This is a genomic window from Mesorhizobium sp. M0166 (genome assembly GCF_040322255.1).
GTDB lineage: Bacteria > Pseudomonadota > Alphaproteobacteria > Rhizobiales > Rhizobiaceae > Mesorhizobium.
This window is the reverse complement of record NZ_JAMYTD010000001.1, coordinates 1-54,344: the sequence shown is the minus strand read 5'-3', so window position 1 is coordinate 54,344 and position 54,344 is coordinate 1. Positions and strand designations below refer to the sequence as shown.

Here is a 54,344-nt window from a genome sequence, read left to right as displayed (position 1 = left end):
CTGATCCAGAAGCCGATGGGCAGCAATCTCACCGAAGCCACCGAGATCCTCGAAATCTGCCGCTCCAAAAACCTGAAGGCGGCGGTGAATTTCCAGCTGCGCTTTGCGCCGATGATGCTGGCGCTCAAGGATGCGATCGCCAAGGGCTGGTTGGGCGAAGTGGTCGATTTCGACGCATGGCTGGCGCTGGCGACACCCTGGCAGCTCTGGGAATTCCTGCTGAAGGCGCCGCGCGTCGAGATCGCCATGCATTCAATCCATTATCTCGACCTGATCCGGCAATTGCTCGGCGACCCCAAGGGGGTTCACGCCAAGACACTCGGCCATCCCGGCCACAAGGTTGCGCAAACGCGCACCAGCGCGATCCTCGACTATGGCGACACCGTGCGCTGTGCACTGTCGATCAACCACGATCACAAATTCGGTCGAAAACACCAGGCCTGCGAATTCCGCATCTGCGGCACCGAAGGCGCCGCCTACCTCAAGCTGGGGCTCAACCTCGACTATCCGCGCGGCGAGCCTGACATCCTTGAAATCTATCCGAAGGGCGGCTCCGACTGGATTACGGTGCCGCTCGTCGGCGCATGGTTTCCGGACGCCTTCATCGGCCGCATGGCCAATGTCCAGCGCTACGCATCAGGCGAGGACACCGAGCTTGTCAGTTCCGTCGAGGACGGCTGGAACACCATGGCGCTGGTCGAAGCCGCCTACCGATCGAGCGCGGCGCCGGCAACGCCGATCGCGGCGAGGCCCTGACATGGAGCAGACTGTCTATTTCGAGGACTACCGGATCGGCTCGTCGCGCATGACCAGCGGGCGCACCATCACCGAGACCGACTTCGTCGTCCATGCCGGCCATACCGGCGATTTCTTTCCTCATCACATGGACGCTGAGTTCATGAAGACGACGCCGTTCGGCCAGCGCATCGCCCACGGCACGCTGGTGTTTTCGGTCGGCGTCGGGCTGACGGCAAGCGTCGTCAACCCGGTTGCCTTCTCCTATGGCTACGACCGGCTGCGTTTCATCAAGCCGGTGTTCATCGGCGATACGATCAAGACCCGCACCACCATCTCGGCCAAGGAAGACGACCCGAAGCGACCCGATTCAGGCCGGGTCGTCGAGCGCTGCGAGGTGATCAACCAGCATGGCGACGTGGTGTTGGTCGCCGATCACATCTACATCGTCGAGCGTCGCGACAAGCCGAGCAGGGCCTCGACGGATGGCGCTGAAACCTAAAGACAAAAAAAACCGCCTTGCGGCGGGTCCTCGGTGCGAATCAGTACCATACCCAAATTAGTAGCATAGCTGCCGGCACAAAGCAAGAACAAATACTACCCAGGGCAACTGCTTCAGGTCGGCGGTCATTGCCCTGCGGTCCAGCATTGTGGTTGGCGAAAGCCGAAGCGACATCCGATCTCCCCACTTGCGGGGGAGATGTCCGGCAGGACAGAGGGGGGTGGGACGGATCGCCAACGTCGATTTCAGCCATTTCCAACCGGAATCAGCCTGAGGACGTGGCAGCGATTGGTTGACAGGCCGGAGGGACAGCACCCCCCTCTGCCCTGCCGGGCATCTCCCCCGCAAGGGGGGGAGATCGGCAGCTTCGCCGACGGCGCCTACTCCGGAATGTTGAGGTGGAAGTTCCAGCAGGCGTTTGGGCGGCGCCGACATCGGGAATTGGTCATACCCGGTTGACCGGATAGACCGGCTTGCCGCCGCGCAGGACCGATGCGACATCGGCAAACACCTTGTTGCGAACCTCGGCGTAAGACTGGGTCGAGTAGTGCGCCGCGTGTGGACTGACCAGGACGGCGTCCAGCGCCAGCAGCGGATTGTCGGGCGAAGGCGGCTCCCGATCGAACGTGTCGATGCCGGCGCCTGCCAGATGGCCGCGCCGGATCAAATCCGCCAAGGCGACCTCGTCGACCAGGCCGCCGCGCGACACGTTGATGAGTATCGCCCCTTCCTTCATCCGCGACAGGGCTTGTGCCGACATGATGTTTCTGGTTTCCGGTGTCGCGGGAACGTGCAGCGAGACGATGTCGGCCCTGGCTAGCAGCTCGTCGAAGCCGACCGGTTCGGCACCGCCGGCGGTAATGCGCTCGGCCGGCAGATGCGGGTCGTAGGCGATGACATGGTAGCCGAAGACCCGCGCCCGCTCGGCAGTTAGGCGTCCGATCTGGCCGAAGCCGATCAGGCCGAGGATCTGCCTGTCGGGCCGCGTCATGCCGGCGCCATCGGTCATTGCAGCCCAGCGGCCGGCGCGCACTGCGCTGTCGAACTGCTTCAGCTTGCGCGTCAAGGCCAGGATCAGGGCCATGGCGTGGGTGCTGACTTCAACCAGGTTGGCGTCCGGCACATAGGTTACCTGAACACCGGCACGGCTGGCGGCCTCGACGTCGATCGAGTCGAGCCCTACGCCGAACCGCCCGATGACCTTGAGGTTCTTCAGTTCCGCCAAAACGCGAGCCGTGATCGGCTCTCGCAATACCATCAATGCGTCGGCGTTGCGGCAGTGTTCGATCAGGGCATCTTCCGTGAGCAGCGTCCTTTCGACAAACTCGACGTTCAAGCCGTCAAGGTAGCGCAGCTGCTCTTCCTCGACTGACAATACGCCGTCGGTCTTGATGATCTTCATGGCAAACTCTTGCTATGAGGCGCTGCGCGCCGAGGCAACGCCGGCGGCAAGGCCGGCGCCGAGAAACATCGTGTCGCTGGCCAGCATGTAGAAGCTGATGCCGTGCCGCGACCATTTGCCGACATCATCCGCCGAAGGGCGAAAGATGCCGACGGCCTTGCCGGCCGCGCGCGCCGCGGCCGCGATCCTGATAATCGCGGCATTGAGCTTGTCCTGGCCGGCCGGCCCCATGGCGTCGATCGAGACCGACAGGTCGCCGGGGCCAATGAAGACCACGTCGACGCCGTCGACCTGGACGATGTCGTCGACGTTGGCCAGGCCCTCTGCCGTCTCGACCTGGATGGCGACCGTCAGGACGTCGTTGGCCGATTTGAGGTAGTCCGGAATCCTGTAGCCATAACCGGCGGCGCGGCCGGGGCCGACACCGCGGGCGCCGACCGGCGGGTAACGGCAGGCCATGACCGCCATGCGGGCTTGCTCGGCCGTGGAGACGCGCGGTACCAGGACGCCCGACGCGCCGGCGTCGAGCGCGGCCGCCATCCACTCCGGCGTGTGGCCGGGAACGCGCACCATCGCGGGAACCTTGTGGACATCGGCGGCGCGGACCAGATCCTCGAGCCGTTCGCGGCCGATCTGCGAATGCTCCCAGTCGATGCACAGGAAATCGACCCCGCTCGCGGCCGCCACTTCGACCGCCACAGGGTGCGGGATGGCGCAGAAGGTGCCGATGAGGCGATCGAGAGAAACACATTTCTTGCGAAAGTCGTACATGAAATCTCCAGAAATTTTCGGCGTCGGCAAAACCTGTTTGCGCTATGTGGCCCTTGACGAAGGATGCACGGCTTCCGTCGACATCGGGAAATGCCGGCTGCCGCCTGAAAACGGCGGGAATGTCTTGTAGTCGGCGCGCATCTCCAGCCTCGCCGGCGATTGCAGCGCGTGCGTCAATGCCGCGGGACTGTCGAACATGACACGATTGCGCTGCATATGGTCGATCCGCGGCCAGGGCAGCGATCCGCACCAATCCAGTCGCGACAGAACCTCGATGTGGCGAATGCCGGGGAAGCCCCGCATCAATTGCGGATGATGCGTCACATAGTGGTGGAGCCAGACATTCATGTCTTCGGCCGGCCCGGGATAGTGGACAAGATAGCTGCAGGGCAGCCCGGACGTCTTGACGCCAGCGTCGTCGACGGGAAACGGACGCACGCACATTGCCTGTTGCGTCGGCCTCGAAGCGGCGATGCTCGACAGCATACTGGGTGCGGCAAGCGCCTGCAGATGGCCGGACGGCGCTAGCGCCGCCTCCATGTGCGCCAGTTCGTCGAAATAGAGCTGGAAGCCAAAGACCGGCGGTGGACCATCGTTGTTGAACATGTCCGTCGCCACCTCGGGCAGATAGATGTTTGCAAGCACAAGGCCCGGCGTTGACGCGATCACACGCCGCACAGCGTCAACGTCTTCACCGGCGATGGCCAAATTTGCCTCGCGGTCCTCATGGAAGAAAGCAAGATAGGCAAAGCGCATGTGGACACCTGCTGGTTCGACTAGATCAAATTCGGAAGAAAGAGAGCGATCTGCGGAAAGAGGACAATCAGCAGGATCAGCAAAAGCGTCAGCGCGATGTAAGGCGCCGCTGACATGGCAACCGTCTTGAGCGATGTGCCTTTCGGCGCAACGCCGATCATGATGAACAGCAGCAGACCAAACGGCGGCGTGGTGAAGCCGACCTCGTAGGCGAGCAGCAGGATCAGCCCGAACCATACGGGCTCGTAGCCGAATTGCTGGGCGATCGGCAGAAAGATCGGCAGCGTGATCAGCATCATCGAGACCTGATCCATGAACATGCCGAGCAGCAGGATGACGAGCACCATCATGAGCAGCATGGGATACGGTCCAAGATCGTAGCCGACGATGAACTGGATAAAGCCGTTGGAGGCGCCGGAGAAGGCGAATATCTGCGAGAACGTCGTCGAGGCCGAGATGATCAGGAAGGTCATGCCGGTGACCTTCATCGCGTCGTCCAGCGACTTCCAGACAACCGACCAGCTGAACCGTCGGTAGACGAACAACAATGCGAAGACGGCGGCACAGCCGAGTCCCGCCGATTCCGTCGGCGTCGCTATCCCAAGGATGATCGTGCCGACCACCATGAACACGATGACGCTCATCGGAATGATGTTGACGGCGACCGCCCTCACCTTCTCGGCCGCGGGAACGGCGGGTACCGGATAGTGCGGAGCGGCGTCCGGATCGATCTTCGTCTGCGCGAAGATCAGCGCCGCGTACATGACAACGAGCAGCAGCCCGGGCAAAGCCCCCGCTATGAGCAGCGCGCCGACGTCGATCTGGGCCAGCGAGCCGAGCAATACGGCCAGCGAGGATGGCGGGATGATGACGGCAAGGCTTCCGGCGCCAAGCACCGGCCCGTAGGCCATGTGCGGCTTGTAACCCCGCTTCAGCATCTCCGGCACCATCAGCGAGCCCATCATGCCGGTATTGGCGAGGCTCGAGCCCGACAGCGCGGAAAAGATCGTGCCGGCGGCGAGGACGACATAGGCAAGGCGTCCGCGCAGATTGCCGACGCACAGGTCGAGCGCGTAGATGACTTTCTCGCCCAGGCCGGAGCGGAAGAACAGGCTGCCCATGACGAGAAACATCGGCAGCGGAGCAAGCGCATAGGTCGAGACGGCGTCGGAGAAGTTGGCGACCATCTGCGTCACGCCGATCGAACCGCCGAAGAACAAGTATAGCCCGATCACATTGGTGACGAAGAATGCGAAGGCGACCGGCAGCCCAAGCCCCATCAACACCAGGATGGTGCCAACAAGCACGGCGAATGGAAACAGCCAGGCCACCGGTCAGAGCCCTTCCATTTCCAGCGGATCGAGGGTGTACAGCGTGTCACGGCCGAGCAGATATCTGAGCCATTCCAGCGCCGAGAGGTAGAAGGCGAGCATGATGGGCAGAAAGACCAGCCATTTCGGCATGTCGAAACTGCGCGTTTCATATTCGCCGCCCGCAACGGCACTTGTCAGGGAAGACAGAGCGACGCTGCCGAGGTAGAGGCTGACGCCGATGCAGGCGAGATAGACCAGCTTTTCAAGCACCGCCCGTGCCCGCACCGGCAGCGCCTTGCGCAGGAACTCGACGAAGACATGGCCCTTGCTGTGGACCAGCCATGGCATCGGCAGGAATGCCGCGTAAAGCAGGCCGTATTCCGTCGCCGATACTGCCCAGGCAAGCGGCCTCAGGCCCAGATTGCGGACGCATACATCGGCGACCACCGCGACGATGATGAGGCCAAGCACCACTTTTGCCGCCGCCGCCAACGCAAGGCTCAGCTTCCCAATCGCTGCAAACAATCTGTCCATGCCCGACGACCCTCATGTCCACCTTTGCCCCCCTTTGATGGAGGGCGCGCAAAGCGCCCTCAGCTCGGGCTACTGGAAGAATTTCTTCAACTGATCGATGTTGGTGGGATCGCGTTTGGCCATTCTCGCCCAGCTCGCCTGTGTGGCAGCCGCCAGGAATTTGTCGCGGCCGGCGCCGGTCAAGCTGATCACCTTCTGCCCGCCGGCGATCATCGCCTGTGCCTGCTTTTCGGACTCGGCAAGGTTGGCGTCATAGCTCGCGCGCTCGTACTCGACAGCCGTGTCGGCAAGCAGCTTCTGCGCCTCGGGCGACAGCGTGTCCCATTTGGCCTTGTTGATCGAGATCAGCACATCGGTTTTGAAGAATTGCGGGTCGACACGGTATTTTGTGAATTTGTCCCAGCCGAAGGACGCATAGCCAAATACGGTATAGGCGTTGGCATTGACGACGCCGCGCTCGAGCGAGGTATAGACGTCTCCCGGTGCTTGCACGATGACCGTCGCGCCCAGGGATTCGAGGAAATCGCGATAGAGCGGCGACGAACGTATCTTCAGGCTGCTCCAGTCGATGCTGCCTTCGCTGTTGAGCTTGGGTTCGTCGATGGTGAAGACGTTGAAGCCCGAGCCCGCGTCGACATGCGCCAGCAGATGGGCATTGGCCTTCTTCTCGAAAATCCCGCTGATGAAGTCCCAGCCGCCATTCTCGCGAATCTCCCACGGCGTCTTCGTCGATGCTGAGAAAACCTCGCCTTCGGGCACGAGCTCGAGGAACTGCCCTGCCGGTGTATCGATCACATCGATCAGGCCGCTCCTGAGCGCCGCGCCCTGCTGGATCGGCGGAATGACCTCCGGCCCGCCGCGCACATTGATCTGGACCACGCCCTTACCCTTTTCGTTCACCTTCTGAACGAACTTCAGGAAGCTCTGGGCGTAGCCATTCTGCGTCGGCGTGAAATGCACGGCGTTGAGGACGACCTCTTCGGCCGTGGCGATACCCGCTACACCCGACATCAGTGCAGCCAGAACAAGGGATTTCCAAATGCGCATTGCCGTACTCCCTCTGATAGATTCACTTCGCCGGGGCCCATCATCGGGCCGATCTGAAATTGCACGCTGCGCCGCCACACGAACGGCGGTTAGTTGACATCGTCTCCTACTGTCAGGAACCGCCCATGTGCGTAGAAGACCGGCGATCGGTGAGCGCGGTCCAGCGCAACGCCTGAGACGATGCCGATGACGATCATGTGCGACGCCCGCACGATGATTTCGGCGACCCGGCATTCGAACATTGCCCGCGCGCCGACAAGCAAGGGCGCGCCGGTTTCGCCGCGCACCCATGATCCGGACGAGAACCGCGCGGCGCCCCTGGCTTTGGTCAAGCCGCCAAAGGCACGCACAACGTTCTCCTGGTCGCCGGCTGGCAGATTGACCGAAAAGGGCAAGCCTTCGCGAATGGCCGAGGCAAAGGTGCTGCTGCGGTTGACACAGGCCAGCAGGGACGGCGGCTCGGCACTGAACGAGCAGAGTGCTGTCGCCGTGATACCGCAAAAGCCGATCTCGTCATGCTCCGAGGCGAGGATGGCGACGGAGCCCGCCACGGCCCGCATCGCCTGCTTGAAGGCGCGCGGATTGATGGCGTCGTGCCCATCCACCCATAGCGTCGGAATGGCGGCCGCCGGCATCAATTTACCCGAAGCCCGGCCTGGCGCATCAGCGGCAGCACGCGGTCGCAGAAGAAGGGCAGTTCGTAGGTGTAGTTGACGAATGTGAGGGCGGCGCCGGAATAACCCTGTTCCATGATCTTGGTGAGATCGTCGACGATCTTTTCCGGCGTGCCGATGAGCGGGAAGGTTCCAGCACCGCCGGCGAACCTTTGCCGATATTCGGTAAACGCCTTCGCATCATGCGAGTTCGCGAATTCCTTCTTCTTGCGCATATGCTCGTCGACGGCGCCCTCGTCCGCGCATTCCAGCGCGTAGTGCCGGTAATAATCCTCGGCTTCCTGCTGGGTCTCCCGGCAGACGACGTGACAGACCGTATAGACGCCGACTTCGCGTCCGACTTCGGCAGCTCGGTTGGTGATGTCGACCACATGCGCACGGCCGTCGGCGATTTCGGAAAAAGTCGAAAACAGATAGTCGCAGTGGCGCGCCGCATAGTTGCGCCCCGGCGCGCCGAAGGCGGCGTTCATGGTCACCGGTCGCGGCGCCTGCAGGCTCGGCGGCCGGCTGACGACACCCTTCAGATCATAGAACTCGCCGCTGAAGTCGAACGGCTCCCTCGATTGATAGGCACGCACGATGATGTTGATCCATTCCTCGGCCTGATCATAGGTCCGCTCGCCGACCGTCTGCCCGAACATGGCGAACTCATCCGGGTTCCAGCCGCAGACGATGTTCAAGCCGGCACGCCCGTTGGAGATGTGGTCGACCGTCGCCAGCGCTTTTGCAGCCTGCAGCGGATGAACCAGCGGCACATGCACCGTCATGAACAGGCCGATGTTTTCCGTGGCGACAGCAAGACCCGCCGCCCAGGTGAAAGTCTCGAACGACCATTCCCGCACATGCGTCAAACCGCCGAAGCCGCGCCAACGGGCGATCGGTAGCAGAAACTCGAGGCCGGCGCGGTCGGCGATGCAGGCAGAATTGAGGTTGTCTTCCCAGCGGGCACGCCAGCGCTCGGGAACGGTGGTCATTGCCAGGCCGCCATCGGCGTTCATCGAAAAGACGCCAAGCTTGAACCTGTTCGGCCCTTTCAGCGGGTGCTGCTTCCTGATCATGATTTCCCCCGCTGCGACATGCTCTCACCTTCACCGCTGGAATGTTGAGCCGGTGGGCTCAGCTTCATGAAACGCTCCTCGGCGTTCTGAATGAAGTGCGTCATGCGGTCGTAGGCGGCGACGGCGTCGCGCTTGACGAATGCCTCGTAGATGGCGCGCATGCCGGCCACGACGACGGCTTGTGTCGGCTGGTGAGACAGCGTCCTTAAACGGACGACGAGCACGTGGTCGGCGAAGCGGGCAATCGTTTGCGAAAGGCGCTCGTTCTCGACCGCGCCGAGCCAACAATTCCTGAATGCCGAATTGGCCTGGAAAAAGCGGTCGGCATCGCCGGCGGCGGCCGCAGCCTCCGCTTCCCGAAGCGCGGCTGCCAGTGTCTTGAGGTCAGCGGCGCCGAGTGTCCGTGCGGCGTGAGCGGCGGCCCGCGGCTCGAGCAAGCGGCGGACCTCGAAGATGTCGGCAACATCCGTTGCGGTAAGTGTGGGCAGCGTGAAACCGCGTGTGGTGCCGACGAGGTAGCCCTCATGCACCAACTGCATCAAGGCGTCGCGGACAGGCATTCTGGAAATACCGAGCTGGGCGGCAATGTCGACATCGACGAGCTTCTGGCCAGGCGCCAAATCGCCATGCTGTATCGTCAGCCGGATTTGTTGATAGACCTGGGCACGCAGATTGCCATCGCCAACCCGTTTGAGCTCTATCGTTTCCGTCATCCACGCCTTCCCATGCGAAGATTTCGTATATCGTTTGAGGCTGGTGTTCTCGCAGCGATCCGTGAAATGCAGCCACATATCGATGGAATTCGATCTGCAGGCCATGTTCCAATGCGAAGTGGAGCACAGGCTGGATCGGCTGGCAAGATGTTTTAAGTTTATAGTGTATACTGTTTTGGCTCGCTGTCCGGTGGGCAGAGGATCGCGCCATCCGTGCTGCCACGCCGCGCGACGGCGGGACAGCTGACGATCGGCGCGGTTCGGTAAAAAACGTACAGACGTTTTCCCGTGACACATCGAAGCTGGCGGATTTAACTAAAATTACTTGCGATCTGCGCGCGCCGGCACGCCCACCCGATCCCCTCGCCGGTGCGCATTACTGGATCGCCCGCCGTATCGAAAGGTGCGGCGGGCTTTTCGTTTCGTTTGGCGGGGAGGCGCTTATGCGAGACTTGCCCAGGAATATCGACGCTGACGTCGTGATAGAGATCAGCAAGCTGCTCGACGATCGGGCGAAGTCGGTGCCGGTGCCAGTCCATAAACTTGCAGCGATGATCCGGCTGAGCATCGAGACCCGCCTGACCGATCAATCCATCGAGGAACTGATCGTGGAAATGGCCGCGACGCGGGGGCTTGCGATGCTGTTCGACTTGCCGGTGGTCCCGGTGGTAAATGTCGACAATGTCGTGCCGATTGCCTTGGCGCGACGTCCCCGCTGACATTTCGCTCGAGCTCTACCGATCTCCGCCTCGCTGCCCGACTTCACTTGTCCTGATGCGCGGGCCGAGTGTCGCCTTTCTTTTCGGGGTCGTGGGTATGATGGCTGTCGCGTTCGCCGCCGCCGCCGGAGACCTTGCTGTGGCTGCGACGGTCGGGCGCGGCCGGCGGCTTGTCGACGCTCAGCGGCTTCTTGGCGTTTTCGTGCGCGGCGCCAGGACCGCCCTGGCGGATGCTGGCAGGCGTTTTCTTCGACGTGGACATGACCTAGCGATCTTGGACGTTACCTTGATGGGTAGTGTTGACCTTCGTATTGCCTTGCTGGCCCTGCTTGTCGGGATCCGGAACGGCAGATTGCGGTGCCTGGTCGGCCGCTACCGATTTTTTGTCACCGGCGCCCTTTGGGCTCTGATTCTTCGGCGGCACAGGGGGAGGTTTTGTGCTCATGGCGTTTCTCCTTCCGCCACCCAAACAAGCGGCTCGGGAGAAAGGTTCCCGAGGGTCCGATACGAACGGCGATTGCCGCAACGAGCCGGGTCCACGGGCCGTGGCTTGGCCGGCGGGCGGCCGGCACAATCCAGGACTATTTCTTGATGATGTTTCCGTTGTTCAGGTCGAAGGCCTGGGCGCCGAAAGCCTGCCGGAAGAAATCCTCCTGCAGATCGCCCCATTCGCCGAGATAGGCGCCGCAATTGCTGCAATAGATCGGCGTCGAATCCTTCGCGTTGTCGGGAATCTCCATCAGGATCGTCCCGCACGCCTTGCAATCGAGCTTGTCATCCAAACGGCGGCCCATTGGCCAATAATTGCGCGTTTTCAGCTACGCGCCAATTGTCGTTTTCGTACGAAACCGCGAACGGTACGTTTTCCACCTGCAGGCGGGCAGTAGGCTAACGGTCCGCGGGATTTCCGAAGGCAGGATCGCGCCGCCTCGAATACGTCGCCACCCTCGGCAGCTCATCTGGAAAGTCGACCCAGGGAAGCCTCATGTCCCAGTATGCATGGGCCTGTGGCGGAAAGCGTTCGGGGTGGTCGAGGAAGCCGATCGCCAGATAGAGTTCGTTGGGCAGGCCCTGGTCGATATAGCCGATCGATGTTCCGCAGTCCGCGCAAAAGGACCGGAGCACGCCGGGGGTTTTCGAAAAAGTCTTCAGTGTGCCGGTGAGCAATGTGAATTCAGAAGGCCGATAACCGACCCACACCGTTAGCGGGCTTCCTATCGCCTTGCGACAGTCGTCATCATGATCGGAGCAAACCCAGAACGGCTCGCCGCGCATTTGCGCCGTTATGGCGCCGCAAAAACAGGAACCCGTTTCAGTTCGTGGCATTGGCTAACGTCATTGCTGGACCGGCCTTCATTGCTGGCCCGGCATTTCGGTATTTTCCCTGGGGTTCTTCTTGATGCCGGCGGCAGGCGAGGTGTCGGCTGGAGCATTGCCACCCTGGTTCTGCTCAGGGGCTCTTTTGAGCGGCGAGGTTTGCCAGCCCATATCGCCGTACAAAAAGCCTATGAGAAAGCCGACGATGATGATGGCCGAAATCACCATTGCAATTAACGCGTTACGTCGCTCCATTTCGTACGGCTCCTTTCTTCGAGCCGAACAAGCGATGGCGGAAATGGTTCCGGTTAGACGGACGGCGTGACGGGACGGAGCCGGCCGGGAACATTCAGCCTCACGGCGGGTTCGTATGAGTGCTCTTCTACAGGGAGTGGCTTGCATGAGACCCGCCGTAACCGATCGCATCGAAACTAAGAAATACAACCACCCGACAGGCGGCTGGGGATCGCTCAAATCCCTGGTCCGCAAGGCGCGAGGCGAAGGCCTGCTATTGTCCGGGATATGGAGCACGCTGCTCAAGCAGAACAAGGCCGACGGCTATATGTGCGTGTCTTGCTCATGGGCAAAGCCGGCCCAGCCGAGGCCTTTCGAATTCTGTGAAAACGGCGCCAAGGCCACGATGTGGGACCAGACCAAGCTGCGCTGCGAACCCGCATTCTTCGCCGAGCACTCGGTGACCGAATTGCTCGACTGGCCGGACCACGATCTGGAGAAGCAGGGCAGGCTTACCGCACCCATGCGCTACAATGCCGCCACCGACCGTTACGAGCCGGTTTCCTGGGACACTGCATTCCGCGACATAGCTGCCGAATTGCGGCGGCTCGATCCCAAATCGGTGGTGTTTTACACGTCCGGCCGCGCCTCGCTCGAGGCCTCGTTCATGTACCAGCTTTTTGCGCGCATCTATGGGTCTTCGAACCTGCCCGATTCGTCCAACATGTGTCATGAATCGACGTCGGTCGGCTTGCCGGAATCGATCGGCTCGCCGGTCGGGACCGTACAGCTCGAAGACTTTGCGAAATGCGACATGATGTTCTTCTTCGGGCACAACACCGGGGTGACGGCGCCGCGCCTGCTGCATCCGCTGCAGGAGGCACGTCAACGCAACGTGCCCGTCTTCACTTTCAATCCCTTGCCCGAGCGGGGACTGAAGCGCTTCAAGAATCCGCAAAACCCCGTCGACATGCTGTCGCCCGGACCGGGCACAAAAATGTCCAGCGACTTCTTCCAGGTTCGTTCGGGCGGCGACATCGCCGCCATGACGGGTATCGCCAAGGCGTTGCTGGCCCTCGACGACGCCGCCCGCGAAAGCGGCAGGACGCGTGTCCTCGACACGGCTTTCATCGCCGAACACACGCATGGCTTCGCCGAGTTCGAAGCCTTCCTGCGCACCACCCAGTGGAGCGATATCGTCGCGCGATCCGGCGTTGCGCAGGCCGATCTGGAGCACGTCGCCGAGGTCTACAGCCATGCCAACGCCGTGATCGGCAATTACGGCATGGGCCTGACCCAGCATCGGCACGGCACCGAGAACGTCCAGATGCTGTGCAACCTTTTGATGATGCGCGGCAATATTGGAAAACCCGGCGCCGGCATTTCGCCGCTGCGCGGCCATTCCAACGTCCAGGGGCAGCGCACCGTCGGCATATCGGAAAAGCCCGAGCTCGTCCCGCTCGACAAGTTCGCCGAGTTCTACGCCTTTGAACCGCCGCGCGAGAAAGGTCTCGATACGGTCGAGACCTGCGAGGGCGTCATCGACGGATCGGTCAAGGGCTTCGTCGGGCTCGGCGGCAATTTCGTGCGGGCGGTTCCGGAAACCGGCCTGGTCGAGAAAGCCTGGCGTGGGCTCGACCTGCATGTCGAGATCGCGACCAAGCTGAACCGCAGCCATCTGATCGCCGGCCGGACAACCTATTTGCTGCCGTGCCTTTCACGGCTGGAAAGAGATCATCAGGCGAGCGGCGACCAAAGGGTGTCGGTAGAGGATTCCACTGCCTGTATCCACGGCTCGTTCGGGTCGCGACCTCCGGCTTCGCCACATCTGCTTTCTGAGCCCAGGATCGTTGCCGAGCTTGCCAAGGCGACAGTGCCGGGCAGGAGTTCGATCCCATGGGATGAGTGGGTTGGGGACTATTCCCGCATCCGTGACGAAATCGAGCACTGCTACCCCCAACATTTCCGCGACTTCAACAAGCGTTTCCTGACGCCCGGCGGCTTCCACCGCGACATCAAGGCGAGCAAGCGTGTGTGGGAGACGCCTAACAAGAAGGCCAATTTCAAGCTGCCGAGTGGCCTTGAAACCGACCCTGACATCGATGTCTCCGGCCGCGATGTGCTGACACTGATCACGGTGCGCTCCAACGACCAGTTCAACACGACCGTCTACGGCTACAACGACCGGCTGCGCGGCATCAGCGGCACACGCATGGTGCTGTTGATGAATGAAAAGGACATCCAGCGCCTCGGTTTGAGCGCGGGACAGGAGGTCGATCTCGAAGCCAATGCGCAAGATGGTGTGGAGCGCCGCGTGCACGGGCTGCGCATCACGCCTTTCTCGGTGCCGGAGGGAAATTGCGCCGGTTATTATCCCGAGCTCAACCCGCTGGTTCCTTTGTGGCACAGAGCCGAGAAGGCTCATGTTCCGGCGGTCAAATCGATACCGGTGCGGATATTGCCATAGGCGTTCGTTGTTCGCGGCAGGCACGCACCACGCCGATGTGATCTGGCACGACTTTCAAAATCGTGACCTCAGCAGGCTCGCGCGAGTTCATCCAGGGCATTCAGGATCGCACTCTGGCTCGCCGGCTTCTGCACGATCCTGCATGTGCGGAATCCGGCCGGAATTTCGCGTTCGCTATACCCGGAGAGAAAGGCGAACGGAACACCGCGCGTCCGTAACGCTTCCGCGATCGGATAGCTGGTCTCGTCGTTCAACTGAATATCCAACAGCGCCGCGTCTATGCCGCCTTCGCCGACGAGCCGGAGGGCTGCCGTTACCGACGAAACCGGTCCAACCACCTGATGGCCGGCTTTGCGCAGGTAGGCCGCCGCGTCGTCGGCGATCAGCCATTCGTCCTCGACGATCAGCACACGCATCTGTCCGGTCACGACGAGCCCTCGCGGGTCAGAGGGAATGCGATTTCCGCCTCCAAACCATTTGAGCGGAAACTTGTTTCAACTTTTCCGCCCAGTCTGTAGCCGATTTCGCCTCGTAGAAGGGTAAGGCCGAAGCCGCTGTCGGTTGGCTCCTTGATGCGGGGGCCGCCCTTCTCGCGCCAGACCAGCTTGAAGGTTCCGTCGACCACCGACCATTTAACAACTATCCGCCCGGCTGGCTTCGACAGTGCACCATATTTGGCGGCATTGGTCGCCAGTTCATGGATTGCCATGCCGAAAGAAAGCCCTTGTGCTGGCTTGAGGCTTACTCTCTCGCCATCAAGCTTAAACCGTTCAGGCCCGAAAGGATCGAGCTCCTGGTGCAGCAATTCCTCGACAGAGGCTTCCGTCCAGCTCTCACGCGAGAGCAGACTGTAGGCTCGTGACATTGCCTGCAGGCGACCTATCAAGGCTTCGGCGAACTCGTCTTTCGACGCCGAGTATTCACGCGTCCGGTTGGTGATGCTGGCGACAACCGCCAGCATGTTCTTGACCCGGTGGTTCAGCTCGGAGATGAGCACCTGCTGACGCTCTTCCGCCTGCGCCAGCGTCGTCACGTCGATCAGCGTCACGACCACGCCCTGGATGCTGCCGCTCTTGTCCCGGTAGGGATTGATGCGAACCAGGTAAGACCGGCCGTTGTCGTCGCGCGCAAGATGATGGTTCAGGGTCTCTCCGGTCTCGAACACCGCATCGATGTGCCGTTTCAGCTCGGGGTAGTCGAGCTGACTCGAAAGATCGGTCAGTGGCCGGCCGACATCGGAAAGACGCAAGTTGAAGAAGGATGATGCCGCGGGAGTGAAGGTGCGCACCACAAGGTTGCGGTCGAGGAAGATGGTCGCGATTTCCGTGCTTTCGAACAGGTTTCTGAGGTCGCTGTTGGCGCGATCTAGCTCCTCTATCTTGCCGGTCAGCTCCGCGTTGATGGTGTTGAGCTCTTCATTGAGCGACTGCATCTCCTCCTTCGAGGCCTCAAGCTCCTCATTGGTCGACTGCGCCTCTTCATTGACGGAGACGAGTTCCTCGTTCGAAGACTTTACTTCCTCCAGCGCCGTTTCGTATTCCTCGATGGTGGACTGCAGCCGTTCGCGCGTGTCGCGCAACTCCCGTTCGAGATCTGCCGCGTCGTCGGTGCCGCGGTTTTCGCGTGCCGGCTCGGACCGCATCCGGGGCTGTGCCACCGAATTGAACAGGACGAGATAGAGGGGCTCACCATTGCCGCGTTCCGTGTACGGCTCGACCGTCAGCGTAATGAACTGAAGCTGTCCGTCGTCTTCCTCGACCGCTATGTTCTCCCGCACGACCGTGCGGCGCGTCGTGGCAGCTTCCCGCAACGCGGCGCGCAGCTCAAGTCTCAGCCCGCGGCGGGCCAGGGTCAGCAACTGCCGGCTCGGCGCGCCTTGCGGCGCTTCCAGATATTTGCCCGTCCGCGTCGAATAGTAGACGATGTCGCCATCGCCATTGACCAGAACGTGCGGCGGGGCGAACCGCTCCAGCACCTGAGCCTCGATCGCCTGGCGCAGTGAATGGCTGGCGGCGTCCTTCTTCGAGCCGCCGCTTCCGACCGGAAGGGCACCCGTGCGGCCATTGCCGATCAGGACCAGCGGCCGCGGCGTGGCATGTTCCCGCGCCTGGAATATCCGCTGCTTCTTGTCGACCGTGGCGAACAGGTCGCCGTGCTGACCGACGCTCTCCGACGTGCCGAGGAACAGATAACCGCCCGGCCGCAGCGCATAATGGAAGATCGGGATGACCCGGTTCTGGATCTGCGGGCCGAAATAGATCAACAGGTTGCGGCACGAAATCATGTCCATGCGCGAGAAAGGAGGATCGCGGATAACGCTGTGCGGGGAAAAAATGCACAGTTCGCGCACCTCTTTGCCGAGCACATAGCTCTCGCCGTCGCTGTGGAAAAAGCGTTGCCTGCGCTTTGCCGATAGCCCGTGCAGCAGCGCTTCGGGATAACGCGCCGCACGCGCCACGGCGAGAGCCGGCTCATCGATGTCGGTCGCGAATATCTGGACGCGCGGCGGCGCGGAAAGCTTTTCCATGCGCTCGCGCATCAGCATGCCGATCGAGAACACCTCCTCGCCGGTGGCGCAGCCGGGCACCCAGACACGCACCGAATCGGAGGCGTTCCTGCCTTCAAAAATCTGCGGTATGATCTTTTCCTCCAGCAATTTGAACGCTTCGGCGTCGCGAAAAAAGCTGGTGACGTTGATGAGCAGGTCGCGAAACAGCTTCGCCACCTCGTCGGTGTCCCTCTTCAGCCGTTCTATGTAGGTGGTGATCGACTGCAGCTGCGTGATCTGCATGCGCCGCTTTACGCGACGCAGGAACGTCTTGGTCTTGTAGCCGGAGAAGTCGTGACCGGAATGGCTGCGCAAAATGGCGTAGATTTCATCGCGGGCCCGATCCAGGTCGGCCTTGTGCTCGTCATCCGCTTCGGCCAGTCCACTCAGCACATCGAAGCCGCGGACAAACGCCTGAAGCTTTGCACCGATCTGCTCGGCGGGCGCCGCTATGTCGATCAGGCCGCTCGAAATCGCACTCTGCGGCATGTCCGGGTTGCGGGGGCCGTACCCGTTGGACGCCTGGGCAATCGTCAGCCCGCCATGCTCCTTGATTGCCCTGGCGCCGAGCGTGCCGTCCGAATCGCCACCCGACAAGATAATGCCGACGGCATACTCGCCCTGGTCCTCGGCCAATGCGCTGAAGAAGATGTCGATTGGCTTGCGCTCGCGGTTGAGCGTATTCGGCCGGCGCAGCGAAAGCGCACCCTTACGGATGGTGAGGACGACGTTTTGCGGCATCACATAGACCTGGTCGGGTTGGACCGTCACGCCCTCCTCGGCCACGACGACCGGCATTTCGGTGTAACGCCGGATGACCTCGTGCAGCAGGCTCTCCCGTTCCGGGCTGAGATGCGTGACGACGACAAACGCCATGCCGGTGCCGTCGGTCAGCCCTTTGAACAGGCCCTCCATCGCGGGAATGCCGCCGGCCGATGCACCGACGCCGACAATTGGAAATCTTCCATTCTGGGATGCCACGCCAAGCCCCTGGTAACAGCCGCAAACACAAAGCCGTCAAATCGGGCCTTAGACCCAAATCGCGCCTCAGATTAAGACCGGGCCGGGCCTGAGGCCAGTAAATAGTCCACCAACGGAACAAAGTACCGCCGGTGGGCATTAACATTTGACTTTGGAGGCGGTTCCAATGGCAAAACGATCACCTGAAATAAAGCCGGCAAAGCGAATCCTGCTGCCTTCGCCGGATCTGACCAAGTTCCCGGTATCTGAAAATATTCCGCCTCGCCTGCTCGCGCTCGCGGAACGGTTGCAAGAGGTACTGGCTCGCCACTTTGCAGAAGTCCGCGCCGACAGCCGTAAATCCCGCAGGAAGAAGGAACAATGAGGTGCGCGACCTGCAAGGCTTGCATATCCTGATCGTCGAAGACGAATGGATGCTGGCGGGCGATCTTGCACGTTATTTCAGCAAGATGGGCGCCGTCGTGCTTGGCCCGGTGGCGACAGTCGAACAGGCATCGAAACATACGGACGAGGCGGAGGCCGCGATCCTGGACGTCAATCTCAACGGACGACGGGTATTCCCGATCGCCGACGAACTGATGCGCCGTGGCGTGCCGTTCGTGTTTTTCAGCGGCGATGAAGACATCGTTATTCCCGAGCGCCTTCGGTATGCCAGCAGCCTCCGAAAATCCTCGGACGGCCAGGCTGTTTTCGATGCTCTCTTCCCAGCCGAGACGTCGTCGTCGAAAGGAGGTCGAGCGTCGGAGCCCTCGGACGACGTATTTTCGCTGCTTCCCAAGCTCAGGCTCGCGGCGCGTCTGCTGCTGGGAGATGTGGAGGCCTCCGACCGGCTGGTCGAGCGAACGCTCGAACAGGCCATCGGCGAAATCGACAAGAGACGATCCGGCTCCTCCACCGAGGACTGGCTCAACGGCATCATGCGAAGCATCGTCAGGGCACGCGGGCCAAACCTGCTGCACTGACCGCAGCCGCTGTTGGCCGCGACCTTACTTCCGGCTGCGTTCGACGAATTTGTTGAAGCGGCTGGTTTTTCCGCCGCTGGTCTCATCCTGGTAGAGGAAGGCCAGTTCGTTCTCATCGAATATCCTGAAGAACTCATCCCATTCGACGGGCTCGAACGTCTCTTCAGGCTCGCCGAAGTCGATGCGCAGTATGCCGCCCTCGCCCTTGGTGCGCACCACCGCCGGCCGGCCGTCGCGATCCTCGGCCCAACGGCGGATTTCATCATGATCGGTGGTCGTCTTCGATTCAGACATTCCAATCTCCCTTCGATTCCACCGCACACCGCGAGATCCCGGTCCGCATTCCTGCAACCAGCAGATGCATCGCCGGCCGGCATGTGCGCGCGGTTGGTGACTATGGCTCCTAACACCAAGCGCGCTTCGATGTTCCCGTGCCCAAGGCAACGATGCTTTTCGCGAGCGCGGCGCTCCGGGAACTTTGTTGAAGCAAGGGAACAAACCTTTCGCCCGGAAGTTTGGGGCGGCAAAGCCATTCATATGAGGAGTTGTCGTGAAACGTATACTGGTCACGGGAGGCTGCGGTTTTATCGGCCGCCACGTCGCCCAGGAACTCGTTGAACATGGTTATGGAGTTTCAATTCTCGATGTGCTGCTGGACCAGGTGCATGGCGGCGAGGCAATCAGCCTGCCGGCGGGCGCCAAGCTGATCAAAGGCGACGTTCGCGATCGCGACGCCATCACAGAGGCGGTCGAGGATGTCGACGCGATCATTCACCTGGCGGCTGAAGTGGGCGTCGGCCAGTCCATGTACGAGATCGCCCGCTATGTCGGCGCCAACGACCTCGGCACCGCCACGTTGCTGGAGGCACTGATCAAACGGCCGATCGAACGGATCGTCGTTGCTTCCTCGATGAGCGTCTATGGCGAGGGTCTCTACGCCACGCCAGACGGCCGGCGCATCGACAATGCAAGACGGCAGCCGGACGACATCCGCAGCGGCCAATGGAATCCCCTGTCGCCGGAAGGTGAAGTCCTGTCGCCGCTGCCCACCGACGAGCAGAAACCGGTCGACCTCGCCTCGATCTACGCACTGACAAAATACGCCCAGGAACGCGCCGTACTGATCTTCGGCGAAGCCTATGGCGTCGACGCGGTGGCGCTGCGCCTGTTCAATGTCTTCGGCGCCGGACAGGCGCTCTCGAACCCGTATACCGGCGTGTTGGCGAACTTCGCCTCGCGCATCGCCAATGGCCAGCGGCCGCTGATTTTCGAGGATGGCGAGCAGCAGCGCGATTTCGTGCATGTGCGCGACGTTGCCCGCGCCTTCCGGCTGGCGCTGGAACAGCCCCAGGCGCGCAGCCATGTCATCAACATCGGCAGCGGGCAAGCCTACGCGGTCAGCGACGTCGCCCGGCTGCTCGCCGAAGCAATGGGCGTACCTGGCCGCCAGCCGGAAATCCTCGGCAAGGCACGCTCCGGCGATATCCGCAATTGCTTTGCCGACATCTCGAAGGCGCGCGAACTGCTCGGCTTCCAGCCGCAATACCGGCTGGAGCATTCGCTCGGCGATTTCGTCGCATGGGTGCGCAACACCGTCGCCATCGATCGCAGCGCCGAGATGAAGCGGGAACTCGAAGCGCGAGGACTGGTGTCATGAGACCGGATTCACGCAATTTTCGCGAAGCGCCCGTCGCCATTATCGGTGGCAGCGGCTTCATCGGCTCCAACCTCGCCGACAGCCTGTTGTCGGATGGCGAACCGGTGCTGGTCATCGACAATCTGAGCCGTCCCGGCGTCGAGCAGAACTTGGAATGGCTGACGCAAAAGCACGGCAGCCGCCTTACCATCGACATAGCCGACGTCCGCGACGCCGAGGCGCTGATGCCGCTGGTGGCCGGTTCGAAGGCGGTTTTCCACTTTGCCGCGCAGACCGCCGTCACCACGAGCCTGGTTCGGCCGGACGAGGATTTCGACATCAACCTGCGCGGAACGTTCAACGTCCTGGAAGCCGCTCGCCGCAGCGGCAAGCGCATCCCCGTCGTTTTCGCCAGCACCAACAAGGTCTATGGCCGCCTCACCGACCTCGCCATGCGCGAAGAGGACGGCAAATACGCGCCTCGCGACGCGGCCATCCATGCGCACGGCATCGACGAGACGCGCGGCCTCGATTTCTGCACGCCCTATGGCTGCTCCAAGGGCGCGGCGGACCAGTATGTCCTCGACTACGCCAAGTCATACGATTTGCCGACGGCGGTGCTGCGCATGAGCTGCATCTATGGCCCGCGCCAGTTCGGGACGGAGGATCAGGGCTGGGTCGCCCATTTCCTGCTTAGCGCCTTCTCCGACCGGCCGATCACCATCTATGGCGACGGCAAGCAGGTGCGCGACATCCTCCACGTTGCCGACGCGGTCGCGGCTTACCGCGCCGTTCTCGACCGGATCGAGGCAGTCAAGGGCCAGGCATTCAATCTCGGCGGCGGACCGGACAACGCCGTCAGCCTGCGCATGCTGCTGAAGGAGATTCGCGACCTAACGAAACGGGACGTTCCGATCCGTTACGACCGCGAACGCACCGGCGATCAACCGTTCTTCGTCGCTGACACGCGCGCGATCGAGGCGGCGCTGGGATGGAAAGCGCACGTCTCGTGGCAAAACGGCATCCGCGACCTAGCCGACTGGCTGCAGCGTCATCGCCTCGACCCGCATCCCGAACCGGCGAGGTACGTGGCATGAAGGTCGCTCTGGTCAATCCGTCCTGGACGTACCAGGACAGCATCTACTTTGGCTGCCGCCAGCCGCATCTGCCGCTCGAACTCGGCTATTCGAAAGCGCTGCTCGAAGCCGGCGGCCACCTGGTGCTGATGCTGGACGGGCAGATCCAGAAGCTCGACAACGCCGCGCTAGCCGATCGCGTCGCCGCCTTCGAGCCTGACATGACCGTCGTCAGCACCGCGCCGACCTACCTGTTCTGGCGCTGCGCACCTCCCGAGTTGCGCGTGCCGGCCGATTTCCTCAACCATCTTGCCGGGCGCGGCGGCCGCACCGTCGCCGTCGGGCCGCATGGTTCGGCGACGCCGACGCCGACTTTGCGCAAGCTCGGCGTCGACATCGTCGTGCGCGGCGAGTGCGAGGAAGTGGTCGCGGAACTTGCTCGGCGCGACGACTGGAGTGCTGTGCCGTCCACCGCCCATTTCGAGGAAGGAGAACTGGTCTCGAACGGCGGCGTACATGCGAGCTCGTTCATCGATCACCCAGCGCTCGAATGGCCATCGGACTGGATTGCCGCCCATCAGCACCATCATCACCGCTTCGATGACGACCAGGTCGGTTTCGGGGCGGAGGTCGAGGCGTCGCGCGGTTGCCCGTATAATTGCAGCTTCTGCGCCAAGATCGATTTCCGCGATGCCTATCGCCGACGGAACCACGAAGCAGTGATCGCCGAGATCGACCGACTGATCGCACAGGGTGTCGGCTACATCTACTTCATCGATGAGATCTTCCTGCCGCAAAAGGCGCTGCTGGAGGCGCTGGTCGATCGCGATGTGAAGTTCGGCGTGCAGACCCGTATCGACCTCTGGAAGCCGGAACTGCTGAAACTGCTCGGCGCTGCCGGTTGCGTCTCGATCGAAGCGGGCCTCGAAAGCCTGACGGTGGAAGGCCGCGCCATGCTGGCAAAACGCTGCCGGCTGGGCACCGAGGAACTGGCCGCGTTGCTGGTCGACGCAAGGCGCCACGTGCCGTTCGTGCAGGCCAATCTGATCGGCGTGGTCGAGGACGACCCGGCGCTGGTCGACTATTGGCGAAAGCACCTGATCGACAACGGCGTTTGGGCCAACGAGCCGGTGCCGCTTTATCCCTATCCGAGTTCGCCGAGCTATCGCGAACTTTGGGGCGAGCCCGACGATCTCGCCTGGGAGCGCGCGCATGAACATTATCTCGCATCCTTCCGAACGTTCAGCGACATCCAGGAGAAGCGGCCGCGTCCGCTGGCTGAATTGGAGGCCACATGTTGCGGACACTGAGCCCGCGACCGCGGCGTATCCTGATGACTATCGATGCCGTTGGCGGCGTCTGGCGCTATGCACTCGATCTGGCGAGGCAACTGGTCGCCGGCGGCGACAGCGTCGTGCTTGCCGGGCTTGGTCCGGAACCGTCCAGGCAGCAGGCCGAGGACGCCCAGTCATTCGCGGCGCTGACCTGGCTCAACACGCCGCCCGACTGGATGACCCGCAACGAGCACGACCTCGACACATTGCAGCAGGAGCTGCAGCCGCTCATCCGTGACTACGCCATCGAAATCGTCCATCTCAACGCGCCGACCCAGGCCGCGGGGCTCGACGTGCCCTGCCCGATCGTGGCGGTGTCGCATTCCTGCGTGGTGACATGGTTCCACGCCGTCAAGGGACAGGCGGCGGACGGCGAATGGGCCTGGCAGAAGGACCGCAACCGGCGCGGTTTCGACAAAGCAGGCATGGTCGTTGCACCGAGCCGCAGCCATGCGGACATGCTCGAAACCTGCTACGGGCCGATCGCGCGCCTGAGCGTCGTCGGCAACGGCGCACGGCCCGGAGCGAAGAGCGAAAGACGTGAATCGGTCGTTTTCGCCGCCGCGCGTTGGTGGGACGAAGGAAAGAATGCGGCGGTGCTGGACCAGGCCGCTTCCCTCACGCAATGGCCGGTCTTCGTCGCCGGCTCGCTGCAAGGGCCGGACGGCCAGCATGTTGGCTTCAGCCACGCCGTTCCCGTCGGGCCGGTGCCGCATGAGGAAGTGCGCTTGCTGATGGCGCGGGCCGGCATTTTCGTATCGCCGTCGCTCTACGAACCGTTCGGCCTGGCCACGCTGGAAGCCGCGATGTCGAAGACGCCTTTGGTGCTCGCCGATATCTCGACCTATCGCGAATTGTGGGACGGCGCGGCCATGTTCTACGACGCACGCGATCCGGGCGATCTCGCCAGATGCATCAACAGCCTTTGCAGCGACGCGCAGCGCCGGCGAGAGCTCGGTGAGGCAGCGGCTCGCCGAAGCCGCAGATTTTCATTGGCAAGACAGGCGACCGCCATGCGCGGCGTCTACGACAAGGCGGCCCTGGCCACCATGGCGGATAGTTGATCATGCGGTTTTTATTCTACACCCATTCGATCGTTTCCGACTGGAACCACGGCAACGCACATTTCCTGCGCGGCATCATGCGCGAGCTGGTCGCGCGTGGGCACCAGGCGATTGCGCTGGAGCCCGCCGACGGCTGGAGCCGGTCGAACCTGCTGGCCGAGAAAGGGTCCTTCGCGATCGAGCGTTTCCGGAAGGATTTTCCCGAGTTGATGCCGGTCACCTATTACGCCGCCTTCGACCACGAAGCCTGGATCTCCGATGCCGATGTGGTGATCGTGCATGAGTGGACCGAGCCGGACCTTGTCGCGCGGCTGGGAAGGGCGAAAGCAATTGGCGGCCGTTTCACGCTGCTGTTCCACGACACGCACCATCGCGCCATCTCGGCCACGCAAGCGATTTCCGCCTTGCAGCTTGAACATTATGACGGCGTGCTCGCCTTCGGCGAGGCGCTGCGGGAAAGCTATCTTCGCGCCGGATGGGGCAAGCGGGTCTTCACCTGGCACGAGGCAGCCGATGACCATCTGTTCCAGCCCCATCCTGAAATCGAGCGTAGCGCCGACCTGATCTGGATCGGCAATTGGGGCGACGACGAGCGCAGCACCGAAATCAGGGAATTCCTGGTCGACCCGGTGCATGAGCTTGGCCTGAGCGGCACTGTCCACGGCGTCCGCTATCCACGCGAGGCGCTCGCCGACCTTGCGGCCGCCGGCCTGCACTACGAAGGCTGGATCGCCAATGCCGACGTGCCGAAGGCGTTTGCGGCGAGCCGCATCACGGTTCACATCCCGCGGCGTCCATACCGCGAAAGCCTGCCCGGCATCCCGACCATCCGCATGTTCGAGGCGCTCGCCTGTGGCATTCCGCTTGTTTCGGCACCCTGGTCCGATGTCGAAGGCTTGTTCAGGCCCGGCACCGATTTCCTGTTTGCAAACAACGGTTCCGAGATGCGGCGTCATCTTCGCGCCGTGCTGCGTGACGGGGATCTCGCCGCTTCTCTGGCGAGATCGGGCCTCGAGACCATTCGCTCACGGCACACATGCCGGCATCGGGCGGATGAACTGTTCGGCGTGCTCGCCGAATGCGGGCACCGCCAAGCCGCCGACACGATCCTTGCAAAGGAGGCCGCCGAATGAAGATCGCATTTTACGGGTCGAGCCTGCTGTCGTCCTATTGGAACGGCGCGGCCACCTATTACCGCGGACTGCTCAAGGCCCTGGCAAGGCTCGGCTATGACATCATCTTCTACGAGCCGGACGTCTACGATCGCCAGAAGAACCGCGACATCGAAGCGCCGGACTGGTGTGCCGTCGTCGTCTACGAGGCCACTCCGCATGCCATGATGCAGGTGGCGGCGCGGGCGGCGGAGGCAGATATCGTCGTCAAGGCGAGTGGCGTCGGTTTCGCCGACGACGCGCTGTTGCGGGCGGTGCTCGATCACGCCCGTGCCGATGCGCTCACCGTATTCTGGGATGTCGATGCGCCGGCGACGCTTGGCCAGTTGCGCGACGAGCCCGACCATCCGCTGCATCGCGCGCTGCAGGAAATCGACCTCGTGCTGACCTATGGCGGCGGCGACCCGGTGGTCTGGGCTTATCGGGCAATGGGGGCGGCCGAATGCGTGCCGATCTACAATGCGCTCGATCCGGAAACGCATCATCCCGTCGGCAAGGATACGCGCTTTGACTGCGATCTCGCCTTTCTCGGCAACCGGCTGCCGGACCGCGAGGCGCGCGTCGAGGCCTTCTTCCTCGAACCGGCCGGCCGCTCGGCCGATCAGCGCTTCCTGCTCGGCGGATCGGGCTGGGGCGACAAGCAGATGCCCGCCAATGTCCGATGGCTCGGCCATGTCGGCACGCGCGACCACAATGCATTGAACGTCACGGCCAAGGCGGTGCTGAACATCAGCCGCGACAGCATGGCGGCCAATGGCTTTTCACCTGCGACGCGCGTTTTCGAGGCGGCGGGCGCCGGCGCATGCCTCATCACCGACGCCTGGCTCGGTGTAGACCTGTTCCTGAAACCCGGCGAGGAAATCCTGATCGCGCGCGATGGCGAGGACGTCGCCGAGATCATGCAAAGCCTTAGTGCCGAACGGGCCAAGGCGATCGGGACATCGGCGCTTCTGCGGGTGCTTGGCGAACATACCTATACGACACGGGCCGTTTTGGCCGACGCCATCTTCAGGCGCCATTTCGAGCGTCCGACCGTGGAGGCGGCCGAATGACGAAGCCGCTCGACATCGTCTTTCTTGGCCTGTCGCTCTCCTCATCCTGGGGAAACGGCCACGCCACCACCTTTCGGGGGCTGCTCAAAGGTCTCCACGAACTCGGCCACCGCGTCACTTTTCTCGAACGCGACGTGCCGTGGTATGCAAGTCACCGGGATCTGCGCGACCCCGATTTCTGCGCGCTACGCTACTACGAAACGACCGATGATCTTCGCCGCAATTTTGCGCGCTGCCTGCGCGATGCCGATATCGTGGTCGTCGGCTCCTTCGTTCCGGAAGGCGCGGAAATCATCGACGTCGTGGCATCGCTGTGCACGGGTCAGTTCTGCTTCTACGACATCGACACGCCGGTCACGCTGGCAAAGCTTTCAACCGATGATTGCGAGTATATTGCCAGACGGCAGGTCCCGTATTTCGACGTCTACTTCTCGTTCACCGGCGGGCCGACGCTTGCCCGTCTGACGGCGGAATTCGGCGCGAGGCGGGCCGAGCCGCTCTACTGCTCCGTCGACCCGGAACGGCATCATGGAACCGGCGATCCAATCCGCTGGGATCTCGGCTATCTCGGCACCTACAGCCCCGACCGCCAGGCGACGCTGGAGGCCTTGCTGTTTGAACCGGCGCGTCGCATTCCGGAGCGCCGCTTCGTCGTGGCAGGTTCGCAATATCCGCGCGAAATCGCCTGGCCGGACAATGTGGATCGCATCGAACACCTGCCGCCGGCGGACCACGCGGCCTTTTACAGCCGCCAACGCTACACTTTGAACGTCACGCGCAGTTCCATGATCGCGGCCGGATGGTCGCCCAGTGTGCGCCTCTTCGAGGCAGCCGCCTGCGGCACGGCGATCATCAGCGATAGCTGGGCCGGACTGGACAGCCTGTTTCCGGAGCGGACGATCCACACCGCGCGCAGGACCGAGGACGTAATCGGTATCCTGTCTGGGGAATCCGACGGCGCCCGGCTTGCCATGGCCAAGCAGGCGCGCGTGCTCATCCTGGCAGCTCACACAAGCATCGCAAGAGCCCGCGAATTCATTTCGCTGCTGGCGCAGGCCAAATCGCCACGTTCTGTTCTCGATCTGGATGTCGAGAGCGCAGCATGACCCGCAGACGGGAGAAGATAGAGATGCAGCTATCAAGAAAGGTGCAACGGACTAAGACCGTGCTTGTCGCGGGCGGCGCAGGCTTCCTCGGTTCGCATCTTTGCGAGACAATGCTCCAGGCCGGCTGGCGCGTGATCTGCGTCGACAATTTCCTTACCGGCCGCATGGAGAACATAGCATCGATCGCCGATCGTCCGGATTTTCGGCTGATCAAGCAAGACATTTGCCGGCCGCTGGAGCTTAGCGAACCGGTGGACCGCATCTTCAACATGGCGTGCGCGGCCTCGCCGCCGCGTTACCAGGCCGACCCGGTCCATACGACGCGGACTTGCGTTATCGGGACACTCAATCTGCTGGAGCTCGCCGCTCGTAATGGCGCCCGGTTCCTGCAGGCGTCCACCAGCGAAATTTATGGCGATCCCGAACAGCATCCGCAGAAGGAGGACTATGTCGGCCACGTGAACTGCATCGGCCCCCGCGCCTGCTATGACGAAGGCAAGCGTACCGCCGAAACCTTGTGTTTCGACTATTTGAGAATGGGAAAAGCCGATATCCGCGTCGCGCGTATCTTCAACACCTATGGTCCAAGGATGGACCCTGCGGACGGACGGATCGTTTCCAATCTGATCATGCAGGCACTCGAGAGACGGCCGCTGACGATATTCGGCGACGGACTGCAGACCAGATCGTTCTGCTATGTTTCCGATCTGGTCGACGGCTTGATGCGGTTGATGGAGGTCGATCCCAATCCGCGGCAGCCCGTCAATCTGGGCAATCCAGGGGAGTTCACCATCCTGCAACTGGCGAGCCTGGTGAGAGGCATGACCGCAACCAAATCGGGCCTGAAATTCCTGCCGCTGCCGCAAGACGATCCTCGTCGTCGGCAACCCGACATTTCCCGTGCAAGGAAGCTTCTCGGCTGGTCGCCGAAAGTGCCGCTCAGGCAGGGTTTGATGCGCACAATCGGCTATTTTGCCGAGCTTGAGGCGGCGCAGATGATCGACAGAAGACGTCGAATTGCCCCCGCCGTGCGTTCTGCATCAGGCCGGCTGCAAAACCTGCCGGCCTGACGGCCGGGAGCGTCTGACCGCTGCTTGATTGTGCGGTCGTTGCGGATTTGGTCACTTTTTCTCGTCGCGGGAACAACCCGTCCAGCTTCTGGTTTTGCCAAGGTACCGGCATGGAGACGATTGTGCATCCGAAGCGATCCGCCAAAGACATCGAGCAAATGGCCGCAAAGGAGACGGCTGCCTTCCTGCGCCGCGCCTCCATCACCTATCTGGAATGTTGTGTGAGCCTGATGATGACGCATCTTCAGCGCGAGGAAGTAGCGGCCATCCTCGAAAAGGAAGCGGATATGCTGCGCAGGCTGGACTGATGCTGGTCGAAGGGCCGCAGGTCGCCTTGGCATTCCAGGAAACGAAGCAGCGCGGCAGCGTAACGTCTTGCCGCGGCCGTCAACCGGATCTGTTCCCGATCATCGCCAGATCGTGCCGCCATGCTCCACAAGCCAAGCTGGAAGGCGAGATAGCAGGGCTCGTAGTAGTGGACCAGATTGGCATCGACGGGACGAGACGTAGTCGCCTCGACAGCGTTGCACAGTGCCGCAGTCGCTGCGTCGGAGAGGCTGTACTCGACACGGGCGCCGGCAATGTCCCAGGCGATGTCCTGGCAGCCGATCAGATCGTGCGATCGGCAATGGTCGAGGGCGTCCGTCTTGACCAGCGTTCCGCTGCGCGAAAGGATGAACTCCCACGGATGAAGCCGCCCGTCGATCTCGACCCGCTGCATGGTCTTGGGTGGAACCTGTTTCGAGAACCAGTTCCGCAACTCCGTGGCACGGCCTTCGCCCAGCGCTTCGTTTGTATTCTGCACGGCCATGGCGGCAAGCGCCTCTAGCGAGGCACCCGGCTCGGAGGCGGGCAGATTGGCTGCGCGCCAGGCCAGATAACATCCGAGATGCGCGACTAGTTTTCCTGTCGAAAGCCTTGCCCGGTCCAGCGTTGTGCCGTCGATCCAGCGTTCGACGAGAAAGCCATGGCACAGCCCGGCGACGTCCGGGCCAAACCCTGCGACATGCAGCCTCCGGGCAGTCTCGGCCTTGTGCATTCCGATTTCACCGAGGCCGACGAATTTGACCGACCATTTTTCCCGGCCCGCAGAGGCAAGAAACTTTCGCCGCTCGAAGCCGCGGTGAACGGGTGGCCAATGATCCTGCGAGCCATAGTGCAAGTGACGCCACTCCCCGGCGGATGTTTCCGTCAGCTTGACCGCTGTGCTGCCGATCGTCCTGGCCACCCAATCCCGCAGCGCCGGGACAGCGGATCCAGCGGTGAAAGTCCGCTCGAAATCCGCCGTGTGTTTTTGGCAAACCGTCCACGCCTCACGGCCGTCCGCCGATGCTTCGGGACCCGGGCCACCCAAATGGCTGGGGAACAGATGGAAGCGCCTGGCACCGATGCCCAGCGCTTGTAACCATGTGACGACGGCGTGGAACGAGCTGCCGGACAGGCCTGGGCCCTCATCGACGACAGCGAAATGGGCCGACGGCCTTGTCCTCCAGCCGCCGATCAACTCTGGATCGGCGGCAAGCCGCCGGCGAAACGGATGACCGGCCGGTCGGACGCTGACGGGTGCCGGTGCGCCGATGGCCGCCGCCACCATCGCTGCCAGCCCCAGGCCGATGCTGCGGATGCCGATCACGCATGTGTTAGCATCGAGACCCGACTGCCGTGCGGCGACGAAATAGCTCTCCGGATAGAGCGCGTAATGGGCATAGCCCTCGGCCGTGCCGATGAGGATTTCGCCATCGCAATCGAGTTCGGCCAGCATTCGCGGCACTTCGGCATCGACCGGGCCGTCGATAGCGAATCCGGCGTCCCACGATCTGCCCACGTCCCGGGCCAAGCCGACCAGGAGGTTCGCGCCCACGATCCGCTGTGGGGAAATCCTGTCCGTGCCGTTGGCCTCGAATTCCGCGTCGGCAAGGCCCTGGACCAATTCCGAAGCCTTGATGAACAGGCCGACCAGTGCTGCGTGCCGTCCGATCCCGCTTGGCATGTCCGCAATGTGCCCGGCCGCTTCGCAGGCCGAGGCGCGAACATATCGCGCGCTCCGCATTTGCTTGTGGTCGCCATAGACGATCATTGTCGGTCCCGGTTGGCCTCACTCCCAGCTGCACAACTCGGTGGGCGCTACTTTGATCCACCATCGGTTGCACGATTTTTGCAGCCGGCAAGGAACAATCAGCGAGGCAGGTGGTTTGGCACGAAGAACTTACCTTCAACAGCATAGGCAGCGGTTTCGTGGGATCGAAGAAAGTTCGGATCGGAATAGTAGGGGTGGGCAACTGCGCCTCCTCTCTTGTACAGGGCATCACCTATTACCGCGACGCAAGGAGCAATGAACCCATACCCGGGCTGATGCATGCCGATCTTGGCGGCTACCACGTCAAGGACATCGAGGTGGTCTGCGCTTTCGATGTCGCCAAGGGCAAGGTCGGACGCGATGTGGCAGACGCGATCTACAGCGCGCCGAACAATACTTTCCGCTTTGCCAATGTCGCGCCTGTCGGCGCTCGCGTCGAACGCGGACCGACGCTGGACGGCATCGGCAAATATCTGCGCGACGAGATCGAGGAGGCCGACGAGCCGGTCGCCAACGTCGGCAAGATCCTCGCCGAGAGCGGCGCCGAAATCCTGGTGTCCTATCTGCCAGTCGGTTCGGAGGAGGCAACGCGCTTTTACGCCGAGTGCGCGCTCGAGGCGGGCTGCGCCTTCGTCAACTGCATACCCGTCTTCATCGCCTCGCGGCCGGAGTGGCGCCGACGCTTCGAGCAGCACGGCCTGCCGCTGATCGGCGACGACATCAAGAGCCAGGTCGGTGCGACGATCGTCCACCGGCTGCTCGCCAACCTGTTCCGTGAGCGCGGCGTGCGCATCGATCGCACCTACCAGCTCAATTTCGGCGGCAATACCGACTTCCTCAACATGCTGGAGCGTGAGCGGCTGGAATCGAAGAAGATCTCAAAGACGCAATCCGTCACCAGCCAGCTCGACGTTCCCCTGGAGCCCGGCAACATTCACGTCGGGCCGAGCGACCATGTCCCGTGGCTGACCGACCGCAAGTGGGCCTATATCCGGGTCGAGGGCACGACCTTCGGCGGTGTGCCGCTGAATGCCGAGCTCAAGCTGGAAGTGTGGGATTCGCCCAATTCCGCCGGCGTCGTCATCGATGCGGTGCGTTGCGCCAAGCTGGCACTCGACCGCGGTATCGCAGGCGCGCTGACCGGTCCCTGCAGCTATTTCATGAAATCGCCGCCCGAGCAGTTCACCGACGCGGAAGCCCGCCAGCGCACGCTCTCTTTCATCGCCGGTAAGGACGAGCCGATGCTCGATGCCGCCGAATGACGACGACGTTTTTTCTTGTGCGCCACGCCGCGCACGACAATGTCGGCCGTTATCTTGCCGGACGGATGGCTGGCGTGTGCCTCGGCGAAGCCGGCAAGGCACAGGCCTCGCACCTGGCAGAGCGCATGGCACGCGAGGCGATAGCGGCAGTCTTCTGCAGCCCGCGCGAACGCACGCAGGAGACGGCCAATCCGATCGCGGTCGTCTGCAATGCCGGTGAAATCGTGATCCGCGAGGAACTCGATGAGATCGACTTCGGCACCTGGTCGGGAAAGACCTTCGAGGAGTTAAACCAGGATGCCGACTGGCGGGTGTGGAACGACCAGCGCCAGCAGGCGAGAACACCGAGCGGCGAGACCATGCTGGACGTGCAGCAACGCGTCGTCTCGCTGATCGAGCAGGTCCGCGGCACCTACCAGAACCAGTGCGTCGCGCTGGTCAGCCATGCTGACGTCATCAAGGCCGCGGTGTGCAAAGTGCTCGGCCTGTCGCTGGGAAACTGCTTTCGCCTCGATATCGACCCAGCGTCGATCACCACAGTTGTTTGGGGAGACTGGGGGTCGAAGCTGATTAGACTCAACGAAGCTGCCTGACGAGGAATTGCCGGATGCGCATGGTCATTTTCGGTCTTACCGTGACATCGTCGTGGGGCAATGGGCACGCCACGCTGTGGCGCGGATTGATCCGGGCGATGGCCGGGCTGGGCTGGTCCATCACCTTCTTTGAACGCAACACTCCCTATTATGCCGGGACGCGCGACCTCGACCAGTTGGATGGCGGCAACCTTGTCCTTTACCCGGATTGGGAGGACATCCAGCGCGTTGCCGAGCAGGCGATGAATGAGGCCGATGTGGTCATTGTCACCTCCTATTGCCCCGATGCCGTGAGCGCGTCGCGCCTTGCCCACCAGGCCTGTCACGGGCTGAAGGTGTTCTACGATCTGGACACGCCGGTGACGCTGGCCCGGATCGAACAAGGTGAGCCTCCGGCTTATTTCGGGCCGGAAGGGCTTCGCGATTTCGATCTCGTGCTGAGCTACACGGGAGGAACCGCGATCGACGCATTGAGGTCGATGCTGGGTGCACGCCGCGTCATGCCGCTCTACGGCCATGTCGATCCAGAGCGACATCGGCCCGCCCCGCCCAGGCCGGAGTTTGCCGGCGACCTTTCCTATCTCGGGACCTATGCGGCAGACCGCCAGGCCGGGGTCGAAAGGCTGCTGGTCAGTCCGGCTGCGCGCCTGCCGGATCGCCGTTTCCTTATTGGCGGCGCACAATATCCGCAAGAATTCCCGTGGAGCGACAATATCTTCTTCGTCCGGCATCTGCCGCCGGCCGACCACCCCGCCTTCTTTTCATCATCACGGCTGACCCTGAACGTGACCCGCGAGGCGATGGCCAAACGGGGCTGGTGTCCTTCCGGCCGGCTGTTCGAAGCCGCCGCTTGCGGTGCTGCGATGGTGAGCGACACATGGCCCGGACTGGAGGCCTTTTTCCGGCCCGGTGAAGAGATCGTCGTGGCCAACAGCACCGACGACGTGGTCGCCGCGCTCGACCTGTCCGACGCCGAGCTTGACGCGATCCGCCGCTGTGCGCGCGAGCGGGTGCTGGACGAACACACCTCGGCGCGACGCGCGAAGGAATTCGACCGCATCCTGTCCGATGCACTGCACGGCTCCACGCATGGCGAGCCGTTGAAGGAGGCAGTTTGATGTTGGGCATCGTGCCCGCAGCCGGACGGGGAAGCCGCATCCAGCCGCTCGGCTTTTCGAAGGAGCTTCTGCCGGTCGGCAGCCGCATCGACGGCAACACCGAGCGGCCTTGCGCGGTCAGTGAATATTTGGTGCGCCGCATGGTGCGCGCGGGGGCCGACAAGATCTGCTTCGTCATCGGCTCGGGTAAGTCGGATATCCTCGAATATTATTCTGCCGGCTATGCCGACGCGACTGCACTGTTTGTGGTGCAGCCCTCTCCGGTCGGCCTTTGCGACGCCATCTTCCGCGCCGCGCCGCTCGTCGCAGCCGACGAGACCGTTCTGGTCGGGCTGCCCGATACAATCTGGTTTCCCGAAGACGGTTTCCTGGCCCTCCCGGACGACGGCCTGTCCTTCCTGCTGTTTCCGGTGGACCAGCCGGAGTTCTTCGATGCCGTCGTTGTCGACCAGGACGATCGGGTGAAGCAAATCCAGGTCAAGCAGCAGAATGCCCAATCGAACTGGATCTGGGGTGCGTTCAAGATGCCCGGGCGCACCCTTCACCAACTCGCGGCGCTGTGGCGGGAACGGGACCGGTGCGACGAATATATCGGCACGCTGGTCAACGCCTATCTCGCCGCCGGAGGCGAAGCCTATGGCATCAAGGCTGGCACCGCCTATGTCGACGTCGGCACCTTCAACGGCTACCGCACCGCACTGCGGCTGCTTGAAAGCGCCGCCGGTACCAAGGACGACCAAGCCGCCATTACACTGCCAGGCCACCAGCACGTTCCTATCCTCGCAGGCGAAGGAGGCTAGCCATGCTGCATTCCGATGCCGAAATCCGCCGCCGTATCGACGCGCTCGGCCCATGGTTCCACAATATGGAACTGGCCGGCATCGAAACCGCTCCCGACCATTTCCTTGGCAACTATCCGCTAATCAAATGGCGCAAATTCGCCGACGCGATTCCCGCCGATCTTTCCGGCAAGGCGGTGCTCGACATAGGCTGCAATGCGGGTTTCTATTCGATCGAGATGAAACGCCGCGGCGCCGGCCGCGTGCTTGGCATCGATTTCGATGAGGCTTACCTGGCGCAGGCGCGCTTTGCCGCCGAGGTAGCGGACTGCGACATCGAATTCCGGCAGCTCTCGGTCTACGACGTTGGCGCGTTGCGCGAGCGGTTCGACATCGTGCTGTTCATGGGCGTGCTCTACCATTTGCGCCATCCTTTGCTTGCACTCGATCTGATCCGGGAGCATGTCGCCGACGACCTGATGATCTTCCAGTCGATGCAGCGCGGCAGCACCAACGTGCCGGCGCTCGAGCAGAACTATCATTTCTGGACCCACGACCTGTTCGACCGGCCGGAGTTCCCAAAGCTGCATTTCATCGAGCATCGTTACGCCGACGACCCGACCAACTGGTGGATTCCCAATCGCGCCTGCACCGAAGCCATGCTGCGCAGCGCCGGCTTCGAGATCGTGCTGCAACCGGAGCAGGAGGTCTATTTCTGCCGCACCGCCGACGTACCGGCCGGCGGCGGCGCCGTCTACCCGTCGAAAGGACAGATAAATGATTGAAGCCGCGATGATCTGGAACGAGCCCAACAACAAATCCCACTGGGATCCCGAGCTCGACCCCGACTGGAGCCGCTTCGCCACTACGGCAATCCTGGCCGCCGACGCGATCGCGTCGGAGAATTCCGCCTTGACCAAAGTCCTTGGCGGCATCTCGCCGATCGATGCCGGCTTCATGACAAGGATGAAGGAGTTCGGCGTGCTCGATCATGTCGACGCGGTCGCCGTGCACGGCTTTCCGCTCGACTGGAACCTCTGGCAGATCCACGAATGGCCGCAGAAGATCGGCGAGATCTCGGCCGTTACCGATCTTCCGGTATGGGTCAGCGAGGTCGGCGTATCGACCTTCGGCGCCGAAGAAGTACAGGTCTGGGGCCTGCGCCGGACCGCGGAATTGCTGATCGGCAACGCACCGCGCATCCAATGGTACAGCCTCTACGACCTGCCGCGCGAGTGGGAAGCGACGACGCGCCATCGCGAGGCGGAAGGCTCTTCCTATTATCGCCATTTCTACATGGGCCTGCTTCGCCAGGACGGCACGCCAAAGCCCGCGCTCGAGGAGTTCCTGCACCATACCCCGGCAATGGGACTGGTGCAGTGGTTCCATTTCGAAGATCACCGGCTGGACGACGCCGTTGCCTGGATGAAACGCCTCGGCGTCACCAATCTGCGCACCGGGCTTTCCTGGGCCGACAGCTTCAGGCCGAACGCGCTTGACTGGTTCGACAGGCAGATGGAGGCGTTGGCCGACTTCGACGTGACCGTTACTTTCTGCTTCACGCCGGAACACCGCGGAATGATGCCGCACCACAGCAGCCCGCCGCTGGTGCCGGAGGAATTCGCCGAGTTCTGCGCGGCAATGACGCGCCGCTATTCCGGCAGCATCGCTGCCCCTTCCGTCGGCAGGCTGCGCGCCTCCGCAGCGTGAGGAGCTTCGGCTCTCCAGCCATGACGCTCACCGTCCTCAACGTCGCCTATCCCCTCGCCCCGGTGGGGCCGGATGCGGTCGGCGGCGCCGAGCAGGTGCTGTCGATGCTCGACCAGGCGCTCGTACAGACCGGACACCGCTCGATCGTGATCGGCTGCCGGGGCTCGAGCGCTGCGGGTGTCCTCATCGAGACGCCGGCCGAACCGGGCGTGCTCGATGAAGCGGCGAAGCGCCGGGCGCAGCGTGCTCATCGCGCTTCAATTGCTACCGCGCGCGCCCGCTGGCCGATCGACGTGGTGCATTTGCACGGTATCGATTTCGACGCCTATCTGCCGGGCGACGGGCCGACATTGGTGACCCTGCATTTGCCGCTCGACTGGTATCCGGCCGACGCTCTCAATCCGGCGCGGGAGGATCTGTGGCTGCATGCGGTATCGGCGGCTCAGCAAAGAACCGCGCCACCGGGAGCCAGGCTCATCGAACCGATCCCAAACGGAGTGGACATCGACGCGCTGAGCGACCCGCAGGCCAAACGCGACTTTGCGCTCGTGCTCAGCCGCGTCTGCCCGGAAAAGGGCATCCATCTGGCGCTGGACGCAGCCAAGAAGGCCGGTGTGCCGCTGGTCGTCGGCGGCAAAGTCTACCTCTACGAAACGCACACCGCGTATTTTCGCGACGAGGTCGAACCCCGGCTGGACGACCGGCGCCGCTTCCTTGGTCCGCTCGGCTTTGTCGCCAAGCGGCGCCTGCTGAACACAGCCCGCTGCCTGGTCATTCCGAGCCTTGCCGCGGAAACCAGTTCGCTCGTCGCCATGGAGGCGCTCGCCTGCGGCACCCCCGTGGTGGCCTTCCCGAATGGCGCACTACCGGATGTGGTCGAGCACGGCAAGACCGGGTATCTGGTCGGGGATGTCGACGAGATGGCGCAAGCCATCGTTGCCGCACCCGGCCTGGACCCCGAGACCTGCCGGGCCGAGGCGCGGCGGCGGTTTTCACTCGATCGCATGGTTTCCTCCTACACGGACGCCTATCGGGCGCTGGCACGGCTCGGCACAGACAGCGGGCAGCTCGCGACGGCGAGGTGAGCGGAACATGCTCCGCAGTGAGATCATCGACGATCCGGCGGACCTGGAAGCCCTCGAGCCGCACTGGTGGGAGCTTTGGTCGCGCAGTCCCTCGGCGACGCCGTTCCAGTCTCCCGCATGGCTGATGGCGTGGTGGCGGACATTCGCTCCCGGCGAGCTAGCGACGGTGGCCGTCTGGAGTGGCGACGATCTGGTCGGCCTGGCGCCACTCTATCTGGAACATCAGGAATCCGGCGCGCGATTGCTTCCGCTCGGGATTTCGTTGAGCGACTATCTGGACGTCCTTTGTATTCCCAAGATCGCCGAACCGGTGGGCGCCGCCATCGCCGACACGGCTCTTTCCCTCGGCTGGTCACAGTGGATCTTACAGGACCTGCCGCCCGGCGCCGCCGGCCTTGCCATCAGGCATGCCGCGCTCGAATCGTGCCAGGCCGTCGGTCACGCCGCTTGCCCGGTGCTCGCCCTCGCCGGCGATCAGACGCTTCAAGGCTGTGTTCCGGCGCGGCGGAGGCGCCAATTGCGGCGCGCCCACAGGGCCGCGTCGAGTCGCGGCCGGGTCTTCATCGAACCCGCTTTGTCCGATCCGCAGACATTCCTCGATCACCTGATCCGCCTTCACCGCGCGCGCTGGGCCGGACACGGCGACGGCGTCCTGTCCGATTCCCGCGTGGAAGCATTCCACCGTCAGGCGCTGCCGCAGCTGGCCGCACGGGTGCTTGCCCGATGCTGGCTTATCACGATCGGTGACGCGGTCGTGGGCGCCTATTACGGGTTCCATCACCGTGGCCGCGCTTGCGCTTATCTCGGTGGCTTCGATCCGGCCTATGCCGAGGAAAGTCCCGGCGCGCTGCTCATCGGCCAGGCGATAAGGCAGGCGATCTGCGAAGGTGCGGAAGAGTTCGATTTTCTGCGCGGACAAGAGGCTTACAAATACAGCTGGGGCGCCGTCGACCGGTGGACGATGCGCAAGATCTGGACGCGGAGCAAAGGGCGATGAGCGCGACCCAGCCGGGATCTCGGCGGTCGACATCAGCAAGGCGGGTGCTGGAGGACTGCATGGCAGACGGTGCCGGCGTCGATGCCGTCATCGCCAGGCTGGCTCTCCGTTTCGAGACAGGAATCGAAGCCGCAGAACTGGCGAAAATTGCGCAAGACACGCACTCGGCCGACCCGCGAAAGACGGCAAAACTGCAACGGATTGCCGACCTGCTCCAGCGCAGGCCCGAAATCTTCGCCACGCTGCGCAAAACGGGTGGTGCCGTTCGGCACGAGCGTGGCGAGGGCGAGACCGACGATGCGGTCGTCAAGCGGCTGGCGGCGGGGTTTGATGCGGCGGCGGCGATTTCCCCGGCGGCGAGCGTCCAGCTGTCGTCTCTGGGCAATGAGGAAAAACTCTCTGCCGCTACGGCTGAGATCGTTGCTTGGCTGGAGAGGCGAGGCTTTACCGGCACCAGCCGCGATATACTGGACATCGGCTGTGGTATCGGTCGGTTCGAACAGGCGCTCTCTGCTCTGTCGCACCGGATCGTCGGCAGCGATATATCCCCGGCGATGATCTCGATCGCCCGCCGGCGATGCGCGGGGCTCGGCAATGTAGAATTCCACCCTACCCGCGGTTTCGATCTTGCCGATTTTTGCGATGCCAACTTCGACCGCGTGCTGGCTGTCGACAGCTTTCCCTATCTGGTGCTGGCCGGCCTCGCGGAGCGACATTTCGTGGAAATCGCGCGCGTGCTGAAGAGGCCAGGCATGGCCGTGCTTTTGAATTATTCATATCGCGGATCGCCGGCGCTGGATCGCGCCGACGTTCAAAGCTTCGCCAATGCAAATGGCATGCAAGTCCTCGTCGATGGCGAAAAGCCGTTCCGGCACTGGGACGGCGATGCCTTCCTGCTTACGATTTCCGGCGGAACATTGCGGCCCAACGCTGGTTCGGATGCCGAACGGGATAAGCCGCTATTCGACAGTATGAAGGAGGACAAGATGGCGTCCGGCAGCAAGAAGCACATCGGTCGCGGCAGTCACGGCAAAGGCGCTGGCGCTGGCGCGATGACCGATCTTCCCAAGGACAAGATCGGAGAGAACGCCGTTCTGTCCAACAGAGACAAGAAGCAGCACACCAAGGAGCGTGGGCTCGACGGCAATCGGGTCAAGTCCGAGCAGTACCAGGATCGTTCAGCGGATCGGCGGCCTGAAGAGTGATCGTTGCGGCAGCATGTGGCTTGCAGCCGGCGAGCAATTGAAACGCCGTGAGAGCTAACCGCTGACGAAGCTGTGCAAGGACCGAAACCGGTCGCATGGATAGTCTGCAAATTCTTGCAAACTCGCACTGTTGCCACCAGAGTGAGGTGAAGGGACCAACATTTGCCAAGAGAACGCGATGGCTCGCTCAAGGGAAGATTCCGTCAGCACGCGTGCCGATCTGACGATAGACCGGGAAATCGCTTCCTTGCTTGCGGCCATCGAACAGGAAAGGGTTCCTGACCGGCTGACCAAACTTGCGGTCGAATTGCAGCATGCGCTTGTCGAAAGGCGCTTGCGCGGAACCAGTAACTAACGTGACATATATTAGCGGCGCCTCTCGGCTTCGAAGTCCAGTTGTCCTTCGGACAGATAGCTGCGCCTTTCCATCAGGGTTTGCGAGGAACTTTCGCCAAGGTATTCCAGCACGCCGGCGCGTGCCCTGTTGAGCCGGCTCTTCACGGTTCCCACCGCGCAACCGCATATTTCGGCCGTTTCCTCATAGCTGACGCCCAGCACGCCTATCAGCATCAGAACCTCGCGCTGGTGCTCGGGAAGCCTCTGGATGGCCTGGTGGACTTCCTTGCCCTGTACGGACCATTCCTGCGTCGCTTCCGAGATCGGCCGAAGCGAAGCGCAGTCGAGCAGGCCGGGCGCTTCCCTCACCGCAGCCCTGACACGCGTGTAGTAGGTGTTGCGCATGATGGTAAAGAGCCATGATTTCATGCGCGTTCCAGCCTCGAACTTGTCAATGTTGGCCAGTCCCTTGGTCAGCGTCTCCTGAACCAGGTCGTCGGCATCATCGGGAGTGCGGCAGAAGGTACGGGCGAAAGCCCTCAAAGCGGGTATGAGGTCGACGATGGAAACTTCTTCGGTTTCGCGGGTCGCCAAGGCGTAGGCTGTGGGTGGCAATGGTCCAGCTCCCGTCCAGAATGAGTTCGTGAGCGCAGACCAGTTAAATGCATTGGGCGAAAGATCGTTCCGGTTGGCGAAAATCACCCGGCTCCAGAAACCTTCCAGAAACCAGAGAGGGCTTGGCTGGGCAATCCCGGCCGACGGCGGCATTTTTGACGGAACAACCACCGGGATCGCCGAGTTCAAATCAAGGTCGTCCGACAATTCGGGCGCCGCTATTTGGCGCGTCGGAATGCGATCTCGCAGCGGCCTTGGCGCCACCTCAAGGACGGCCCATCTCAAGAAACAGGAGGAGTTCATGACAGGAAACAAGCACGCCAAAGGCAAAACGCCGGCCGATAGCGATCTTGCCAACGATCCCGGCATCGGCAGTTCCAGGGGCACGATCAAGGAGGGCGACCGGCTCGATCAGGGCAACAACACGTTCGAAGGCGATGTCGAGAACGACACCACGCCGCAAGGCGGTATCAATCCCCGGCAAAAGATGCGGACCAACAAGTGACGCCAGGACCGGCTGCGCCCGATCGAAAAAACCCGCTGCAACCCGTGCAGCAATCCCGCGTTAAAGAGCATGGGCCTCGTGTCCGCCCCCGGGCGTTGATGCGACAAGTCTTTCGCGGAGACACAGATGACAACAAAATCGTTTGGCCGCCCCGTTCCAATTCTCGTCGGCCTTGGTTTCCCTCGCTATGTCGAAAATATTTGGCAGGCCTATGACGTGTTAAACGAATGGCCTAGTCGCGGTCCAGCGCACAAGGCGGCGTTCGACGCCTGTCGCGCCGGGCTGGCCGACGAGCTCGATGCCGAGACGGTACACGCGGCGTTCGAAACATTCGCCCGCAAGGCGGGCATTCTGGCGCACGATATCGCAGCCGAAATACCTGCGAAGGCCCACGATGGTTGGCTGAAGCTCCCGTCGGACGGCCCGGTAGACCCTGGAGGCTGATTACTCGCAGCCTACATGAAGCGGCCAGCTGCGTGAACGGGAAGGAATATGATGCTGAGAATAGAGTTCGATACTCCTGTTTGCATCTATTTCGGCAAGCCCGGGCGATCGCGATTGGTCAGTTCCGTTTTCGAAGCAATATATTGCCTGAACAGCGAGAAATGGCCGGCGCGCAACGCTCCGCTGGCGCTGGTAGCCGCTGATGTATTGAACCGCGCCCGGACCGGTCAAATCACGGCCGCCAAAGCACGCCAGGCATTTGTAGACGCCGCTTGGGAGGCGAACATTCTTGTCGAAGGCGAGCCGCATGACGCGCGTGCCCCGACAGCCCTCATGTCGGACAGCGGATGAACCGGCAGGGGCTGCCTTCCCGCAGTTCCGTCCAGGCCAACCCTATCACGAATGGCTCGCGCCCTCGCCCTCCTTCTCCCCCTTTTGCCTGAGGATTTCGTCCGTTCCGACCAGCTTCTTCGATCCGCCTGGGATCGCAGTGGAGACGACCGCCGGCGGGTCGCTTGCCGGGAAGGAATCTTCCAGGCCTGCCTGCAACTGGTCTTCCAGCGTTTGCGGCTCTTCCGATCGGCCGGACGTCCTGCGGGCGTCCAACTTCTCCAGCGGCTGTGTCATGTCCGGTGAAGACCTGACTTCTCGAATCCAGCCATAGAGCTGTTCGATGGCAAATTCCTTCATCGTGTCGAAATCGGCCTTTTCGTCACGCGATGCCTCGATTTGGTCGACCATAGTCTTCTCGAACCGGTCGAGGCTGTCGCTTCCGCAGGCGCGGCAGAGACGGACCAACGCCTCGCGCAATATGAGCGGCGCAAAGTGCGCGGTCGCCTCGAGCCTGAGCTGCTGCAAACGCTCCGGGGTGGCGGCTTGGACCTTTGACATGTTCGACCTCTCGCCTTGTGGAGCATGTCAACGAAAATTGTCGGCGGATGTTCCATCCATGACGGCCGCTGCATAGCTCGATCCTCAGCGGTGCGCGCCACCACCGACTGCCATGCGCATACCGAGACCGACGACGAAGCAACCTGCCAGCCGCTGCTGCCAGAGCCTTACCTTCGGCCTTTTCATGATCCAGGCCCCGAGCGTGCCGGATGCGAGTGCATATGTGCCCAGCACCAGCACACCGGTCATTTTCTGGGTGCCACCGAGCAGCAGCAATTGCAGCGTGACCGATCCGCGAGCAGGATCGACGAACTGCGGAAGGAAAGCCACCATGAAGGTTAGCGGCCAGGGATTTATCAGATTGGCGATCATTCCTTCGCGTGCGGCTACAAGCGGTCCGACATTGTGCGGCTCCTTGACGGCGACGCTGGCTGACGGCAACAACACCAAACGCGATCCAAGCCAAACCAGATAGGCTGCGCCTGCCCAACGAAGCATGGCAAAGGCAAGCGGCGATGCCTGGACGAGCGACGATATGCCGAGGGCAAGGAGCGGCAACTGGACCATGCCGGCGCCGAAGGTCATTCCCAGGACGGTGAACAGGGCAACATCACGGCCCTGCCCGATGCCGCGCGCAATCACCAGCAGACTGTCGGGCCCCGGCGGCATCTGCATCAGGATGACCGTTCCGACAAAAGCCGTCCACGAAGCGGGATCCATGCCGCTACTTCGCCCCGGTTTCGTAAGATGCCTTCGCGCCGTCCTTCAACCGGCCGGCATCTCGCATCATCTTGAGCGCTTCGTCCCTCGTCAGGCCGCACCTGCGGGCAAAAAACTCGATCTCATGGGCCAACTCGGCCGGCAGGTCGTCTTTTACATGCATTCTTCGCTTGTGTTTGCGCGCGCCCATCGAGGCTCGGTCCCGTATGCGTTAGTCCTCCCGAACTCACATCGGATCAGCCGGTTCCCACTCCCTGACCAATTCGCTTGCGCAAGTTTCTCACGCGCCGTCTGGCCGGCCGACCCTGTCCATGAGTTCGTTCAGGAATGCGAGCAGCGCGTCTTCGGGATCGTCGGCCTCTTCGGTCAGCATATCAATGCCCCAGTGGCCTAGGACAGCCTCCTGGACGATGCTCGGCTGCGGCATAAAGATGAAGGATTTCGGACGGTTCTTCTCGTAGCCGGAGCGGCGCCAGGTCTGCCAAAGCCTGTGCAACAGCAGACGAATGTTCATGTCCGACATGCTGTAGCCGATGAACAGGATAGTGCGCCCGAGCGCGTCGGCCCGAAATTTCACATCGAGCGGCGAATCGAACGATAGCCGTTCAAAATAATCGGTCTCCGCCAGAACCAGTGATTTGTCGTCGTCGAAATCGCCGTGGAATTTTATGATCTGCGTCACCTCGCCAGTGGCCTTGGGCAAATCCTTGGCATTGGCCACCTTCACAAAAGGCCGGCCATGGATCTCGAAGGCAACCTCGAGGTTGCGATCATAATTGGTGGTGTAGATAATCGGAAAATCGAGCGCCACGATGAGCTTGTGGATTGCCGACCGCTGCACTTTTTCCCGCGACACGCTCCATTCGCGATCCATCCAACTGCGCAAAGGACCGAGGCTCCCCTGCTTCAGCCGGTAGTATTCGGCAAGAGCCTGATAGCTGGCCTCCGGTGCGCCGATCATGTCCTCGTGAAGGCCGAGTTCCTTTTGCATGTGCTCGATGAGCTTTTGCCAAGACGGCAAGCCGACGCTCATCGACACCCCGGCTCCAACGAACAGGATCGCTCGTCGCTCTTTCACTGATTGAGCCAATTGCTCGACTGCAGACTGCATCCGACACAACTGCGATAGGTGCCGCTCCGTTCCAGCCGAGCCCGGGCCACCGGGAAGAGTAACTCCGATTTCCGATGGAATGTGCCCCGAGCGCCGGCCACCGAGTTGGCTCACCACATCCGATATTTATTTCGTTCCCTTTGGCACTTCTGCGCCTCTCACGCGTTGGGAGTGTTCAACAAACACGGCGCAGCTAATGGATCGCCAGCGGATTGCCTCAGTCGCATTATGTGTGTTCCTGCTTACGATCGGCGCCATCCAGCAAAAGGCTTGGGCCCAAGCACCTTGCCCGGCCGACCACGACAAATTGTTTGCCGCTCTCAAGGCCAACGTCAAAGCCAGCGGCGGCCCCGGCAATGGCGGTTTCGACACTAATGAATGGGCGGCAGTCGTGGCTCGCGACGGAACGGTCTGCGCCGTCGCGTTCAGCGGGCCTACCGCCGATGCCCAGTGGCCCGGCAGCCGGCTGATCGCCGCCGAAAAAGCCAATACCGCCAACGGGCTCAGCCTCGCCCAGATGGCGTTGTCGACCGCGAACCTCTATGCGCCGGTGCAGCCTGGCGGGCCTCTATTCGGCCTGCAGGCCACCAATCCGGTCAATCCAGCGGTGGCCTATGCGGGCGACCCTTCGACATTTGGAAGCTCCAGCGATCCGATGCTGGGAAAGCCGATCGGCGGTGTCGTCGTGTTTGGCGGGGGCCTGGCTCTCTACGACGGCAAGGGGATCGTCGGGGCTCTCGGGATAAGCGGCGATTCTTCCTGTGCCGACCACAATGTCGCCTGGCGCGTGCGTGCCGCACTCGGGCTTGACAAGGTACCGGCCGGCGTCAACCCAAACCGCAAGGACGCTATCATTTACGACCTCGATCCCGGCGGCAAGAGCCCTTCCGGATGGGGGCATCCATTGTGTGCCGGAACCGAAGCGGACGTGGCTGCCGAGCTCGGCGCCGGCGTCGGCGGCTCGATACGCAAATGAGGAAAGCGCGACAGGTGGCAAGAATCAGCGTGTCTAAGGACGGAAAAAGACCAATGGCCGCGATGCTGGGATGGACGCTGCTGGCCGGCTTCGCGCTGATTACCGCGGCGGTTGCTCAGTCAACGTCAAGCCCCGCGATAAATCCGCCGGCCGCAGCCGCTCCGCCCGACGACGGCCAGTGGGCGATGCCGGCAAAGAACTACGCCTCGACCCGCTACAGCGATCTCGCGGAGATCACCGAAGACAACGTCAAGACCCTGCAGGTGGCCTTCACCTTCTCGACCGGCATCAACAAGGGCCAGGAGGCTGCGCCCCTGGTGGTCGGCAACACGATGTACATCGTGACGCCGTTTCCCAACATCCTCTACGCGCTTGACCTTACCAAGCCCGGCGCGCCGATGAAGTGGAAGTTCGAGCCCAATCCCGAACGTGCGGCGCAGGGCGTTGCCTGTTGCGACGTGGTCAACCGCGGTGCAGCCTTCTTCGAAGGGCGCATCTATTTCAACACGCTCGATGGCCACACGATCGCCGTCGATGCGGCCACCGGCAAACCGGTCTGGAACACCCACATCGGCAACATCAACATCGGCGAGACCATCACCATGGCGCCGCTGGTGGTGAAGGGCAAAGTGCTGGTCGGCAATTCCGGCGGCGAAATGGGCGTACGCGGCTGGATCAAGGCGCTCGACGCCGGCGACGGGCACGTCGTCTGGACGGCCTACAATACCGGCCCTGACGCCGAGGTGCTGATCGGTCCGGATTTCAAGCCGCATTACGACATGGACAAGGGCAAGGATCTCGGCGTCACGTCGTGGCCGCCCGACGCCTGGAAGATCGGCGGCGGCAATGTGTGGGGCTGGATCTCCTACGACCCGGACCTCAACCTGATCTTCCATGGCACTGGAAATCCCGGCCCATGGAATCCGGATCTGCGGCCCGGCGACAACAAATGGACCGCCGGCATCTTTGCCCGCGATCCCGACACCGGCGCAGCCAAATGGTTCTACCAATGGACGCCGCACGATTTGCACGACTACGACGGCATCAACGAGCAGGTGCTGCTCGACATGACCTGGCAGGGCAAGGCCCGCAAGGTGCTGGTGCGGCCGGAACGCAACGGCTACGTCTATCTGTTGGACCGCACCACGGGCGAGGTCCTGTCGGCAGTGCCGTTCGGGCCGGTCAATTCCACCAAGGGCGTCGACCTCAAGACCGGCCGGCTGATTGTAAATCCGGACAAGAAGACCGGCACCGGCAAGGTAGTGCGCGACATCTGCCCGACCGCGTCCGGCCTCAAGGACTGGCAGCCTTCGGCGTTCTCTCCCAAGACCGGCCTGCTCTACATTCCGCACAACAATATGTGCATGGATGAGGAAGGCCTCGAAGTGAATTACATCGCCGGCACGCCCTATGTCGGCATGAATGTGCGCATGATTCCCGGGCCGGGCGGCAATCGCGGTGCTTTTACCGCCTGGGATGTCGCCGCCGCCAAGCCGGCGTGGAGCCTGAAGGAGAACTTTCCGGTGTGGAGCGGCGCCGTCGCCACCGCTGGCAACGTCGTGTTCTATGGGACGATGGAAGGCTGGTTCAAGGCGGTCAGCGCCAGGACCGGCGAACTGCTTTGGCAGTTCAAGACGTCGTCCGGCATCATCGGCCAGCCGATCACCTATCGCGGCCCGGACGGGCACCAATATGTCGCGATTCTTTCGGGCGTCGGTGGCTGGGCCGGCGCGATCGTATCCGGCGATCTCGACCCGCGCGACGCCACCGCCGCGCTCGGCTTCGTCAACGTCATGAAGGATCTGAAGGATGTAACCACGCCGGGAGGTACGCTGTATGTGTTCCGGCTGCCTTGAGACGATCGGCCGAGACGCGCGCGCGCGGAGAAAATCTTCTCGGCGGTTTGGCGTCGCGGTCGGCGCACTGGCGCTCTCGCTTGTTGCCGCCGTTGCCGATGCGCGCGAGCTGAGGATCTGCGCCGATCCCAACAACATGCCGTTCTCCAATGCCGCGAGAGAAGGCTTTGAAAACAAGATTGCCGAACTCGTCGCCCGGGAGCTTGGTGCGACTGTTTCCTACACGTGGTGGGCACAGCGGCGCGGCTTCGTCCGCAACACGCTGAAAGCCGGCTTGTGCGATCTGGTGCCCGGCACGCCCGCCAACCTAGAGATGCTGCGCACCACCGCGCCCTACTACCGGTCTTCCTATGTGTTCGTGACACGCAAGGATGCGCCGGAAATCACGTCCTTCAACGATCCTCGCCTGCGCGATCTGCACATCGGTGTCCAGCTGATCGGGGACGACGGCGCCAACTCGCCGCCCGTCGAGGCGCTTGGCCGTCGCGGCATCGTCGGCCATCTCATCGGTTTCCCCGTCTATGGCGACTATTCGGCGCCGAACCCGCCAGCACGCATCGTCGAGGCGGTCGCGAATGGCGACATCGATATGGCCGTGGTCTGGGGACCGCTGGCCGGCTACTTCGCGTCCAGGCAGAAGGTGGCGCTGCGGATCACGCCGGTCTCCCCGCGCGTGGACGGCCCGCAACTGCCGATGATCTACGACATCTCGATGGGCGTGCGCCGTGGCGACGATACGCTGCGCAGCGAGGTGAACGCCGCCCTGACCAGACACCGCGCCGATATCGACGCGATCCTGGCGGCCTACCAGGTGCCCCGCTTCGACCCTGTCGGAGCGCCTTGAAATGAAGCGCGGTCTTCCCTTGCTGGTGTTCGCAATCCTCGCGGTTGCCGGGTGCCAGCGTGAAGAACGCGACACGCGTCCACAGTCGGCGCTCGGCTCGGGCGACCAGCCGGCAGCCGTGACGGCCCTCGAGCCGGGCGGCCAACGGCCGGCCTCGTCCGACACCAAGGCCGGCGTGTTCGAGGCCAACGCCTTCCACCTCAGCGAGGGCAAGCGTCTGTTCAACTGGTTCAACTGTTCCGGCTGCCATGCCAATGGCGGTGGCGGCATGGGTCCGGCCCTCATGGACCAGAAGTGGCTCTATGGCAGCTCGATCGAAAGCATCCACGCCACGATCAGAGACGGCCGGCCGAACGGAATGCCGAGCTTCCGTGACAAGATCCCGGACGACCAGATCTGGGAGCTTGCCGCCTTCGTCCGCGCGCTGAGCGGCAACGCATCGAAATCGGCCGCGCCGAGCCGCGACGACGACATGATGCCCCATCCGTCCGAAAATCGCCTGCCGGATGCCGCCACGCTGGGGAAGTCGCCGTGAACCGCCTTGTTTGCAGGGTGTGCTGCGGCGCAGCCTGCATGCTGCTCCTTGCAGGATGCAGCGGCTGGCAATCCGCGCTCGACCCGAAAGGGTCGGCCGCGGGCGAGCTTGCATGGCTGATCTGGTTTTTCACCGCGCTGTGCACGGTGGTCTGGCTTCTGGTGATGGCCATGCTGATCGTGCCATTGGCCCGGCGCGCGGCGCCCGTCGGCGATCCGCTTGTCCTCGATGCTGCCGCCGAGCGCAGCAAGATGCGAATTGTCGTCGCCGCACTCGCCGCAACCGCCCTGATCCTGGTCGGCCTGACGCTGCTGAGCTACTTCTCTAACCGGACGCTCGCCGCCATCGGCTCGAACACGGCGCTGACGATCCGCGTGACCGGGCATCAATGGTGGTGGGAGGTTCGCTACGAAAACGATCAGCCGAACCGCATCCTGACGACCGCCAATGAAATCCACATCCCGGCGGGCGAGCCGGTGCGGCTCGTAGTGACCTCGACGGACGTCATCCATTCCTTCTGGGTGCCGAACCTCTCGGGCAAGCTGGACCTCATTCCTGGCCACGAGAACGTTCTCGACCTCAGGGCGGACAAGCCCGGCGTCTATCGCGGCCAGTGCGCCGAGTTCTGCGGCGCGCAGCATGCCAATATGAGCACCTTCATCGTCGCCGAACCCCGGCCCGTCTTCGACGCGTGGCTGAACGACCAGCTGCGGCCGGCGGCCGCCCCCGTATCCGCTGAAGCCAAAGCCGGCCACGACCTGTTCCTCAAGCGGCCATGCGTGATGTGCCACAAGATCGGCGGCACTATCGCCGGCGGTACGGTCGCTCCCGACCTCACCCATGTAGCAAGCCGGCGGACGCTCGCTGCCGGAACGCTGGCTATGAGCCGCGGCAATCTCGCGGCCTGGATAGCCGATCCGCAAGGGATCAAGCCAGGTGCCCACATGCCCGTCGTTGGACTGAACGGGGACGAATTGAATGCGATCGTAGCCTATCTCGAGGGCCTGAAATGAGCAGCGCCGACCTGGCCCATGAGCGGGACCTCGCCAAGCAGCGCGAGGCGACACAAAAGGGCGACCTGGCTCCCGAGCGCGATGGTCCTCGCGATACCGGCCTCGACGACGCAAGCCTTGAGCGTCGGCTGGCGCGGACATGGCGGACGGCTCCGGGCATCATCGGTGCGCTGTCGAGCGTCGACCACAAGATCGTTGCGCGCCGCTATTTGATCACCGCTTTCGTGTTCCTGTGCCTCGCTGGCCTCAGCGCCGTTGCCATGCGCGTCCAGCTGTCGGGGCCGGAGCGCGGGCTGATCGGGCCCGACCGTTACAACCAGCTGTTCACCATGCATGGCGTGACCATGATGTTCCTGTTTGCAGTGCCGATCGTTCAGGCGACCGGCATTTACCTCGTTCCGCTGATGGTCGGCACCCGCAACATCGCCTTTCCGCGCCTCAATGCATTCAGCTTCTGGATTTATCTCTCGGGTGGCCTCTTCGCCTGGGTGTCGTTTGCACTCGACATGGCACCCGACGTCGGCTGGTTCTCCTACGTGCCGCTGTCCGGTCCTGAATTCGGGCCAGGCAAGCGCTCCGACGTGTGGGCGCAGATGATCACCTATACCGAAGTTTCATCGTTGGCGGTCGCGGTCGCCACCATCGTCACCGTGCTGAAGCAACGCGCGCCGGGCATGTCCCTGGATAAGATTCCGCTCTACGTCTGGGCGATGCTGGTCACCTCTTTCGTGATCGTATTCGCTATGCCGGCGGTCATGATCACGTCGACGTTCCTGATCCTCGACCGCCTGGTCGGCACCCATATCTTCAATCCCGCCGAGGGCGGCGACGTACTGCTCTTCCAGCACCTGTTCTGGTTCTTCGGCCACCCCGAAGTCTATATCATTTTCCTCCCGGCCACCGGCATGGTGTCCTCGATCATTGCCGCTTTCGCCCGGCGTCCGGTATTCGGCTATCTAGGCATGGTTCTGTCGCTGATTGCGGTCGGGTTTCTGTCGTTCGGCCTGTGGGTCCATCACATGTTCGCAACCGGCCTGCCAAAGCTCGGCGCGAGCTTCTTCACGGCATCGAGCATGCTGATTGCCATCCCGAACGGGCTGCAGATCTTCTGCTGGCTGGCGACATTGTGGGACGGAAAGCCGATAGTCAGGACGCCGCTGCTGTTCGTGTTCGGCTTCTTCTTCACGTTCGTCGCGGGCGGCCTGACCGGCGTGATGCTGGCGTCGGTGCCATTGGACCTGCAAGTGCACGACACCTATTTCGTGGTCGCGCATCTCCATTACGTGCTGATCGGCGGGTCGGTATTCCCGCTGCTCGGCGCGACCTATTTCTGGTTCCCCAAAATGACCGGCCGGATGATGAGCGAACGTCTCGGACGCTGGCACTTCTGGCTTGCCTTCATAGGCTTCAATGCGGCGTTCTTTCCGATGCACATTGTCGGCCTGTGGGGCATGCCGCGCCGGGTCTACACCTATCCGGTTGAGCTCGGCTGGGGCAACATCAACCTGTTCATCACAGCCGGCGCTGTCGTCCTGTTCCTGAGCTTCGTTCTGTTCACTATAAACCTGGTGTACAGCGCCTCGAGGGGCGCCCCGGCCGGGGACAATCCCTGGAATGCAGGCACGCTAGAATGGGCGACGAGCTCTCCGCCGCCGAGCTATAATTTCGCTCGGATTCCGGTGGTTAGCAACGCCGAGCCGCTCTGGGCCGAACGTGACACGCTGCCTGTCGCGACCGGGCTTCGCGTCGACGCGCGCGAACTTGTTATTTCGACCGTGGCTGAGGCGCATCCCGATGTGCGCGAGAAGTCGGCGACGCCGTCGATCTGGCCATTGTTCGCTGCGCTCGCGATCGGCGCCACCTTTCTCTATTCAATCTTCAGCCCTTGGGCAGTGGTCTGGGGAGCCGGGCCGATCGCCATCACTTTGATCGGTTGGTTCTGGCCGAAAGGCGATCCGGAGGATGAGGAATGAAACAGCGTTCTGCCGCCGATCTTTCCGACCTCCCGACCTTCGGACTCGGACCGCGCAGCCCGACCTGGTGGGGCACTCTCGCCTTCATGGCGCTGGAGGGCACCGGCTTCGCGCTCGCCGCAGGCACCTATCTTTACCTCGCCTATCTGTCGCCCAAATGGCCATTGGGCGTGCCGCCGCCCAACCATTGGCCGGGTACCATCGTCACGCTGTTGCTGCTCGCAAGCGTGGTGCCCAACCACATACTGAACCGCTACGCGGAAGCCTGTGCCATGGTGCCCGTGCGCATCGGCCTGATCGTCATGTCGCTGCTCGGTATGGCGCCGCTTGTCGTGCGGTGGTTCGAATTTCCGGCCCTCAACATCTATTGGGACACCAATGCGTACGGCTCAATGCTGTGGGTGCTGCTCGGCCTTCACACAACGCATCTGATTACCGACGTCGGCGACACGCTGGTGCTGACGGCCCTGATGTTCACGCGCCATGGCTATAGCGGCCGGCGTTTCGGGGACGTTGGCGACAACGTCTTCTACTGGGACTTCGTGGTCGCAACCTGGATCCCGATCTATCTTTTGATCTACTGGATGCCGAGGCTTGACTGAGATGCGTGCGCTTCGCTTGGGCACATCATGGGGCGGGCTGTTGTCCGGGCCCTTGGCCTGGGCGGTGTCGACGCAGCTGAATTATGCGTTCGTGGAGTGGCAGTGCGCGCACGGCATTCCCCTCATACCGGTCATTGCGCTGGTGCTGACAGTGCTGGCCTTGCTTGGCGGCGTGCTGTCGTGGCGGGCGCGCCAGCAAGGCGGTGCCGCCTTTAAACCGGATCGTACGCGCGCCACGGAGGATTTCGTCGCCAATATCGGCATTCTCAGCGCGGTGCTGTTTGCACTGGTAATCATCATGCAAGGCGCCGCCTCTCTCATTCTTGACGGCTGCCTGCGATGAGCTTCGACGCGCTGTTCTCGACATCGATCTGCTACGGTGCCGGCGCCCCGCAGGCCGGCTGGACGCTGGCGTTGCCGATCACGCTGCCGCTGACCGTCGCCGTACTGCTTTACGCGGCAGGCGCCTTTCGGCTGTGGCGGCGGAGCGCCCGCAGCCGGCCGTTGCGGCTACGGCAGGCTATGCTGTTCGCGGCCGGCTGGGCCATCTTGGCGGCCGCACTGGTCAGTCCGCTCCATGCATTGGGCGAGCGCATCTTCACCGCCCACATGATCGAGCACGAGCTGTTGATGGCGGTGGCGGCGCCCCTGCTGGTCGCCTCCTGCCCGGCGGCGGCGATGATGTGGGCATTGCCGACCAAGCTGCGGCTGGCATTTGGCGCAGCCGGGCACGCGAAGGTGCTTCGAACCGTGTGGGCCGCCGTCAGCCGCCCTGTAGCCGCGACCTTCCTGCACGGCGTCGCGATATGGGCATGGCACGTTCCGGCGCTGTTCGAGGCGGCGCTTGCACGGGGTGTCCTGCATTATGCGCAACATACGAGCTTCTTCGGTACGGGGCTGCTGTTCTGGTGGGTGCTGCTGCCGCGCTCAGGCCGCGAACAAGCCTATGGCAGCGCAGTCATGCACCTTTTCTTCACCTCGCTGCACACCGGCCTGCTCGGGGTACTGCTGCTGGTCTCGCCAAGGCTGTGGTATCCGGCAAACGACGCCGGCGCGGAATTGTGGAACCTTAGCGCGCTGGAGGACCAGCAGCTCGCCGGCTTGGTGATGTGGGTTCCTGCCGGTCTGATTTATGGCGGAGCCGCGTTGCTGCTGGCCGGTCTGTGGATTCGCGCAAGTGGACAGAGAAGATGGGAGGTGTCGCATGCGCTCCGCGCTGTCTAAGCTGGTCATTGGTGCTGGGGCGGTAATTGCCGTGCTGGCCGCAGCTTGGGCGGCGCTGACGTTTTGGCCGGAGCGCCTCGGCCAGGTTGCTTATGAGACTGACAATGCCACCAGCAGCATTGGCGTGCGCGCCACACCGCGCTTCACTCCGTCCGGGTCCATCCTCGGCGCCGCGGCAATTGTCGTGCTCGTTGCAGTTCTGGCCGGGATCGCGTTGTACTTCGAGCAAAGCCGTCGAGTGGAGCAGAAGGCCGACAATGCAACCGGCGGTGTTGGCGCCCGCGCCATACCCATCATGATGGCCAATGGCTGTGCTGGATGCCACACGATCAGCGGCGTTCCCGGCGCGCAAGGGTTGGTCGGGCCGCGCCTGGATGCCGACTTGGCTACCCGGGTCTATATCGGCGGCGTCTTGCGCAATAAGCCGGAGAACCTGGTCCGTTGGATACGCGCCGCAAGGGAGGTCAATCCGCACACGGCAATGCCCTCGACCAGAATTTCCGAGCAGGAGGCGCGGGATATCGCGGCCTACCTCTATTCGCTGAAATGACACGATTGCAGCATTTCTTGAAGAGCAGGGTTAACTGCAACACCTCGCCAGGAACAAATCGGCATAGCCACGGTTTGGTTCTACACGTCAAATCGCGAGGAAGTCCTATGGATACCGATGTCAATTCCGAAACCCGCTCGATCTTCATTGTCGGGCTGCGCAACGCTCACGCCATGGAGAACCAGGCACTGTCGATCATGAAACCTCAGGTCAAGCGGATCGAGAACTATCCGCAGGTCGCCGACCGCCTGCAGCAGCATATCACGGAGACCGAAGGGCAGATCGCCCGCCTGGAATCCATTCTGGATGGCCTCGGTGAGGACCATTCCACATTGAAGGATACGGCTATGTCGATGGTCGGCAGCATGGCCGCGATGGGACATTCCGTAGCCGGCGACGAAATCCTCAAGAACAGCTTCGCCAACTTTGCATTCGAAAATTACGAGATCGCCGCTTACAACTCGTTGCTCGTACTCGCCGAGGCCGGAGGGTTTAGTCAGGCAACCAGCTCTCTTCAGCAGAATCTCCGCGAAGAAGAGAAAATGGCCGACTGGTTGAAGCAGAATCTGCGCGGCGTCACTTTGCAATACGGCAGGCTGCGTGAGGCGGGAGAGACCGCCAAGAGTTAGGCCGCCCCGCTGGCCGAGAGGAATTCCTGGCAACCACCCAGTCGAATTGACGGGGTGGTTGTTTTTTTCAGAATGGAGAGTGCTGCTGAGACTGTGCGCTTTGCCGTTGGCCAGACACGCTTCATAGAGCCCGAAGAACCGAACGGATTCAGAGCGAAGAAGCGGAACGAACCGGAGCGCCTACGTTCTAATAACTTGAGTGTCGCGACCACATTTGTGTGCGGAACGTTGCGGACTCCTAGCCGACTTCGATGTTCCAACCGCGACGCAACCCGCGGTCGGAATAGCCACGAACGACCGCAGCGCTATCAGGTCGTTTCGGGAGACTCGTTCGATTTGGGAACCTCGTCGGTCTCCGGCAAACGATCGCGAATGGCTTCCTCGGTTTTGCTTGCCGTCTTTTTCACGACTTTCTCGACGCGGTCGACCAACGTCTCGGCGTCGCCGCTGG

Annotated in this window: 62 protein-coding genes and 1 pseudogene (1 of these 63 running past the window's edge); 39 read left to right on the top strand and 24 right to left on the bottom strand. The window is 62.5% G+C overall.

Annotated features, from left to right (window positions below):
* On the top strand, positions 1-756 hold the 3' portion of the coding sequence (locus tag NKJ46_RS00315) for a Gfo/Idh/MocA family protein (RefSeq protein ID WP_352660432.1). It extends 321 nt beyond the left edge of the window; the window shows 756 of its 1,077 coding nt (coding positions 322-1,077); the start codon falls outside the window, past its left edge; the stop codon is at positions 754-756.
* Between the two features lies 1 nt (position 757).
* Entirely contained in the window at positions 758-1,237 is a 480-nt protein-coding gene (locus tag NKJ46_RS00310; protein WP_352660429.1) for a MaoC/PaaZ C-terminal domain-containing protein, read from the top strand.
* A 445-nt stretch (positions 1,238-1,682) separates the two neighbouring features.
* Here NKJ46_RS00310 and NKJ46_RS00305 read toward each other — a convergent pair whose 3' ends face one another.
* The 9 genes from NKJ46_RS00305 to NKJ46_RS00265 all read right to left on the bottom strand — a co-directional run bounded on the left by NKJ46_RS00305 (position 1,683) and on the right by NKJ46_RS00265 (position 9,505).
* Positions 1,683-2,639: a C-terminal binding protein gene (locus NKJ46_RS00305; protein WP_352660426.1), complete on the bottom strand. Its 957-nt coding sequence runs from the start codon at positions 2,637-2,639 to the stop codon at positions 1,683-1,685.
* A gap of 12 nt (positions 2,640-2,651) precedes the next feature.
* Positions 2,652-3,410 (bottom strand): HpcH/HpaI aldolase family protein, encoded by a 759-nt coding sequence (locus NKJ46_RS00300; RefSeq protein ID WP_352660423.1) that lies wholly within the window; start codon positions 3,408-3,410, stop codon positions 2,652-2,654.
* Between the two features lie 42 nt (positions 3,411-3,452).
* Positions 3,453-4,166, bottom strand: coding sequence for a hypothetical protein (locus NKJ46_RS00295; protein WP_352660420.1), 714 nt, complete (start codon positions 4,164-4,166; stop codon positions 3,453-3,455).
* A gap of 20 nt (positions 4,167-4,186) precedes the next feature.
* On the bottom strand, positions 4,187-5,497 hold the full coding sequence (locus NKJ46_RS00290; protein ID WP_352660417.1) for a TRAP transporter large permease: 1,311 nt from the start codon (positions 5,495-5,497) through the stop codon (positions 4,187-4,189).
* A gap of 3 nt (positions 5,498-5,500) precedes the next feature.
* Positions 5,501-6,013 carry a TRAP transporter small permease gene (locus NKJ46_RS00285; protein WP_352660414.1) on the bottom strand — a complete coding sequence of 171 codons (513 nt, stop codon included), beginning with the start codon at positions 6,011-6,013 and terminating at the stop codon, positions 5,501-5,503.
* A 69-nt stretch (positions 6,014-6,082) separates the two neighbouring features.
* Entirely contained in the window at positions 6,083-7,060 is a 978-nt protein-coding gene (gene dctP / locus NKJ46_RS00280; RefSeq protein WP_352660411.1) for a TRAP transporter substrate-binding protein DctP, read from the bottom strand.
* Positions 7,061-7,149: 89 nt separating this feature from the next.
* A complete protein-coding gene (locus NKJ46_RS00275; protein ID WP_352660408.1) occupies positions 7,150-7,695 on the bottom strand; it encodes a flavin reductase family protein in 546 nt (181 codons plus the stop codon).
* On the bottom strand, positions 7,695-8,789 hold the full coding sequence (locus NKJ46_RS00270) for an LLM class flavin-dependent oxidoreductase (protein WP_352661291.1): 1,095 nt from the start codon (positions 8,787-8,789) through the stop codon (positions 7,695-7,697). The genes NKJ46_RS00275 and NKJ46_RS00270 overlap by 1 nt, the downstream gene beginning before the upstream one ends.
* Entirely contained in the window at positions 8,789-9,505 is a 717-nt protein-coding gene (locus NKJ46_RS00265; protein WP_352660405.1) for a GntR family transcriptional regulator, read from the bottom strand. Before NKJ46_RS00265 ends, NKJ46_RS00270 begins: the two co-directional genes overlap by 1 nt.
* A gap of 443 nt (positions 9,506-9,948) precedes the next feature.
* On the opposite strand from NKJ46_RS00265, the gene NKJ46_RS00260 reads away from it, so the two are divergent.
* A complete protein-coding gene (locus NKJ46_RS00260) occupies positions 9,949-10,224 on the top strand; it encodes a hypothetical protein (RefSeq protein WP_352660402.1) in 276 nt (91 codons plus the stop codon).
* Positions 10,225-10,267: 43 nt separating this feature from the next.
* On the opposite strand, the gene NKJ46_RS00255 is transcribed toward NKJ46_RS00260, so the two are convergent.
* The 5 genes from NKJ46_RS00255 to NKJ46_RS00235 form a co-directional block, all read right to left on the bottom strand.
* A complete protein-coding gene (locus NKJ46_RS00255) occupies positions 10,268-10,486 on the bottom strand; it encodes a hypothetical protein (RefSeq protein ID WP_352660399.1) in 219 nt (72 codons plus the stop codon).
* Between the two features lie 3 nt (positions 10,487-10,489).
* On the bottom strand, positions 10,490-10,669 hold the full coding sequence (locus NKJ46_RS00250; protein ID WP_352660396.1) for a hypothetical protein: 180 nt from the start codon (positions 10,667-10,669) through the stop codon (positions 10,490-10,492).
* Positions 10,670-10,805: 136 nt separating this feature from the next.
* On the bottom strand, positions 10,806-10,964 hold the full coding sequence (locus tag NKJ46_RS00245) for a hypothetical protein (RefSeq protein WP_352660393.1): 159 nt from the start codon (positions 10,962-10,964) through the stop codon (positions 10,806-10,808).
* A 148-nt stretch (positions 10,965-11,112) separates the two neighbouring features.
* Complete coding sequence (locus tag NKJ46_RS00240) at positions 11,113-11,550, bottom strand: GFA family protein (protein WP_502903342.1); 438 nt, start codon at positions 11,548-11,550, stop codon at positions 11,113-11,115.
* 27 nt (positions 11,551-11,577) lie between these two features.
* Complete coding sequence (locus tag NKJ46_RS00235; RefSeq protein WP_352660387.1) at positions 11,578-11,796, bottom strand: hypothetical protein; 219 nt, start codon at positions 11,794-11,796, stop codon at positions 11,578-11,580.
* Positions 11,797-11,941: 145 nt separating this feature from the next.
* Between NKJ46_RS00235 and NKJ46_RS00230 the strand changes: the two genes are divergently transcribed.
* Positions 11,942-14,242, top strand: a complete 2,301-nt coding sequence (locus tag NKJ46_RS00230; RefSeq protein WP_352660384.1) for an FdhF/YdeP family oxidoreductase — start codon at positions 11,942-11,944, stop codon at positions 14,240-14,242.
* A 68-nt stretch (positions 14,243-14,310) separates the two neighbouring features.
* Here NKJ46_RS00230 and NKJ46_RS00225 read toward each other — a convergent pair whose 3' ends face one another.
* Positions 14,311-14,670 carry a response regulator gene (locus NKJ46_RS00225; protein WP_352660381.1) on the bottom strand — a complete coding sequence of 120 codons (360 nt, stop codon included), beginning with the start codon at positions 14,668-14,670 and terminating at the stop codon, positions 14,311-14,313.
* Entirely contained in the window at positions 14,667-17,771 is a 3,105-nt protein-coding gene (locus NKJ46_RS00220) for a CheR family methyltransferase (RefSeq protein WP_352660377.1), read from the bottom strand. The genes NKJ46_RS00225 and NKJ46_RS00220 overlap by 4 nt, the downstream gene beginning before the upstream one ends.
* Before the next feature lie 166 nt (positions 17,772-17,937).
* On the opposite strand from NKJ46_RS00220, the gene NKJ46_RS00215 reads away from it, so the two are divergent.
* Positions 17,938-18,135 carry a hypothetical protein gene (locus NKJ46_RS00215; RefSeq protein WP_352660374.1) on the top strand — a complete coding sequence of 66 codons (198 nt, stop codon included), beginning with the start codon at positions 17,938-17,940 and terminating at the stop codon, positions 18,133-18,135.
* A 1-nt stretch (position 18,136) separates the two neighbouring features.
* Complete coding sequence (locus NKJ46_RS00210; protein WP_352660371.1) at positions 18,137-18,733, top strand: response regulator; 597 nt, start codon at positions 18,137-18,139, stop codon at positions 18,731-18,733.
* 24 nt (positions 18,734-18,757) lie between these two features.
* Here NKJ46_RS00210 and NKJ46_RS00205 read toward each other — a convergent pair whose 3' ends face one another.
* Positions 18,758-19,027 (bottom strand): hypothetical protein, encoded by a 270-nt coding sequence (locus NKJ46_RS00205; RefSeq protein ID WP_352467978.1) that lies wholly within the window; start codon positions 19,025-19,027, stop codon positions 18,758-18,760.
* Positions 19,028-19,283: 256 nt separating this feature from the next.
* On the opposite strand from NKJ46_RS00205, the gene NKJ46_RS00200 reads away from it, so the two are divergent.
* The 9 genes from NKJ46_RS00200 (at position 19,284) to NKJ46_RS00160 (ending at position 28,551) form a co-directional block, all read left to right on the top strand.
* The gene (locus NKJ46_RS00200; protein ID WP_352660368.1) at positions 19,284-20,390 is read left to right on the top strand and encodes an NAD-dependent epimerase/dehydratase family protein; all 1,107 of its coding nucleotides are present in this window, start codon (positions 19,284-19,286) and stop codon (positions 20,388-20,390) included.
* Positions 20,387-21,466 (top strand): NAD-dependent epimerase/dehydratase family protein, encoded by a 1,080-nt coding sequence (locus tag NKJ46_RS00195; protein ID WP_352660365.1) that lies wholly within the window; start codon positions 20,387-20,389, stop codon positions 21,464-21,466. The genes NKJ46_RS00200 and NKJ46_RS00195 overlap by 4 nt, the downstream gene beginning before the upstream one ends.
* A complete protein-coding gene (locus NKJ46_RS00190) occupies positions 21,463-22,755 on the top strand; it encodes a TIGR04295 family B12-binding domain-containing radical SAM protein (protein ID WP_352660362.1) in 1,293 nt (430 codons plus the stop codon). Before NKJ46_RS00195 ends, NKJ46_RS00190 begins: the two co-directional genes overlap by 4 nt.
* Positions 22,756-22,778: 23 nt before the next feature.
* On the top strand, positions 22,779-23,843 hold the full coding sequence (locus NKJ46_RS00185; RefSeq protein ID WP_352660360.1) for a glycosyltransferase family 4 protein: 1,065 nt from the start codon (positions 22,779-22,781) through the stop codon (positions 23,841-23,843).
* A 2-nt stretch (positions 23,844-23,845) separates the two neighbouring features.
* The gene (locus tag NKJ46_RS00180) at positions 23,846-24,976 is read left to right on the top strand and encodes a CgeB family protein (protein ID WP_352660358.1); all 1,131 of its coding nucleotides are present in this window, start codon (positions 23,846-23,848) and stop codon (positions 24,974-24,976) included.
* The gene (locus NKJ46_RS00175) at positions 24,973-26,067 is read left to right on the top strand and encodes a CgeB family protein (RefSeq protein WP_352660355.1); all 1,095 of its coding nucleotides are present in this window, start codon (positions 24,973-24,975) and stop codon (positions 26,065-26,067) included. The genes NKJ46_RS00180 and NKJ46_RS00175 overlap by 4 nt, the downstream gene beginning before the upstream one ends.
* On the top strand, positions 26,064-27,173 hold the full coding sequence (locus NKJ46_RS00170) for a CgeB family protein (protein ID WP_352660352.1): 1,110 nt from the start codon (positions 26,064-26,066) through the stop codon (positions 27,171-27,173). The genes NKJ46_RS00175 and NKJ46_RS00170 overlap by 4 nt, the downstream gene beginning before the upstream one ends.
* 23 nt (positions 27,174-27,196) lie before the next feature.
* Positions 27,197-28,243 carry a UDP-glucuronic acid decarboxylase family protein gene (locus NKJ46_RS00165; protein ID WP_352660349.1) on the top strand — a complete coding sequence of 349 codons (1,047 nt, stop codon included), beginning with the start codon at positions 27,197-27,199 and terminating at the stop codon, positions 28,241-28,243.
* A gap of 110 nt (positions 28,244-28,353) precedes the next feature.
* Entirely contained in the window at positions 28,354-28,551 is a 198-nt protein-coding gene (locus NKJ46_RS00160) for a hypothetical protein (protein WP_023676132.1), read from the top strand.
* Here the strand turns inward: NKJ46_RS00160 and NKJ46_RS00155 are convergent.
* Entirely contained in the window at positions 28,488-30,233 is a 1,746-nt protein-coding gene (locus NKJ46_RS00155) for a hypothetical protein (RefSeq protein ID WP_352660346.1), read from the bottom strand. The two genes, NKJ46_RS00160 and NKJ46_RS00155, sit on opposite strands and share 64 nt — an antisense overlap.
* Positions 30,234-30,478: 245 nt before the next feature.
* Here NKJ46_RS00155 and NKJ46_RS00150 point away from each other — a divergent pair, with 245 nt between their 5' ends.
* The 10 genes and pseudogenes from NKJ46_RS00150 to NKJ46_RS00105 all read left to right on the top strand — a co-directional run bounded on the left by NKJ46_RS00150 (position 30,479) and on the right by NKJ46_RS00105 (position 39,069).
* Positions 30,479-31,582: an inositol-3-phosphate synthase gene (locus NKJ46_RS00150; RefSeq protein WP_352660343.1), complete on the top strand. Its 1,104-nt coding sequence runs from the start codon at positions 30,479-30,481 to the stop codon at positions 31,580-31,582.
* A complete protein-coding gene (locus tag NKJ46_RS00145) occupies positions 31,579-32,175 on the top strand; it encodes a histidine phosphatase family protein (protein WP_352660340.1) in 597 nt (198 codons plus the stop codon). The genes NKJ46_RS00150 and NKJ46_RS00145 overlap by 4 nt, the downstream gene beginning before the upstream one ends.
* 14 nt (positions 32,176-32,189) lie before the next feature.
* A complete protein-coding gene (locus tag NKJ46_RS00140) occupies positions 32,190-33,293 on the top strand; it encodes a CgeB family protein (RefSeq protein WP_352660337.1) in 1,104 nt (367 codons plus the stop codon).
* Complete coding sequence (locus tag NKJ46_RS00135; RefSeq protein ID WP_352660334.1) at positions 33,293-34,093, top strand: nucleotidyltransferase family protein; 801 nt, start codon at positions 33,293-33,295, stop codon at positions 34,091-34,093. The genes NKJ46_RS00140 and NKJ46_RS00135 overlap by 1 nt, the downstream gene beginning before the upstream one ends.
* A 2-nt stretch (positions 34,094-34,095) precedes the next feature.
* Positions 34,096-34,857: a TIGR04290 family methyltransferase gene (locus tag NKJ46_RS00130; RefSeq protein ID WP_352660331.1), complete on the top strand. Its 762-nt coding sequence runs from the start codon at positions 34,096-34,098 to the stop codon at positions 34,855-34,857.
* Entirely contained in the window at positions 34,850-35,782 is a 933-nt protein-coding gene (locus NKJ46_RS00125; RefSeq protein ID WP_352660328.1) for a glycoside hydrolase 5 family protein, read from the top strand. The genes NKJ46_RS00130 and NKJ46_RS00125 overlap by 8 nt, the downstream gene beginning before the upstream one ends.
* Positions 35,783-35,802: 20 nt before the next feature.
* Entirely contained in the window at positions 35,803-36,867 is a 1,065-nt protein-coding gene (locus NKJ46_RS00120) for a glycosyltransferase family 4 protein (RefSeq protein WP_352660325.1), read from the top strand.
* A 7-nt stretch (positions 36,868-36,874) separates the two neighbouring features.
* Positions 36,875-37,864, top strand: a complete 990-nt coding sequence (locus NKJ46_RS00115; RefSeq protein WP_352660322.1) for a GNAT family N-acetyltransferase — start codon at positions 36,875-36,877, stop codon at positions 37,862-37,864.
* A pseudogene (locus NKJ46_RS00110) lies at positions 37,861-38,628 on the top strand (class I SAM-dependent methyltransferase); the annotation flags it as partial. The gene NKJ46_RS00115 and the pseudogene NKJ46_RS00110, both read left to right, overlap by 4 nt.
* 222 nt (positions 38,629-38,850) lie before the next feature.
* The gene (locus NKJ46_RS00105; protein WP_352661288.1) at positions 38,851-39,069 is read left to right on the top strand and encodes a hypothetical protein; all 219 of its coding nucleotides are present in this window, start codon (positions 38,851-38,853) and stop codon (positions 39,067-39,069) included.
* Positions 39,070-39,256: 187 nt separating this feature from the next.
* Here the strand turns inward: NKJ46_RS00105 and NKJ46_RS00100 are convergent, their stop codons facing one another.
* Both NKJ46_RS00100 and NKJ46_RS00095 read right to left on the bottom strand, forming a co-directional pair.
* Entirely contained in the window at positions 39,257-39,385 is a 129-nt protein-coding gene (locus tag NKJ46_RS00100; RefSeq protein WP_352614925.1) for a hypothetical protein, read from the bottom strand.
* A 50-nt stretch (positions 39,386-39,435) separates the two neighbouring features.
* Positions 39,436-39,999 (bottom strand): sigma-70 family RNA polymerase sigma factor, encoded by a 564-nt coding sequence (locus NKJ46_RS00095; protein ID WP_352661285.1) that lies wholly within the window; start codon positions 39,997-39,999, stop codon positions 39,436-39,438.
* A 322-nt stretch (positions 40,000-40,321) separates the two neighbouring features.
* On the opposite strand from NKJ46_RS00095, the gene NKJ46_RS00090 reads away from it, so the two are divergent.
* From NKJ46_RS00090 to NKJ46_RS00080, 3 genes are all read left to right on the top strand, one after another.
* Positions 40,322-40,525: a hypothetical protein gene (locus NKJ46_RS00090; protein WP_292657608.1), complete on the top strand. Its 204-nt coding sequence runs from the start codon at positions 40,322-40,324 to the stop codon at positions 40,523-40,525.
* 126 nt (positions 40,526-40,651) lie between these two features.
* On the top strand, positions 40,652-40,969 hold the full coding sequence (locus NKJ46_RS00085; RefSeq protein ID WP_352660318.1) for a DUF982 domain-containing protein: 318 nt from the start codon (positions 40,652-40,654) through the stop codon (positions 40,967-40,969).
* 48 nt (positions 40,970-41,017) lie between these two features.
* A complete protein-coding gene (locus tag NKJ46_RS00080) occupies positions 41,018-41,320 on the top strand; it encodes a DUF982 domain-containing protein (protein WP_352660315.1) in 303 nt (100 codons plus the stop codon).
* Positions 41,321-41,365: 45 nt separating this feature from the next.
* On the opposite strand, the gene NKJ46_RS00075 is transcribed toward NKJ46_RS00080, so the two are convergent.
* The 4 genes from NKJ46_RS00075 to NKJ46_RS00060 form a co-directional block, all read right to left on the bottom strand.
* On the bottom strand, positions 41,366-41,860 hold the full coding sequence (locus tag NKJ46_RS00075) for a hypothetical protein (RefSeq protein WP_352660312.1): 495 nt from the start codon (positions 41,858-41,860) through the stop codon (positions 41,366-41,368).
* 84 nt (positions 41,861-41,944) lie between these two features.
* Positions 41,945-42,580 carry a LysE family translocator gene (locus NKJ46_RS00070; RefSeq protein WP_352660310.1) on the bottom strand — a complete coding sequence of 212 codons (636 nt, stop codon included), beginning with the start codon at positions 42,578-42,580 and terminating at the stop codon, positions 41,945-41,947.
* 4 nt (positions 42,581-42,584) lie between these two features.
* Positions 42,585-42,770 carry a hypothetical protein gene (locus NKJ46_RS00065; protein ID WP_352660307.1) on the bottom strand — a complete coding sequence of 62 codons (186 nt, stop codon included), beginning with the start codon at positions 42,768-42,770 and terminating at the stop codon, positions 42,585-42,587.
* Positions 42,771-42,860: 90 nt separating this feature from the next.
* Positions 42,861-43,691, bottom strand: coding sequence for an SIR2 family NAD-dependent protein deacylase (locus NKJ46_RS00060; protein WP_502903341.1), 831 nt, complete (start codon positions 43,689-43,691; stop codon positions 42,861-42,863).
* A 196-nt stretch (positions 43,692-43,887) separates the two neighbouring features.
* Between NKJ46_RS00060 and NKJ46_RS00055 the strand changes: the two genes are divergently transcribed.
* The 11 genes from NKJ46_RS00055 (at position 43,888) to NKJ46_RS00005 (ending at position 53,893) form a co-directional block, all read left to right on the top strand.
* Positions 43,888-44,667 (top strand): heme-binding protein, encoded by a 780-nt coding sequence (locus NKJ46_RS00055; protein ID WP_352660302.1) that lies wholly within the window; start codon positions 43,888-43,890, stop codon positions 44,665-44,667.
* Between the two features lie 53 nt (positions 44,668-44,720).
* Positions 44,721-46,523 (top strand): methanol/ethanol family PQQ-dependent dehydrogenase, encoded by a 1,803-nt coding sequence (locus NKJ46_RS00050; RefSeq protein WP_352660299.1) that lies wholly within the window; start codon positions 44,721-44,723, stop codon positions 46,521-46,523.
* Positions 46,504-47,367: a substrate-binding domain-containing protein gene (locus NKJ46_RS00045; protein ID WP_352660296.1), complete on the top strand. Its 864-nt coding sequence runs from the start codon at positions 46,504-46,506 to the stop codon at positions 47,365-47,367. The genes NKJ46_RS00050 and NKJ46_RS00045 overlap by 20 nt, the downstream gene beginning before the upstream one ends.
* 1 nt (position 47,368) lies before the next feature.
* The gene (locus NKJ46_RS00040; protein ID WP_352660293.1) at positions 47,369-47,902 is read left to right on the top strand and encodes a c-type cytochrome; all 534 of its coding nucleotides are present in this window, start codon (positions 47,369-47,371) and stop codon (positions 47,900-47,902) included.
* A gap of 38 nt (positions 47,903-47,940) precedes the next feature.
* Positions 47,941-48,915 carry a cytochrome c oxidase subunit II gene (gene coxB / locus NKJ46_RS00035; RefSeq protein ID WP_352660290.1) on the top strand — a complete coding sequence of 325 codons (975 nt, stop codon included), beginning with the start codon at positions 47,941-47,943 and terminating at the stop codon, positions 48,913-48,915.
* Entirely contained in the window at positions 48,912-50,888 is a 1,977-nt protein-coding gene (gene ctaD, locus NKJ46_RS00030; protein WP_352660287.1) for a cytochrome c oxidase subunit I, read from the top strand. The genes coxB and ctaD overlap by 4 nt, the downstream gene beginning before the upstream one ends.
* The gene (locus tag NKJ46_RS00025; RefSeq protein ID WP_352660284.1) at positions 50,885-51,490 is read left to right on the top strand and encodes a cytochrome c oxidase subunit 3; all 606 of its coding nucleotides are present in this window, start codon (positions 50,885-50,887) and stop codon (positions 51,488-51,490) included. The genes ctaD and NKJ46_RS00025 overlap by 4 nt, the downstream gene beginning before the upstream one ends.
* A gap of 1 nt (position 51,491) precedes the next feature.
* Positions 51,492-51,833, top strand: coding sequence for a hypothetical protein (locus tag NKJ46_RS00020; RefSeq protein WP_352661283.1), 342 nt, complete (start codon positions 51,492-51,494; stop codon positions 51,831-51,833).
* Positions 51,830-52,714, top strand: a complete 885-nt coding sequence (locus tag NKJ46_RS00015) for a cytochrome c oxidase assembly protein (RefSeq protein WP_352660281.1) — start codon at positions 51,830-51,832, stop codon at positions 52,712-52,714. The genes NKJ46_RS00020 and NKJ46_RS00015 overlap by 4 nt, the downstream gene beginning before the upstream one ends.
* Positions 52,695-53,264, top strand: a complete 570-nt coding sequence (locus NKJ46_RS00010; RefSeq protein WP_352660279.1) for a c-type cytochrome — start codon at positions 52,695-52,697, stop codon at positions 53,262-53,264. The genes NKJ46_RS00015 and NKJ46_RS00010 overlap by 20 nt, the downstream gene beginning before the upstream one ends.
* Positions 53,265-53,371: 107 nt before the next feature.
* Positions 53,372-53,893, top strand: a complete 522-nt coding sequence (locus NKJ46_RS00005) for a ferritin-like domain-containing protein (protein ID WP_352660276.1) — start codon at positions 53,372-53,374, stop codon at positions 53,891-53,893.
* Positions 53,894-54,344 lie beyond the last annotated feature (451 nt).

What these genes read in the sequence shown, in the direction of transcription:
- NKJ46_RS00065 (WP_352660307.1), bottom strand. Translation starts at nt 42,770, where the DNA reads ATGGGCGCGCGCAAACACAAGCGAAGAATGCATGTAAAAGACGACCTG.
- NKJ46_RS00040 (WP_352660293.1), top strand. Translation starts at nt 47,369, where the DNA reads ATGAAGCGCGGTCTTCCCTTGCTGGTGTTCGCAATCCTCGCGGTTGCC.
- NKJ46_RS00015 (WP_352660281.1), top strand. Translation starts at nt 51,830, where the DNA reads ATGAGCTTCGACGCGCTGTTCTCGACATCGATCTGCTACGGTGCCGGC.
- NKJ46_RS00050 (WP_352660299.1), top strand. Translation starts at nt 44,721, where the DNA reads ATGGCCGCGATGCTGGGATGGACGCTGCTGGCCGGCTTCGCGCTGATT.
- NKJ46_RS00115 (WP_352660322.1), top strand. Translation starts at nt 36,875, where the DNA reads ATGCTCCGCAGTGAGATCATCGACGATCCGGCGGACCTGGAAGCCCTC.
- NKJ46_RS00275 (WP_352660408.1), bottom strand. Translation starts at nt 7,695, where the DNA reads ATGCCGGCGGCCGCCATTCCGACGCTATGGGTGGATGGGCACGACGCC.
- NKJ46_RS00045 (WP_352660296.1), top strand. Translation starts at nt 46,504, where the DNA reads ATGTGTTCCGGCTGCCTTGAGACGATCGGCCGAGACGCGCGCGCGCGG.
- NKJ46_RS00300 (WP_352660423.1), bottom strand. Translation starts at nt 3,410, where the DNA reads ATGTACGACTTTCGCAAGAAATGTGTTTCTCTCGATCGCCTCATCGGC.
- NKJ46_RS00005 (WP_352660276.1), top strand. Translation starts at nt 53,372, where the DNA reads ATGGATACCGATGTCAATTCCGAAACCCGCTCGATCTTCATTGTCGGG.
- NKJ46_RS00120 (WP_352660325.1), top strand. Translation starts at nt 35,803, where the DNA reads ATGACGCTCACCGTCCTCAACGTCGCCTATCCCCTCGCCCCGGTGGGG.
- NKJ46_RS00025 (WP_352660284.1), top strand. Translation starts at nt 50,885, where the DNA reads ATGAAACAGCGTTCTGCCGCCGATCTTTCCGACCTCCCGACCTTCGGA.
- NKJ46_RS00260 (WP_352660402.1), top strand. Translation starts at nt 9,949, where the DNA reads ATGCGAGACTTGCCCAGGAATATCGACGCTGACGTCGTGATAGAGATC.
- ctaD (WP_352660287.1), top strand. Translation starts at nt 48,912, where the DNA reads ATGAGCAGCGCCGACCTGGCCCATGAGCGGGACCTCGCCAAGCAGCGC.
- NKJ46_RS00310 (WP_352660429.1), top strand. Translation starts at nt 758, where the DNA reads ATGGAGCAGACTGTCTATTTCGAGGACTACCGGATCGGCTCGTCGCGC.
- NKJ46_RS00125 (WP_352660328.1), top strand. Translation starts at nt 34,850, where the DNA reads ATGATTGAAGCCGCGATGATCTGGAACGAGCCCAACAACAAATCCCAC.
- NKJ46_RS00020 (WP_352661283.1), top strand. Translation starts at nt 51,492, where the DNA reads ATGCGTGCGCTTCGCTTGGGCACATCATGGGGCGGGCTGTTGTCCGGG.
- NKJ46_RS00265 (WP_352660405.1), bottom strand. Translation starts at nt 9,505, where the DNA reads ATGACGGAAACGATAGAGCTCAAACGGGTTGGCGATGGCAATCTGCGT.
- NKJ46_RS00145 (WP_352660340.1), top strand. Translation starts at nt 31,579, where the DNA reads ATGACGACGACGTTTTTTCTTGTGCGCCACGCCGCGCACGACAATGTC.
- NKJ46_RS00240 (WP_502903342.1), bottom strand. Translation starts at nt 11,550, where the DNA reads ATGCCACGAACTGAAACGGGTTCCTGTTTTTGCGGCGCCATAACGGCG.
- NKJ46_RS00105 (WP_352661288.1), top strand. Translation starts at nt 38,851, where the DNA reads ATGGCGTCCGGCAGCAAGAAGCACATCGGTCGCGGCAGTCACGGCAAA.
- NKJ46_RS00175 (WP_352660355.1), top strand. Translation starts at nt 24,973, where the DNA reads ATGAAGATCGCATTTTACGGGTCGAGCCTGCTGTCGTCCTATTGGAAC.
- NKJ46_RS00305 (WP_352660426.1), bottom strand. Translation starts at nt 2,639, where the DNA reads ATGAAGATCATCAAGACCGACGGCGTATTGTCAGTCGAGGAAGAGCAG.
- NKJ46_RS00285 (WP_352660414.1), bottom strand. Translation starts at nt 6,013, where the DNA reads ATGGACAGATTGTTTGCAGCGATTGGGAAGCTGAGCCTTGCGTTGGCG.
- NKJ46_RS00180 (WP_352660358.1), top strand. Translation starts at nt 23,846, where the DNA reads ATGCGGTTTTTATTCTACACCCATTCGATCGTTTCCGACTGGAACCAC.
- NKJ46_RS00085 (WP_352660318.1), top strand. Translation starts at nt 40,652, where the DNA reads ATGACAACAAAATCGTTTGGCCGCCCCGTTCCAATTCTCGTCGGCCTT.
- NKJ46_RS00230 (WP_352660384.1), top strand. Translation starts at nt 11,942, where the DNA reads ATGAGACCCGCCGTAACCGATCGCATCGAAACTAAGAAATACAACCAC.
- NKJ46_RS00155 (WP_352660346.1), bottom strand. Translation starts at nt 30,233, where the DNA reads ATGCCAAGCGGGATCGGACGGCACGCAGCACTGGTCGGCCTGTTCATC.
- NKJ46_RS00010 (WP_352660279.1), top strand. Translation starts at nt 52,695, where the DNA reads ATGCGCTCCGCGCTGTCTAAGCTGGTCATTGGTGCTGGGGCGGTAATT.
- NKJ46_RS00100 (WP_352614925.1), bottom strand. Translation starts at nt 39,385, where the DNA reads ATGCTGCAATTCGACCGCAAGTTTGGTCAGCCGGTCAGGAACCCTTTC.
- coxB (WP_352660290.1), top strand. Translation starts at nt 47,941, where the DNA reads ATGCTGCTCCTTGCAGGATGCAGCGGCTGGCAATCCGCGCTCGACCCG.
- NKJ46_RS00075 (WP_352660312.1), bottom strand. Translation starts at nt 41,860, where the DNA reads ATGTCAAAGGTCCAAGCCGCCACCCCGGAGCGTTTGCAGCAGCTCAGG.
- NKJ46_RS00070 (WP_352660310.1), bottom strand. Translation starts at nt 42,580, where the DNA reads ATGGATCCCGCTTCGTGGACGGCTTTTGTCGGAACGGTCATCCTGATG.
- NKJ46_RS00235 (WP_352660387.1), bottom strand. Translation starts at nt 11,796, where the DNA reads ATGGAGCGACGTAACGCGTTAATTGCAATGGTGATTTCGGCCATCATC.
- NKJ46_RS00205 (WP_352467978.1), bottom strand. Translation starts at nt 19,027, where the DNA reads ATGTCTGAATCGAAGACGACCACCGATCATGATGAAATCCGCCGTTGG.
- NKJ46_RS00055 (WP_352660302.1), top strand. Translation starts at nt 43,888, where the DNA reads ATGGATCGCCAGCGGATTGCCTCAGTCGCATTATGTGTGTTCCTGCTT.
- NKJ46_RS00215 (WP_352660374.1), top strand. Translation starts at nt 17,938, where the DNA reads ATGGCAAAACGATCACCTGAAATAAAGCCGGCAAAGCGAATCCTGCTG.
- NKJ46_RS00135 (WP_352660334.1), top strand. Translation starts at nt 33,293, where the DNA reads ATGTTGGGCATCGTGCCCGCAGCCGGACGGGGAAGCCGCATCCAGCCG.
- NKJ46_RS00130 (WP_352660331.1), top strand. Translation starts at nt 34,096, where the DNA reads ATGCTGCATTCCGATGCCGAAATCCGCCGCCGTATCGACGCGCTCGGC.
- NKJ46_RS00295 (WP_352660420.1), bottom strand. Translation starts at nt 4,166, where the DNA reads ATGCGCTTTGCCTATCTTGCTTTCTTCCATGAGGACCGCGAGGCAAAT.
- NKJ46_RS00185 (WP_352660360.1), top strand. Translation starts at nt 22,779, where the DNA reads ATGACTATCGATGCCGTTGGCGGCGTCTGGCGCTATGCACTCGATCTG.
- NKJ46_RS00060 (WP_502903341.1), bottom strand. Translation starts at nt 43,691, where the DNA reads ATGCAGTCTGCAGTCGAGCAATTGGCTCAATCAGTGAAAGAGCGACGA.
- NKJ46_RS00255 (WP_352660399.1), bottom strand. Translation starts at nt 10,486, where the DNA reads ATGTCCACGTCGAAGAAAACGCCTGCCAGCATCCGCCAGGGCGGTCCT.
- NKJ46_RS00190 (WP_352660362.1), top strand. Translation starts at nt 21,463, where the DNA reads ATGAAGGTCGCTCTGGTCAATCCGTCCTGGACGTACCAGGACAGCATC.
- NKJ46_RS00195 (WP_352660365.1), top strand. Translation starts at nt 20,387, where the DNA reads ATGAGACCGGATTCACGCAATTTTCGCGAAGCGCCCGTCGCCATTATC.
- dctP (WP_352660411.1), bottom strand. Translation starts at nt 7,060, where the DNA reads ATGCGCATTTGGAAATCCCTTGTTCTGGCTGCACTGATGTCGGGTGTA.
- NKJ46_RS00080 (WP_352660315.1), top strand. Translation starts at nt 41,018, where the DNA reads ATGATGCTGAGAATAGAGTTCGATACTCCTGTTTGCATCTATTTCGGC.
- NKJ46_RS00090 (WP_292657608.1), top strand. Translation starts at nt 40,322, where the DNA reads ATGACAGGAAACAAGCACGCCAAAGGCAAAACGCCGGCCGATAGCGAT.
- NKJ46_RS00165 (WP_352660349.1), top strand. Translation starts at nt 27,197, where the DNA reads ATGCAGCTATCAAGAAAGGTGCAACGGACTAAGACCGTGCTTGTCGCG.
- NKJ46_RS00160 (WP_023676132.1), top strand. Translation starts at nt 28,354, where the DNA reads ATGGAGACGATTGTGCATCCGAAGCGATCCGCCAAAGACATCGAGCAA.
- NKJ46_RS00245 (WP_352660393.1), bottom strand. Translation starts at nt 10,964, where the DNA reads ATGGAGATTCCCGACAACGCGAAGGATTCGACGCCGATCTATTGCAGC.
- NKJ46_RS00140 (WP_352660337.1), top strand. Translation starts at nt 32,190, where the DNA reads ATGCGCATGGTCATTTTCGGTCTTACCGTGACATCGTCGTGGGGCAAT.
- NKJ46_RS00250 (WP_352660396.1), bottom strand. Translation starts at nt 10,669, where the DNA reads ATGAGCACAAAACCTCCCCCTGTGCCGCCGAAGAATCAGAGCCCAAAG.
- NKJ46_RS00170 (WP_352660352.1), top strand. Translation starts at nt 26,064, where the DNA reads ATGACGAAGCCGCTCGACATCGTCTTTCTTGGCCTGTCGCTCTCCTCA.